General features: G+C 67.8%; 47 protein-coding genes and 1 tRNA gene (1 of these 48 cut by a window edge). 29 read left to right on the plus strand and 19 right to left on the minus strand.

Going from position 1 to position 57,671, the window contains the following annotated elements; translation table 11 throughout:
- Positions 1 to 128 precede the first annotated feature (128 nt).
- Both ACYVAN_RS09680 and ACYVAN_RS09685 read right to left on the minus strand, forming a co-directional pair.
- Positions 129 to 1,109: a sporulation protein gene (locus tag ACYVAN_RS09680; RefSeq protein WP_460957921.1), complete on the minus strand. Its 981-nt coding sequence runs from the start codon at positions 1,107 to 1,109 to the stop codon at positions 129 to 131.
- A 480-nt stretch (positions 1,110 to 1,589) separates the two neighbouring features.
- Positions 1,590 to 2,996, minus strand: a complete 1,407-nt coding sequence (locus ACYVAN_RS09685; RefSeq protein WP_460957924.1) for an LCP family protein — start codon at positions 2,994 to 2,996, stop codon at positions 1,590 to 1,592.
- A gap of 394 nt (positions 2,997 to 3,390) precedes the next feature.
- Here ACYVAN_RS09685 and ACYVAN_RS09690 point away from each other — a divergent pair, with 394 nt between their 5' ends.
- Entirely contained in the window at positions 3,391 to 4,044 is a 654-nt protein-coding gene (locus tag ACYVAN_RS09690; RefSeq protein ID WP_460957926.1) for a DedA family protein, read from the plus strand.
- Positions 4,045 to 4,293: 249 nt separating this feature from the next.
- Here ACYVAN_RS09690 and ACYVAN_RS09695 read toward each other — a convergent pair whose 3' ends face one another.
- The 4 genes from ACYVAN_RS09695 to ACYVAN_RS09710 form a co-directional block, all read right to left on the minus strand.
- Complete coding sequence (locus tag ACYVAN_RS09695; protein ID WP_460957928.1) at positions 4,294 to 5,340, minus strand: hemolysin family protein; 1,047 nt, start codon at positions 5,338 to 5,340, stop codon at positions 4,294 to 4,296.
- Positions 5,340 to 6,680, minus strand: coding sequence for a hemolysin family protein (locus ACYVAN_RS09700; RefSeq protein WP_460957929.1), 1,341 nt, complete (start codon positions 6,678 to 6,680; stop codon positions 5,340 to 5,342). Before ACYVAN_RS09700 ends, ACYVAN_RS09695 begins: the two co-directional genes overlap by 1 nt.
- 547 nt (positions 6,681 to 7,227) lie before the next feature.
- A tRNA-Ser gene (locus ACYVAN_RS09705) sits at positions 7,228 to 7,312 on the minus strand.
- 47 nt (positions 7,313 to 7,359) lie between these two features.
- Positions 7,360 to 7,839: a MarR family winged helix-turn-helix transcriptional regulator gene (locus ACYVAN_RS09710; RefSeq protein ID WP_460957931.1), complete on the minus strand. Its 480-nt coding sequence runs from the start codon at positions 7,837 to 7,839 to the stop codon at positions 7,360 to 7,362.
- A gap of 82 nt (positions 7,840 to 7,921) precedes the next feature.
- On the opposite strand from ACYVAN_RS09710, the gene ACYVAN_RS09715 reads away from it, so the two are divergent.
- Both ACYVAN_RS09715 and ACYVAN_RS09720 read left to right on the plus strand, forming a co-directional pair.
- Positions 7,922 to 8,923, plus strand: coding sequence for an ABC transporter ATP-binding protein (locus ACYVAN_RS09715; protein ID WP_460957933.1), 1,002 nt, complete (start codon positions 7,922 to 7,924; stop codon positions 8,921 to 8,923).
- Between the two features lie 5 nt (positions 8,924 to 8,928).
- Positions 8,929 to 9,690, plus strand: a complete 762-nt coding sequence (locus ACYVAN_RS09720; protein ID WP_460958711.1) for an ABC transporter permease — start codon at positions 8,929 to 8,931, stop codon at positions 9,688 to 9,690.
- 69 nt (positions 9,691 to 9,759) lie between these two features.
- Here ACYVAN_RS09720 and ACYVAN_RS09725 read toward each other — a convergent pair whose 3' ends face one another.
- From ACYVAN_RS09725 to ACYVAN_RS09735, 3 genes are all read right to left on the minus strand, one after another.
- The gene (locus ACYVAN_RS09725; protein ID WP_460957935.1) at positions 9,760 to 10,962 is read right to left on the minus strand and encodes an endonuclease/exonuclease/phosphatase family protein; all 1,203 of its coding nucleotides are present in this window, start codon (positions 10,960 to 10,962) and stop codon (positions 9,760 to 9,762) included.
- A gap of 53 nt (positions 10,963 to 11,015) precedes the next feature.
- On the minus strand, positions 11,016 to 11,708 hold the full coding sequence (locus ACYVAN_RS09730; protein WP_460957937.1) for a GNAT family N-acetyltransferase: 693 nt from the start codon (positions 11,706 to 11,708) through the stop codon (positions 11,016 to 11,018).
- Positions 11,709 to 11,823: 115 nt separating this feature from the next.
- Complete coding sequence (locus ACYVAN_RS09735) at positions 11,824 to 13,365, minus strand: M28 family metallopeptidase (RefSeq protein ID WP_460957939.1); 1,542 nt, start codon at positions 13,363 to 13,365, stop codon at positions 11,824 to 11,826.
- Between the two features lie 222 nt (positions 13,366 to 13,587).
- Here ACYVAN_RS09735 and ACYVAN_RS09740 point away from each other — a divergent pair, with 222 nt between their 5' ends.
- Complete coding sequence (locus ACYVAN_RS09740) at positions 13,588 to 14,568, plus strand: NAD(P)H-quinone oxidoreductase (RefSeq protein WP_460957941.1); 981 nt, start codon at positions 13,588 to 13,590, stop codon at positions 14,566 to 14,568.
- A gap of 94 nt (positions 14,569 to 14,662) precedes the next feature.
- Here ACYVAN_RS09740 and ACYVAN_RS09745 read toward each other — a convergent pair whose 3' ends face one another.
- Positions 14,663 to 15,862 carry a cysteine desulfurase-like protein gene (locus tag ACYVAN_RS09745; protein ID WP_460957943.1) on the minus strand — a complete coding sequence of 400 codons (1,200 nt, stop codon included), beginning with the start codon at positions 15,860 to 15,862 and terminating at the stop codon, positions 14,663 to 14,665.
- 99 nt (positions 15,863 to 15,961) lie between these two features.
- Between ACYVAN_RS09745 and ACYVAN_RS09750 the strand changes: the two genes are divergently transcribed.
- The 6 genes from ACYVAN_RS09750 (at position 15,962) to ACYVAN_RS09775 (ending at position 23,541) form a co-directional block, all read left to right on the plus strand.
- Positions 15,962 to 16,492 (plus strand): bacterial proteasome activator family protein, encoded by a 531-nt coding sequence (locus ACYVAN_RS09750; protein WP_460957945.1) that lies wholly within the window; start codon positions 15,962 to 15,964, stop codon positions 16,490 to 16,492.
- A gap of 245 nt (positions 16,493 to 16,737) precedes the next feature.
- Positions 16,738 to 17,589, plus strand: coding sequence for a galactan export ABC transporter permease subunit Wzm/RfbD (wzm, locus tag ACYVAN_RS09755; RefSeq protein WP_460957947.1), 852 nt, complete (start codon positions 16,738 to 16,740; stop codon positions 17,587 to 17,589).
- Positions 17,590 to 17,605: 16 nt separating this feature from the next.
- Positions 17,606 to 18,532, plus strand: coding sequence for a galactan export ABC transporter ATP-binding subunit Wzt/RfbE (gene wzt / locus ACYVAN_RS09760; RefSeq protein WP_460957949.1), 927 nt, complete (start codon positions 17,606 to 17,608; stop codon positions 18,530 to 18,532).
- Positions 18,529 to 19,461 carry a galactofuranosyltransferase GlfT1 gene (gene glfT1 / locus ACYVAN_RS09765; protein WP_460957952.1) on the plus strand — a complete coding sequence of 311 codons (933 nt, stop codon included), beginning with the start codon at positions 18,529 to 18,531 and terminating at the stop codon, positions 19,459 to 19,461. Before wzt ends, glfT1 begins: the two co-directional genes overlap by 4 nt.
- A gap of 337 nt (positions 19,462 to 19,798) precedes the next feature.
- Positions 19,799 to 23,113 (plus strand): arabinosyltransferase domain-containing protein, encoded by a 3,315-nt coding sequence (locus tag ACYVAN_RS09770; protein ID WP_460957954.1) that lies wholly within the window; start codon positions 19,799 to 19,801, stop codon positions 23,111 to 23,113.
- Between the two features lie 161 nt (positions 23,114 to 23,274).
- A complete protein-coding gene (locus ACYVAN_RS09775) occupies positions 23,275 to 23,541 on the plus strand; it encodes a hypothetical protein (protein WP_460957956.1) in 267 nt (88 codons plus the stop codon).
- A gap of 123 nt (positions 23,542 to 23,664) precedes the next feature.
- On the opposite strand, the gene ACYVAN_RS09780 is transcribed toward ACYVAN_RS09775, so the two are convergent.
- Positions 23,665 to 24,123, minus strand: coding sequence for a GtrA family protein (locus ACYVAN_RS09780; RefSeq protein ID WP_460957958.1), 459 nt, complete (start codon positions 24,121 to 24,123; stop codon positions 23,665 to 23,667).
- A 278-nt stretch (positions 24,124 to 24,401) separates the two neighbouring features.
- Between ACYVAN_RS09780 and ACYVAN_RS09785 the strand changes: the two genes are divergently transcribed.
- The 10 genes from ACYVAN_RS09785 (at position 24,402) to ACYVAN_RS09830 (ending at position 37,309) form a co-directional block, all read left to right on the plus strand.
- A complete protein-coding gene (locus ACYVAN_RS09785) occupies positions 24,402 to 25,781 on the plus strand; it encodes an FAD-binding oxidoreductase (RefSeq protein WP_460957960.1) in 1,380 nt (459 codons plus the stop codon).
- Positions 25,778 to 27,142 carry an FAD-binding protein gene (locus tag ACYVAN_RS09790; protein WP_460957962.1) on the plus strand — a complete coding sequence of 455 codons (1,365 nt, stop codon included), beginning with the start codon at positions 25,778 to 25,780 and terminating at the stop codon, positions 27,140 to 27,142. The genes ACYVAN_RS09785 and ACYVAN_RS09790 overlap by 4 nt, the downstream gene beginning before the upstream one ends.
- Positions 27,139 to 27,900, plus strand: a complete 762-nt coding sequence (locus ACYVAN_RS09795; RefSeq protein ID WP_460957964.1) for a decaprenylphospho-beta-D-erythro-pentofuranosid-2-ulose 2-reductase — start codon at positions 27,139 to 27,141, stop codon at positions 27,898 to 27,900. Before ACYVAN_RS09790 ends, ACYVAN_RS09795 begins: the two co-directional genes overlap by 4 nt.
- Before the next feature lie 89 nt (positions 27,901 to 27,989).
- On the plus strand, positions 27,990 to 28,319 hold the full coding sequence (locus ACYVAN_RS09800; RefSeq protein WP_460957966.1) for a hypothetical protein: 330 nt from the start codon (positions 27,990 to 27,992) through the stop codon (positions 28,317 to 28,319).
- Between the two features lie 367 nt (positions 28,320 to 28,686).
- Positions 28,687 to 29,634, plus strand: coding sequence for an LGFP repeat-containing protein (locus tag ACYVAN_RS09805; RefSeq protein WP_460957968.1), 948 nt, complete (start codon positions 28,687 to 28,689; stop codon positions 29,632 to 29,634).
- A 177-nt stretch (positions 29,635 to 29,811) separates the two neighbouring features.
- Entirely contained in the window at positions 29,812 to 30,651 is an 840-nt protein-coding gene (locus tag ACYVAN_RS09810; protein ID WP_460957970.1) for a helix-turn-helix domain-containing protein, read from the plus strand.
- Between the two features lie 782 nt (positions 30,652 to 31,433).
- Positions 31,434 to 34,574, plus strand: coding sequence for an arabinosyltransferase domain-containing protein (locus ACYVAN_RS09815; RefSeq protein WP_460957972.1), 3,141 nt, complete (start codon positions 31,434 to 31,436; stop codon positions 34,572 to 34,574).
- A gap of 2 nt (positions 34,575 to 34,576) precedes the next feature.
- Complete coding sequence (locus tag ACYVAN_RS09820; protein ID WP_460957974.1) at positions 34,577 to 35,590, plus strand: glycosyltransferase family 2 protein; 1,014 nt, start codon at positions 34,577 to 34,579, stop codon at positions 35,588 to 35,590.
- A complete protein-coding gene (locus ACYVAN_RS09825) occupies positions 35,577 to 35,981 on the plus strand; it encodes a GtrA family protein (protein WP_460957976.1) in 405 nt (134 codons plus the stop codon). Before ACYVAN_RS09820 ends, ACYVAN_RS09825 begins: the two co-directional genes overlap by 14 nt.
- A gap of 44 nt (positions 35,982 to 36,025) precedes the next feature.
- A complete protein-coding gene (locus ACYVAN_RS09830) occupies positions 36,026 to 37,309 on the plus strand; it encodes an NAD(P)/FAD-dependent oxidoreductase (protein WP_460957978.1) in 1,284 nt (427 codons plus the stop codon).
- Between the two features lie 93 nt (positions 37,310 to 37,402).
- On the opposite strand, the gene ACYVAN_RS09835 is transcribed toward ACYVAN_RS09830, so the two are convergent.
- The 6 genes from ACYVAN_RS09835 to glf all read right to left on the minus strand — a co-directional run bounded on the left by ACYVAN_RS09835 (position 37,403) and on the right by glf (position 44,197).
- The gene (locus ACYVAN_RS09835; protein ID WP_460957980.1) at positions 37,403 to 38,551 is read right to left on the minus strand and encodes an alkaline phosphatase D family protein; all 1,149 of its coding nucleotides are present in this window, start codon (positions 38,549 to 38,551) and stop codon (positions 37,403 to 37,405) included.
- The gene (locus tag ACYVAN_RS09840; protein ID WP_460957982.1) at positions 38,512 to 38,997 is read right to left on the minus strand and encodes a PhoD-like phosphatase N-terminal domain-containing protein; all 486 of its coding nucleotides are present in this window, start codon (positions 38,995 to 38,997) and stop codon (positions 38,512 to 38,514) included. The genes ACYVAN_RS09835 and ACYVAN_RS09840 overlap by 40 nt, the downstream gene beginning before the upstream one ends.
- A gap of 282 nt (positions 38,998 to 39,279) precedes the next feature.
- Positions 39,280 to 40,395 (minus strand): decaprenyl-phosphate phosphoribosyltransferase, encoded by a 1,116-nt coding sequence (locus tag ACYVAN_RS09845; RefSeq protein WP_460957984.1) that lies wholly within the window; start codon positions 40,393 to 40,395, stop codon positions 39,280 to 39,282.
- Positions 40,388 to 40,984, minus strand: coding sequence for a phosphatase PAP2 family protein (locus tag ACYVAN_RS09850; protein ID WP_460957986.1), 597 nt, complete (start codon positions 40,982 to 40,984; stop codon positions 40,388 to 40,390). Before ACYVAN_RS09850 ends, ACYVAN_RS09845 begins: the two co-directional genes overlap by 8 nt.
- Before the next feature lie 35 nt (positions 40,985 to 41,019).
- Positions 41,020 to 43,008 (minus strand): glycosyltransferase, encoded by a 1,989-nt coding sequence (locus ACYVAN_RS09855; RefSeq protein ID WP_460957988.1) that lies wholly within the window; start codon positions 43,006 to 43,008, stop codon positions 41,020 to 41,022.
- A 1-nt stretch (position 43,009) separates the two neighbouring features.
- Positions 43,010 to 44,197 carry a UDP-galactopyranose mutase gene (glf, locus tag ACYVAN_RS09860; protein ID WP_460957991.1) on the minus strand — a complete coding sequence of 396 codons (1,188 nt, stop codon included), beginning with the start codon at positions 44,195 to 44,197 and terminating at the stop codon, positions 43,010 to 43,012.
- A gap of 299 nt (positions 44,198 to 44,496) precedes the next feature.
- On the opposite strand from glf, the gene ACYVAN_RS09865 reads away from it, so the two are divergent.
- On the plus strand, positions 44,497 to 45,771 hold the full coding sequence (locus tag ACYVAN_RS09865; protein WP_460957993.1) for a glycosyltransferase 87 family protein: 1,275 nt from the start codon (positions 44,497 to 44,499) through the stop codon (positions 45,769 to 45,771).
- A gap of 46 nt (positions 45,772 to 45,817) precedes the next feature.
- On the opposite strand, the gene ACYVAN_RS09870 is transcribed toward ACYVAN_RS09865, so the two are convergent.
- Positions 45,818 to 46,630, minus strand: a complete 813-nt coding sequence (locus ACYVAN_RS09870; RefSeq protein ID WP_460957995.1) for an HAD family hydrolase — start codon at positions 46,628 to 46,630, stop codon at positions 45,818 to 45,820.
- 204 nt (positions 46,631 to 46,834) lie between these two features.
- Here ACYVAN_RS09870 and ACYVAN_RS09875 point away from each other — a divergent pair, with 204 nt between their 5' ends.
- The 3 genes from ACYVAN_RS09875 to ACYVAN_RS09885 all read left to right on the plus strand — a co-directional run bounded on the left by ACYVAN_RS09875 (position 46,835) and on the right by ACYVAN_RS09885 (position 49,127).
- Positions 46,835 to 47,707, plus strand: coding sequence for an LLM class flavin-dependent oxidoreductase (locus tag ACYVAN_RS09875; protein WP_460957997.1), 873 nt, complete (start codon positions 46,835 to 46,837; stop codon positions 47,705 to 47,707).
- Positions 47,708 to 47,872: 165 nt separating this feature from the next.
- Positions 47,873 to 48,508, plus strand: coding sequence for a hypothetical protein (locus ACYVAN_RS09880; RefSeq protein ID WP_460957999.1), 636 nt, complete (start codon positions 47,873 to 47,875; stop codon positions 48,506 to 48,508).
- A gap of 220 nt (positions 48,509 to 48,728) precedes the next feature.
- Complete coding sequence (locus ACYVAN_RS09885) at positions 48,729 to 49,127, plus strand: hypothetical protein (protein ID WP_460958001.1); 399 nt, start codon at positions 48,729 to 48,731, stop codon at positions 49,125 to 49,127.
- A gap of 14 nt (positions 49,128 to 49,141) precedes the next feature.
- Here ACYVAN_RS09885 and ACYVAN_RS09890 read toward each other — a convergent pair whose 3' ends face one another.
- Complete coding sequence (locus tag ACYVAN_RS09890) at positions 49,142 to 49,921, minus strand: DUF2470 domain-containing protein (protein WP_460958003.1); 780 nt, start codon at positions 49,919 to 49,921, stop codon at positions 49,142 to 49,144.
- A 660-nt stretch (positions 49,922 to 50,581) separates the two neighbouring features.
- On the opposite strand from ACYVAN_RS09890, the gene ACYVAN_RS09895 reads away from it, so the two are divergent.
- The 5 genes from ACYVAN_RS09895 to cydD form a co-directional block, all read left to right on the plus strand.
- Complete coding sequence (locus ACYVAN_RS09895) at positions 50,582 to 51,448, plus strand: hypothetical protein (protein ID WP_460958005.1); 867 nt, start codon at positions 50,582 to 50,584, stop codon at positions 51,446 to 51,448.
- On the plus strand, positions 51,445 to 52,662 hold the full coding sequence (locus ACYVAN_RS09900; protein ID WP_460958007.1) for a fumarylacetoacetate hydrolase family protein: 1,218 nt from the start codon (positions 51,445 to 51,447) through the stop codon (positions 52,660 to 52,662). Before ACYVAN_RS09895 ends, ACYVAN_RS09900 begins: the two co-directional genes overlap by 4 nt.
- 278 nt (positions 52,663 to 52,940) lie before the next feature.
- Entirely contained in the window at positions 52,941 to 54,440 is a 1,500-nt protein-coding gene (locus tag ACYVAN_RS09905) for a cytochrome ubiquinol oxidase subunit I (RefSeq protein WP_460958009.1), read from the plus strand.
- A gap of 75 nt (positions 54,441 to 54,515) precedes the next feature.
- Positions 54,516 to 55,523, plus strand: a complete 1,008-nt coding sequence (gene cydB / locus ACYVAN_RS09910) for a cytochrome d ubiquinol oxidase subunit II (RefSeq protein WP_460958011.1) — start codon at positions 54,516 to 54,518, stop codon at positions 55,521 to 55,523.
- A protein-coding gene (cydD, locus tag ACYVAN_RS09915; protein ID WP_460958014.1) for a thiol reductant ABC exporter subunit CydD crosses the window boundary here: on the plus strand, positions 55,520 to 57,671 show its 5' portion. It continues 1,190 nt past the right edge of the window; only the first 2,152 of its 3,342 coding nucleotides appear in the window; its start codon is at positions 55,520 to 55,522; the stop codon falls past the right edge of the window. Before cydB ends, cydD begins: the two co-directional genes overlap by 4 nt.

Raw genomic sequence — 57,671 nt, forward strand, 5'->3', positions numbered from 1 at the left:
AAGCAGTTCCACTCACCGCTTCGCCCTGGACTGCTTCTACGCCCTTGAACTTGTCGTGACTGACACCGGCATATTGTGGCGCAGGGGCGCCGGGAACGATCCCAGCGCCCAGCTGCCTGCTGCTGCGATCAGCCCTCTTCTTCGTCGCCTTCGAAGACTTCCTCGATCATCTCGCCAGCGACCATGCCGCCGAGGACCCCGGCGCCTGCGCCGAGCGCGGCGCCGGCAACCATGCCGCCCATGCCAGGCCCGCGTTGCTCGTGCTCGTCGTGGTGACCATGGCCGTAGTCGTGGTGGTGCCCGTATCCGCCGCCTACGGGGTCGCCCATCGAGCCGCGCTGCTCGATGACCTGTTCCAGCCAACCGTGGATGCGCCCGGCCCAGTCGGTGCTCCGGGCTTCCTCGTGGCTGACGTGGAAGCGGCCGAATGCCTCCTGGTCCGGGGTGAAGAGCCCGCCGCGCTTGTCGGCTTCCAGAATCACGTCCAACCCCTCTGGGTTGGAGACGAAGGTCAGCTCGACGTCGTTGACGCGCCCGTCGTACTGCGGCGGCGGGGAGAACTCCAGTTCCTGGAAGAACGGGAGTTCTTGGTGGACGCCGTGAAGGTGTCCGTGTTCCAGGTCGGCGTTCTTGAAGTGGAAGCCGAGCTGAGAGAACGCCTCCAGAACCCGTTTTTGGGAAGGCAGCGGCTCAACCGCGACGGGGTCGAGGTCACCCTTGTCCGCGACCTTGGCGATGGCCAGTTCGGTGCGCACGCCGAGGGTCATGCCGGGCAGGTGTTGGCCGTCGACGCTGATTATCGGCGTTTCCCACGGCATCGGCAGCTCGAACGGGATCGTTGTGTTCTCCCCTTCGCCAAGCCGGAACCGCTCGCGGACCATGGCGCGGTGGAACTCCGCTCCGGTTTGACCCTCGTCATCATCGTGCTCGGTCTCGACGCCGGTCACCAGACCGAGCACGACGTGCTCGATGGTCACCTGCTGCGAGCCCCCGGTGATTCGGACTTCACCGTTCAGGGTCTCGCCCGGACTCACGTGCGGATTATGGAGCACCGTGTCCACCGAGGGGCCTCCGATGCCGAGCGCCCCGAGCAACTTCTTCAAGACCATTGAATTTTCTCTTCCTTCTCTTATTGTCGTCCATTGATTGCTCTGGGTAGTGCCGAGTGGGTCGGGTGTCGTGCGGCTCCTCGGTCGTATCGGAATGTCAGCGGAGTCCGGCCCACCCGGAGCAAGTCCGAGAGCTACAGGGGGTCCGCGAAGTAGGTAAGACGCTCGGGAGTGGTCGACCGATCGCGGTTGTTGCGGCGCGAATGGCGCCGAGGGATGAGACTCACCGGCCAGCCCTATCGCGCCCCTCCCGCGGTGAGCGGCGCGGAAACCACTTCGATGATCATCGCCCATGTCCATAGCAACGGAACACTAGATCAACAGGTTCCTGGCAAACACCCCAAAGACGATGCTCACCACAACATCACCCGGTCGTCCGGAACAGAGCCTGCTTGGATACCGCCCACTGCAAGTGGCGTCAGCGGCCGAGTTCGACAGCCGCATTGTGGTGCGAACCCCGAGGAACCCTTGGCCGTTTGGCTAGTTGATGCACGGGATGCCGTCGGCGGTGATGGCGTCTTCGCTGGGTGCGGGTGGGGTGGGTGCTTGCTGGCGCTGCACACCATCGAGCCGAACCTGTCCCGATGGGGCGAAACTTTGCTTGCCGGGGCCGTTGTAATCGTCGGCGAGTAGTACGTCGATGTGGCCGTCCCGTAGGTCCTGGTCACTGCGCACGGGCAGTCCGTCGAGTTGCTCAGCGACGTAGCGGGCGATCTCGCCATGGCCGGGGGCATATGCCACGCGTGAGGTGCGGCGTGGATCCGCGTTGTCCGCAGCCCCGGTGGGAACGTCCTCGGAGGCGAGTTCGTCGAGGACACTGGAGGCGAGACCACTGGTGTCGGTGGTGTTGCGGACGTCGACGCTGACCGCTTGAAGTCCTGCGGGCTCGGGTGGCTGGGGCGGCAATCCCTTGTTAACCCGCTGAATGGTTTCTTGCACCGTATCCGGGTCAACTTGTACGGCTTCACCATCGGGAGTGTCGTAGGCCGGGTTTTCCACCGGAATGGTGTCGAAGGCGATATTGCCGCCAGCCAAACCCTGCATTTGCTGGGCGAACGTCAGTACGTCCCAGTCCTGGTCGAGAACCACGGCTTTTTGCAGCGAGTCGAAGAGCCCGTTGAGCTTGCTCGGGGAAGCGAGCGTGCCGGTGGACAGCATCGATCGGGCGAGTCCGGCGAGGAATGCTTGTTGGCGAACCACGCGGTCAAGGTCGCCTCGGGGCAGACCATGCCGCTGCCGCACGAACGCGAGCGCATCCGACCCTGAGATCGACTGCCGGCCGGCGGGAAAGTCCGCTCCCGAGTAGGGGTCATTGACAGGTTCTTTCAGGCAGACCTCGACGCCGCCGACCGCCTTGGTGAGCTGGTGAAATCCGAGAAGGTTCACCTCCGCGTAGTGATCGATGCCCACACCGGTGAGCTCTTCGACCGTCTGCAGCAGCAATTTGCGTCCTGACTCGGACGACCGGCGTTCGAGCTCGGCCGGATCCGTCACGCCTTGATCCTGCAGCTCGTCGGTGGCTTCAGACTTGCCTCGCCCGAACGCCGAATTGATCTTATGCTCACCATAACCACCCGGGATCGCCGTGTAGGTGTCCCGAGGCAGCGAGTACGCCACCGCACGCGACCGGTCCTTCGGAATGTGCAGCAAGATCAAGGTGTCGGTCAGGTTCGCTTCGTTGTCACCAGCGCCGAGCCGTTCCAGAACGTCCTCGGGGAGTGGATTGCCTTGGGCATCCGTGCGGCTGTCCATACCGACGAGCAGGACATCGAGGGAACCATCAGCACTCGCACCGGCGGTGATATTACTGGTGGACAAGCCACTCTGAAGGTCGCCGAGGGTCATCCATCCGTACCCGGTCAGCGAGAGCACGATCGCCGAGGCCACGGCGACGGCACTCCGGGCGGTGGCCCGCCACGCTCGTGGCCGAGTGGGCTGCGGCAGTGGCGCGGGAGGCGCGGCAGGGATCGGAGCAGTGCGCTCGAAGTCGTCGGCTCGCCGATATGACCTGGGCGTGTTGTGCCTCTGCGGTCGCTGATGTGGTCCCATCCGGTCGCCTCGACCCACGACTGACTCCTCATTTGCACGCGGTGTCTCGGTGGCGGGCGGCCCGCCGGCGGCAAGGTTACGCATCATCCGATTCAGCCGTTTCACCCGTTCCGCTACTGCCCGGTTCGGCACCGGACCTGGATGTACCGTCGAGAAGGTCACGGATGGCGACCGGGCGCGGGCGTGCTAAAGAGGAGGCTGTGAGGTGAGCATCGGCGAGCCACTGTCGGCGTTGGCGCAACTGCCGTTTCCGGTGGTCATCGCGGCCGCGGGCGGGCTGACGCTTGCGGAATGCACCATCGGCCTCGGTTTCGTCGTCCCGGGCGAGAGCGGCCTGATCATCGCCGCTGCCAGCGTCACGAACGCCACGATGTTCGTGATCATGGTCGGTGTTGTCGCTGCCTGCGCCACCATCGGCGACACCATCGGATACTGGCTCGGCCACCGCTTCGGACACCGGCTCCGTGAAACACGCCTCGTCGCCAAGATCGGTCGTCAACACTGGGACCGCGCCGCCGACCTGTTGCACAGACACGGCGCCGGCGCAGTATTCGCGGGCCGATTCCTCCCGGTCGTGCGCACACTGACCCCGGCCGCCGCCGGGGCCTCGGACCTCGAATTCAAACGGTTCCTGCCCGCCTCGGCACTCGGGGCGCTGTGCTGGTCTGCGCTGCACGTGGGCATCGGCGCCAGCGCCGGTGCCTCGGCCCGCTACATCGAAGACATCCTCGGCCGCGCAAGCTGGGTCGTTCTCGCTGCCGTTATCGTTGTGGCGGCCGTGATCATACTGTGGCGACACCTGCGCAAACGCACTCCCGCCGAGCCGCCAACTACCGACACACAGTCACGGTTAGACGTGGCACGCAGATCCGGAACCCGACGTTAGCCAGCAGCTCCAGGTGAACTCGGTCGACAGCGATGGCGGGGTAGCTCGTCAGCACACCGCAGGCTGGTGCGATCGGCGTGGGGGCCAGTCTGTTCGAGGACCACCTTCTTGCAATGGCTGTCTTGAAATGGCTGTGCTCTGGCCCGTCCCATTCCGGTTCCGACGGATGCCGGCCAGTTGCCAGAAAGCGCGAGCGAGGTAGTGAGGGGCTGGGCGCGGTGGATTCCACCGCGCCCAGCTTCCGTGACGTCAGCGACGACGAGCCGTGGTGCGTTGGGCGGCGTCGCGGATTTCGCCGACGAGTTCCTCCAGGACGTCCTCCAATGCCACGACACCCAACCGGGCGCCATCGGCATCGACGACCTGAGCCAGGTGAGCGCCCCGCTGTCGCATCTGCCCCAGGGCGAGATGCAGGGGATCGGTGGGGCGCAGCGTGGCCAGCGTTCGCAGCCACTTGGCCGCGATGGGCCGGGTGCGGTTGTCCTGATCGTCCTCGAGCACATCCTTCAAGTGCAGATAGCCGAGCGGTTTCCCGTCTCCATCGGTGACAGGGAAACGTGAGAACCCGGTTTGTGCCGCACGAACCTCCACCTGCGCCGGAGTTATGCCTTCCGGCACGGTGACCAACACGTCTGCAGGGATGAGCACCGAGCTCACCGTGCGTTCGGGAAACGACAGCGCACCCACCAGCAGCTCATGCTCGTGGGCGTCCAGGAGCCCCTCCTGACGGGACTCCGCTACCAGTGCGGAAACCTCTTCATGCGTGTAGGTCGAGGCGACTTCGTCCTTGGGCTGGACCTTGAACAGACGCAGGATGCTGTTGGTAACCCAGTTCAACGCGGTGATCGCGGGCTTGAGCACCCACACGATCCCCCACAGAACCGGGCCCAGGATCAAAGCGGCGCGATCAGGACCGGCCAGCGCGAGGTTCTTGGGCACCATCTCCCCGAGCACCATGTGCAGGAACACCACGATCACCAACGCGACTGCGAATGCGATCGGATGCAACAGCGCCTCCGGCACTCCGAGCGCGGCAAACGGCACCTCCAGCAGATGTGCCACCGCCGGTTCGCCGACCGCACCCAACCCCAGAGAGCACAGGGTGATGCCCAGCTGCGCGCCGGCCATCATCAGCGACACCCGCTCCATCGCCCGCAACGTGGTCTGCGCGATCTTCGACCCCGCCTCAGCCTTGGGTTCGATCTGGGTGCGCCGCGCGGAAATCAATGCGAACTCCGCACCCACGAAAAACGCGTTGCCGATCAGCAGAAGGATCGCGATCAGGATCCCGCCCATCACTCCTGCCCCCCAGTGTCCGCGTCCGAAGACGACGACTCGACGACATCGAGCTCAACACGGTCGACCCGGAATCCGTCCATGCGCTGCACCGTCAACACCAGAGTCCGATCCCCCACAGACAGCTCGACGCGGTCGCCTTCGACCGGAATGCGTTTCAGCTCGTGGTTGACCAACCCGCCCACGGTGTCATAGTCGTGATCTGCCGGGAGTTCGATCCCCGTCAGTTCGGCGACCTCATCCGGGCGCAGCAGTCCTGACAACCACCACACCCCGTCATCGCGACGGTGTGCTTTGGAAGTGGCGCGGTCGTGTTCGTCCGTGATCTCTCCGACGATCTCCTCAACGAGATCCTCAAGCGTGACCACACCGGCGGTGCCGCCGTATTCATCGGCCACGATCGCCAATTGCAAGCCCTCCCGGCGCAGCAGCGCCAGCAGATCGTCAAGCTCCACCGATTCGGGCACCAGCACCGAGGGCGACATCACCTCGGCCACCGTCCGCTGGCCGCGTTTATCGATCGGCACGCTGACCGCCTGCTTGAGATGCACGATCCCAACCGGATCATCCACGCCCTCACCGAAGACCGGAAAGCGGGAATGACCGGTCCGGCGAGCCAGCGCGACCACTTCGGCACCCGGCGTGTCCGGGTGCACCGCCCGGACGCGCCGGCGTGGGGTCATCACCTCCGCGGCGGTCTTCTCACCGAACGCGATCGATCGAGTCAGCAGCCGGGCCGTCTGCTGGTCCAGCGTGCCCCGCTCGCCGGAGCGTTCCACCAGCGAAGCCAGCTCGTACGGTGACCGCGCCGAGGCGAGCTCCTCCTGCGGCTGCACCCCGACCCGGCGAAGCAGCCCGTTCGCGGCGCCATTGAGAAACCGGATCAACGGCTTCGACGCCGTGGTGAATCCACGTTGCGCACCCGATACGGACTTGGCCACGCCCAGCGGACGGGCGATCGCCAGGCTCTTCGGCACCAACTCACCGGCCACCATCTGAAACACCGTCGCCGCCACGAACGCCATCGTGAACGACACCGGCGCCGCAGCCGCCCCGAGCCCGAACCCCTCCAACGGGCCACGCAAAATCGTGGCCAGCGACGGCTCCGCGATAAATCCCACGACCAGGCTGGTGACCGTGATCCCCAGTTGCGCTCCGGACAGCTGCGTGGACAACGACGTCAACGCCGCCAGCACGCCGCGGGCCCGCCGTCCCCCAGCCTCGGCCTCGCGCTCCACTGTGGCCCGATCCACCGTCACCAGGCTGAACTCGGCCGCCACGAACAACGCGTTCGCCGCCACCAACAACACGGCGACGAACAACAGAACCCACTCGATCACACAACACCCCCGGTCGGGTTCACAAACCGGAGGTCGCCACTACTATCAGATTCGTCGTCCATGCCCATACCAACGAAACTCTAGAGCACCCAGTTCCAGACAAAGAACCCAATACGGGTGACCAATACGACAGTCGCGCTAGGAAGAATTCGTCCTAGCGTCACAGAAATCCCTGCGATCGGGCTGCATAACGCTGGCCGCCCACGAACGACATGAAGACAGTTCCTCACCACTCCATTCCGCGTGATCCGTGCGCGGGTTCAACGGTGCACCGGTCGAAGTGGTGAAGACGTGGTCGCTCGCGCCCCAGAGCTGTCCGGCCGCACGCTTCTCCGTCTCTTGCTCCACCTACCCTGGTGGTGTCGGCGGGCTGCCGTGGCAGTCGCCGAACCAGCGCCACCGAGTGATCGAGACGACGATAACGGGACAGCCGGAGCATCAGCTCCGGTCACCTGACGAGGTCGATTGCAACCAGAATTGCAACCGCTCCAGCATGACGCCGATTCATGGCAACGCCGTGAACCGGCGTCATGCCTGCTCATCGAAGCGGAAGCGGCGGGATTCGAACCCGCGGTGCCTTTCGGCACGCTCGCTTTCAAGGCGAGTGCATTCGGCCGCTCTGCCACGCTTCCAAGCCGCAGCGTATCCAACCACGCGGCAGTCCGAGCAGCGGGGGTTTTCAGCCTTCGAGGCTGCGCAAGCGGTCGGTGATGCGCTCGAAAACCATGCCGAGCATGCGTTGTTCATCGGGTTCGAGCAGGTCGATCAAGTGCTCCCGCACCCCGGCCACGTGGGTGGGAGCGGCGTTCTCCAGCAGTTCGGCCCCCTTGCTGGTGAGCATCGCGAGCACACCGCGCCTGTCGTCCGGGCATTCGACGCGCCGAACCAGCTCCTCGCCCTCCAACCGCCGCACCTGATGGGAAACACGGCTCTTCGAGTGGGCGACGCTCTGCGCGAGCTCGCTCATGCGCAGCTGCCAACCGGGCTGTTCGGACAGCTGGACGAGGATCTCGTAGTCGGCGATGGACACCCCGTGCGCGTTCTGGAGCTCACGGCTGAGCCGATGCTCCAGCAGGGCACTGCCCACGATGTAGGAACGCCACGCGGCCATCTCCTCGACGTTCAGCCATTCCGTCCGCCCCTCACGCACTCCAACCACCCGATCAGGCTATCGCGCGTCCTCGGGCGCGGGTGCTCGCAAATTCACTCCCCACAGGTGTCCGTATCCCTAGGGTGGCGGTGTGACCGATTCCCCAGCTTCGAGCGTCGTGGTGACCGACCTGGTGAAGCGTTACCCGAAGAGTCGCGCCAACGCCGTCGACAGGATCAGCTTCGACGTGCACGCCGGGGAAGTGTTCGGCCTTCTCGGCCCGAACGGCGCCGGGAAGACGACCACGGTCGGCGTTCTCACCACCCGCGTCCTGCCCACCAGCGGCACGGCCACCGTCGGCGGGGTCGACGTACGCGCCGATCCGGTGGCCGCCCGGCGCAAGGTGGCCGTCGTGCCGCAGCGGGTCAATCTCGATCGCGCGCTCAACGCCCGCCAGAACCTGCTCTTCCACGCCACCTACCACGGAGTGCCCGGCAAGCGGCGGAAGCGAGACGCCGACGAGCTGCTCGACACGCTCGGCCTGGCGGACAAGGCGAAGGCCCAGGTCGACGACCTCTCCGGCGGGCAGGCCCAGCGGCTCATGATCGCGCGGGCCCTGATGCACCGCCCGGAGGTGCTCTTCCTCGACGAACCGTCCACCGGACTCGACCCGCAAGCCAGGCTGTTCGTCCACGACCGCATCCGAGACCTCCGTTCCGAAGGCATCACCGTCGTGCTGACCACCCACGACATGGACGAAGCCGAGAAGCTGTCCGACCGGGTCGGAATCGTCGACCACGGCGCCCTGCTGACGCTGGACACCCCGCAGGCGCTGATCAAGTCGCTGCCCGGCAACGGCACCGTCGACGTGACGGTCGGCCCGGACGACGAGTCGGGGACGGCGCAACGCGCGGACGACGAGGTCGGCGCCGCGATCCTGTCCGAACTGGACTCGGTGGAGCGAGTCGAGCGGCTCGACCCCGATGGCGGGCGGGCCAAGCTGCGGCTCTACGTGGGTGAGGAGCCTTCGGTCGTGCTCGGCCCGGTCGTCCGAACCCTGCACGAACACGGTGTGGGGGTCAGCGACGTGTCGTTGGGGACGGCGAGCCTGGAAGACGTGTTCATCGACCTCACCGGGAGGGATCTGCGTTGAGTTCCGTGCGCGCGTTCGGCGCCGTGCTGCGGCGGGACGTCTTCGTCACCGGGCGGGAACTGCCCACCTTCCTCGCCCAGGTCCTGGTGCAGCCGGTGGCGCTGCTGTTCATCTTCGGCAAGATCCTCACCGAGCTCGGCTACACCCAACCCGGCTACGCGCAGATCCTGCTGCCCGGCATGATCGCGCTCAACGCGTTCCTCGTCGCACTGCAGAACACGTCGTTTCCGCTGGTCATCGACTTTTCCTACACGCGCGAGATCGAGGATCGGCTCCTCGCGCCGCTGCCGATCAGCTGGGTGGCGGTGGAGAAGATGTTCTTCGGCGCTCTCCGCGGGGTGATCGCGGCGCTGCTGATGATCCCGATCGGCATGTGGATGCTCGGGGAGATCGACTGGGCCTTCGAGGGGATGCCGCTGGCCGTGCTCTGCCTGCTGCTCGGGTCGTTCACCGGGGCGGCGGTGGGGCTGACGGTCGGTGCCGCCGTGCCACCTCGGCGGATCAACATCGTGTTCTCCGTGATCCTCGCCCCGGTGATGTTCACCGGGGCGACGCAGTTCCCGTGGGCGCAGCTCGATCACCTGCGCTGGTTCCAGGTGCTGTGCGCCACCAATCCGCTCACCTACGTCAGCGAAGGGCTGCGCGGAGCCCTGCTGCCGGACATCCCGCACATGGCGACGTGGGTGTGCGTGCTCGCGCTGGTGGGAACCAGCCTCGGTTTCGGCGCGCTCGGCACGTGGCTCTTCCTCCGCCGAGCGCTGGACTGAGCGTTGCCGGCCGAGGTCGTCCGCCGAACCAACCACCCGAGCGGCGCCGCTCCGCGCCGGTTCGTGCCTTCACCGTCCCGCGAGGTCGACCCACGTCAGGTGGTGGTCGGAAGCGGCGTTCAGCCGGGCGAGGTCGTTGTCCTCGGTTGGCCAGAACACGCCGGAGCCGGTGGGTGTGAGTGGCAGTGACGGCAGCACGTAGTCGACCCGCAGGTTGCCCGGGGCCTCGTCGCCGAAATCGGCGGTGTCGAGGTACGGCGAGCCGTGGTGTTCGTCGTTGGCTCCGCCCTGGGTGATCGCGGCTTCCACGCCGCCCGGGCTGCCCGGCAACGGATCGACGACCCGGTGCGCGAATCTGATCTGGTCGACAGCTCCGTCGACGCTGTCGCCGTCGAGCGGGTCCGCGTTCTGGTCGCCCGCGATGACGAACGGCGCGCCCGGTTCCAGCCCACCGCGACGACCGGTGTCGTCGTAGATGTGGTCGCTTCCGGACGGGTCCACGTAGTCGGCCCAGAAGCGGATCTCGTCGTGGTTGCGCAGGCCGTTGCGGTCCTCGGGCCCGTCGAAGTTCGGGGGTGTCGGATGTGCGGCCAGCAGGTGCACGGTTCGACCGCCGATCTCGATGGGCAGGTCCCAGTGCGACTTGGACGAGAGCCGCACCCGTTCGAGTTCCTCGGGCGAGTACCAGTCGGCGGGTTCGGGCGTCGCCGGATCGTCCGGCAGCAGCGCGCCGGGCATGTCGGCCCACCGGAATCGTTGGAACGTCCGCACCTCGCCCACCGCGATCGGGTGCTTCGAGAGCACCACCATCCCGTACTGGCCGGGAAAGGCCCCGAACCCGTGAGCGTCGCCGCTGCCCCCGACGGTGCCGTCGTTGTCGAGGTCCATGCCGGAGGGAACTCCGGTGTTGACCGGCGCCGCGTAGGCGTAGGGGTAGTCGATCGGTTCGGCGCCGCGTTGGCCGACCGCGAGGTAGTTGTCCCGGAACGCGTCCACCGCCGCGTTGGCGGGCACGTGGTCGAACTCGTTGAGCAGCAGCACGTCCGGCCGGTTGCGTTGCACGACCTCGGCGACCGCGCGGGCCTGCTCATCGTCCGGTGTGGACAGATTCGCGAGCAGTTCGCCTTCAGCGGCCCGGTTCAGCGAGGCGTTGAACGTGGCGAAGCGGACCGGATCACGTTCCGGCGGATCCGGCGCGGCGACCGCCGTGGGCCCGGCGAGCAGCAGAGCAGCCGCGGCGATCCCGCTCAGTCGCAGGGAACGCGGCCGCATCGAACCTGGCCGCATCGAATCTCGTCGCACCGAACCTGATCGCACCGAACGTGTCAGCACCGGGCCCCTCCGTCCACGTTTCCGTTCGCACCGCCGCTCCCCGCGCGGTTCAGGAGTAGTGGCTCGCAGTCCGCCAGTCCGGACACCTCCGGCCGCCATTCCGGGCGGTGCGCCGCGAACGCCTCCCGCGTGAGCAGCAGCCGGTTCAGCCGCACGCACTCACCTCGCCGTACCAGACGTTCGGTTCCGTCGGCCACGTAGCCGAGCCGGTCGCTGATCGCGAGGGACGCCGTGTTGTCGGCGAAGGCACCCGATCTCGCCTGCGTCGCACCGAGGTGGTCGAACGCGAGCATGAGCACCGCAGCCCGCATCTCGGTGCCGTACCCGCGGCCCTGGTGGCGCATCCCCAGCCAGGATCCGCTGTTCACCTCCCCGAGGGTGGCGAAGTTCTCCGCGCTGATCTGCTGCGCCCCAATGACGTGGCCGCCCGCTCGGACCAGGAAGTTCACCCGCCAGGAATCCGGCGCGATCTCCGCGCGCTGCTTCCAGTGGAACCGCAGCACGTTCGCACCGAGTTGGTCGTCGGGGACGTCCGTCCAGGGTTCCGTGAATGGCATCTGATCCTTCGGGTGTATCCCTCGACGGGCTTCCCCGGCGAGTTCGAGCAACCCCGCGTCGTCGTCCGGCCGGAGTTCGAGCCTCGGCGTCCGGACGATGAGGTTCCACAACGGCCACGGATGGTTCATGGGTCAAGATTGACGAGCGGCGGGCCCGGCCGCATCCCCTTTTCGGCGGACACCCCGCGAACCCGCGCGGAGGTTCCGGCGCGGACCCGGTCGGCCCGCGCCGGAACCCCGTGCCTCACGCCTCGTCGCGCGGGCAGTCGTGCACGCCCTCGGCGTGCGCGGGCTTGGCCGTCGACAGGCTTTGCACGGCCATCGCGCTCTCCTGCGAACGCAGCTCGGCACGCTGTTCCCGAGTCCGCATTCCGTTGACCTCTTCGGTGCTCTCGGCGTAGGAACCGATCACCGAAGCCAGCGCGCGGGTGTTGTTGCCCAGCGCGTTCAGGTCGATGTTGCTCAGGTCGTCCTCGGGCGTGTGGTAGTTCGGGTCGAACGGGATACCCGCGGTGCCACCCCACTTGGCGACCTGCTCTTCGGTCTTGATGGCGTCGCCACCGGTGAACAGGCCACCAGCCGGGATGCCGACCGAGATGAATTCGCCGTAGTCGGAACGGCCGTTGAAGTCTGTCCCTTCGATCTCGACGCCCTGCTCGTTGATCGCCTTGACGAAGGCCTGCTCGATCTGCGCCGAACCGTGCGGTCCGGGCCCCGCACCCTCGCCGTCGGAGTCGTCACCGTCGTAGGCGAAGTAGCCGGCGTTCGGCGATCCGATCATGTCGAAGTTCAGGTACATCGCGATGTCGAGCTGTTCCTCGAAGCTCAACCCCTGCACGTACTTGGTCGAACCGACCAGGCCGGACTCCTCGGCACCCCAGAAGGCGAACCGGACGGCGTTGTTGGTGTCCGGACTGCCGCCCATGCGCAGAGCGCTTTCGAGCAGGCCCGCGCTTCCGCTGCCGTTGTCGTTGATGCCCGCACCGTCGGGAACGCTGTCGAGGTGCGCACCGGCCATCACGACGTTGTCGGCGCGGCCGGTCTTGGTCTGGGCGACGACGTTGCGGGTCGTGACGTTCTCCAGCCGGGACTGGATGTCGAGGTGCACCTCGGCACCTTCCTGCCCGGCGAGCGATTCACCGGTCTGCTTGCTCACGCCCGCGGTGGGGATCCGCGCGTCATCCGGGTCGCCCAGGGTTCCGTTGAGATCGCCGTCCACGTTGTTGTAGATGATCGCCGCGTCGGCCCCGAGATCACCCGCGACCTGCTGCTTCTGCGCGAAGGTGCAGGAACCGCGTTGGATGAGGACGGTCGTGCCGGTGATGTCCGTGCCGTCGTAGTCGGCGGCCTCGCAGCCCGGCGTGTCGTCGACCGGTGCTACCGAAAGCGGTGCCGTCAGCCCGCCGTCGGGTGTCGCAGGCGAGTACTCGAAGGCATCGCCTTCGGTGTCCGAGCCGTTCACGGTGAGGCCGAACGAGTCCAGGTAGTAGGCCTCGTAGGTGAATTCCGGAGTGGTGACGTCGAATCCCGCGTGGCGCAGCTTGTTCGCCACGTAGTCGACGCTGGCCTCGTAGCCCGGATGCCCGGATGCGCGGTTGCCACCGTTCTGGTCGGCAATGCGCTGCAACGCGATCAGGTGGCGATTTACCGAGTGGGCGGTGATGTTCTCACCGAGGTCGGCCGGCCCCTTCGGCGCTGCGGACGCGGGCGCGACGGTGAACGCAACCGCCGCACACGCGAAAAGCGCGGAGACCGCACGCCCGGATCTGATGGTTCGAAAACTCATCATGCTCCCCGATTCAGGTGGGTATTTGTCCGACAGCTTTGATAGTTCCTCCCATAGAAGTCAAGGTTTCACCGCAAACGGTTAGAACTCAGGAATCAATTACCAGTTTTCCCGTGCTATCAGCGCAGTTCCGCACCGATACCGAACGCCTCGAAGTCTCGGGCAGTGGGACCTGGGCCGCCAGCGCGGCGGGACTCCGACCGGGTGATTACGGTCGAAGTCATGTACGCGATCAGCATCCGTGAGCCGGGGACACCGGACGTTCTGGAATGGACCGAGCAGCCCGACCCCCGCCCGGGGCCGGGCGAGGTGCTCGTCGACGTCGCCGCAGCCGGCGTGAACCGGGCCGATCTGGTGCAACGCCAGGGCGCCTACCCACCACCGCCCGGAGCCAGCGAGATCGTCGGGCTCGAATGCTCGGGCACCATCGCCGAACTCGGCGACGGAGTATCGGGGTGGCAGGTCGGCGACGAGGTCTGCGCCCTGCTCGCCGGCGGCGGTTACGCCGAACGAGTCGTGGTGCCGGCCGCGCAGGTGCTGCCGGTACCCGCCGGGGTCGATCTCGTCGACGCCGCCGGACTCCCCGAAGTCACCTGCACCGTGTGGTCGAACGTGATCATGGAAGCCGGGTTGCGGCCGGGGCAGCTGCTCCTGGTGCACGGCGGTTCCGGCGGCATCGGAACCTGCGCCATCCAGATCGGCACCGCGATGGGCGCCCGGGTGGCGGCCACGGCCGGTTCGCCCGAGAACCTCCAGCTGTGCCGCGATCTGGGAGCCGAGGTCGCGATCAGCTACCGGGACGAGGACTTCGTCGAGGTGGTCAAGGAACTCGGCGGGGCGAACGTCATCCTCGACAACATGGGCGCGTCCTACCTGGATCGGAACCTCTCGGCGCTCGCGCCGGACGGTCACCTGGCCATCATCGGCATGCAGGGCGGGCGCAAGAGCGAACTCGACATGGGCAAGATGCTGGTCAAGCGACTCCGGTTGTCGCTGCTGGGGCTGCGCGGTCGTCCGGTAGAAGGCCCGAACGGCAAGGGCGCCATCGTCTCGGACGTCCGGGAACGCCTCTGGCCGCTGGTGGAGTCCGGCGAGGTCGGTCCGCGCATCCACGCCCGCGTTCCGATGAACGAGGCTGCACGGGCCCACGAGATGCTCGAATCGGGCGGCGTGCAGGGCAAGGTTCTGCTGCCGACCCCCTGATTCCACACCCGAGCCGACCCTGCCGGCCCGACTTCCCGGCATCGGTGCGCCCGCCGGTGCCGGGGAGCGCGGCCGGGCGTGGGTTCGGCCCGGTTCAACCCAGTTCGGCCAGGGCGCGGATCAGCTGCTCGGTTTCGCCCGCGTTCGTGTAGTGGGCGAGTCCGACCCGGACAGCACCGCCGACCTCGCCGACGCCGAGCACCGAGAACACGCCGAATTCCCCCGGGTCGGCGAACGCGCACACCCCGCGGTCGGCCAGGTGCTCGATGAGGTCGACGGCCTCGACCCCTTCCACAGTGAACGCCAGTGACGGCACGCGGTGCACCGCACTCCCGAGCAGCATCACGTGCGGCAGTTGCCGCAGCCCGTTGGTGAGGTTCGCCAGCAGACTCGCGTGGTATGCCTGCACCGAACCCATCGACGTCAGCAGCCGTTGCCTGCGGGGTCCGGTCGCTGCCGGGTCCAATCCCGCAAGGTGGTCCACAGAGGACACCAGGCCGGCGAGCAACGGGTACGGGTGTGCGCCGAGTTCCAGTCGCTCGGGGCCACGCGCGTGCTGTTCCAAGGCGACCGACGGCAACTTCTCGATCATCGCGGGGTTCCGAAACACCAGCGCGCCCACCGGCGGACCTCCCCAGGCGAACGCGTTCACCGCCACCACATCGGCCCCCATCGACGTGATGTCCAACGGCACGAACGGCGCGGCGGACGAAGCGTCGACCACGACCAAGGCCCCGTGCTCGGCGGCCACCGCCGAGGCCGCCGCCACGTCCGGTCGGGTTCCCACCGCTCCCGAGGCCGCCGTCAACGCCACCACTTTCGTGTGCGGGGTGACCAGCTCCCGGTACTGCCAGCCGGGAAGCTCACAGGTCTCGATGTCGACCTCTGCCCACTGGACACCGACGCCGGCGCGCCGGGCGGCTCGCTCCCACGGCAGCACGTTGCTCGGGTGGTCCAAGCGGGAAACGATCACATCGCCGTCGGCCGTCCAACCGTCGCCGAGCACGTCGGCCAGCCGTTGCAGGAGCACGCCGGAACCGGGCCCGAGCACCACACCGGCCGGGTCCGCGCCCACCAGGTCGGCAACCGCTCGACGGGCAGCGCCCACGATCGCCTCGGCGCGCTGGGAAGCCGGGAAGATTCCTCCCCGCCCCGAAACCGGCGCGCGCAACGCGGTGGACACCGCTGTCGCGACCTGTTCGGGCACCTGCATTCCCGCCGGGGCGTCCAAGTGCGCCCACCCGTCGCCCAGGGCCGGGAACGAGTCCCGCACCGCAACGACGTCGAACGCCATGACCACACCGTAGAGAGAACGACGACCGTCCGACCCATTGGGTGCCGGACCTCACGAATTGACTGGCCGAATCGTCCCGGAACAGGTCAATATGGGGATATGCACCAGAGCGATCACGATCAGAGCGGGGTAGGGCAGCGGGTCCTGGTGGTCGGCGAGGACGGCAACCCGGTCGGAGCCGCGGTGGGAGCCGAACGTGGCGAGGACGTGGGCGGTCTGGTGGAGCAGCCCGCCAAGGTCATGCGCATCGGCACCATGATCAAGCAGCTGCTGGAGGAAGTACGCGCGGCTCCGCTCGACGAACCGAGCCGCAGCCACCTCAAGAAGATCCACCAGTCCTCGATCAAGGAACTCGAACAGGGCCTCGCGCCGGAGCTGATCGAGGAGCTGGAGCGGCTGTCGCTACCGTTCGCCCAGGAGGAGACGCCGTCGGAGGGCGAGCTGCGGATCGCCCAGGCTCAACTGGTCGGCTGGCTCGAAGGGCTTTTCCACGGCATGCAGACCGCCCTGTTCGCGCAGCAGATGGCGGCCAGGCAGCAGCTGGAGCAGATGCGTCGCGGGCTGCCCGCCGGCGGCCACCAGGAGGAGGACACCGGTCAGCAGAAGGGCGGCACCGGCCAGTACCTCTAGCGCTGCCCGAGCGAGTGGGCGGGGCGGCGAGCCGAGCCCGGCCGTGCCACCCGCCCAGCGGCCGTTGCGCGGGGCCGTGGACGTGTACGCGTCCGTGATGCCGGTTTCCCCGGAACCCCCACGGCGCCTGCCTGCACGGACCCGAGGTGTGACTCCTCGGCGGAACCATCGGCGTCAACAGCACTTCTCGAGTGGGTGACGCCCGCAACCAACCCGGGTACGGACGGTCGGTAGTCTTGCGCACCGTGCAGGCCACGAGCACCCAAGAGCGCCCTCCCGCGCCGCCCTCGACCTCGTCACGGACTTGGCGCAAGGCGTTTAACGACCTCTCCCAGGGCTTCCGGCAACGGCAGCTCTGGGCCCACCTCGGCTGGCAGGACATCAAGCAGCGCTACCGGCGTTCCGTCCTGGGACCGCTGTGGATCACCATCAGCATGGGTGTCACCGCAGCAGGCCTCGGCCTCATGTACGCAACGATCTTCGGACAGAATCCGGCGGATTACGTCCCGTACATGACCGTCGGCTTCATCATCTGGTACTTCATCCAGGGCTGCTTGACCGCTGGTACCGGGGTCTTCATCCAGAACGAGGGGTTGCTCAAGCAGCTTCCCGCCCCCATCACGGTCCACGTGCTACGGACGGTGTGGCGAGAGTTCCTGCTCTTCCTTCACAACGTGGTGATCTACCTGGCCATCCTGGTCATCTTCCAGCCAGAAGTGAGCTGGACGATCATCACGGTCTTCCCGGCGCTGCTACTGCTCCTCCTCAACGGCGGCTGGGTCGTGCTGCTGTTCGGGGTCGCCAGCACCCGCTTCCGCGACATCCCGCCAGTGGTCAACAGCTTCATGCAGCTGCTGTTCTTCATGTCGCCGATCGTCTGGCCGGTCGAGGTTCTGGAACAGAACGCCGGTCCTCGTGCCTGGCTGGCCCAGATCAACCCGATCTACCACTTCGTCGACATCGTGCGAGCGCCGCTACTGGGGGAAGAGCAGAGCCTCCACCACTGGTTGATCGTCCTTGGCATCACCGTCGGCGGCTGGTTTCTGACCTTGATTATCATGCGCAACTACCGTGCCCGTGTCTCGTACTGGGTCTAAGTGAGGCCGAACAACAGTGGTCAGTATTGACGTCTGGAACGCGGCGGTCGACTTCCCGATCTTCGACGCGAAGTCCCGCTCTCTAAAGAAGGCGGTGCTCGGCAAGGCCGGTGGCAAGATCGGCACCGACAGCAAGGTGCCGATCATCGAAGCCCTGCACGACATCAACCTGTCGCTCTCGCACGGTGACCGGGTCGCGCTCGTGGGCCACAACGGCGCGGGCAAGTCGACCCTGCTGCGGCTGCTCGCCGGGATCTACGAGCCCACTCGCGGCAGCTCGCGCGTGGAAGGCAAAGTCGCCCCGGTGTTCGACCTCGGCGTCGGCATGGACCCGGAGATCTCCGGCTACGAGAACATCATCATCCGCGGTCTGTTCCTCGGCATGCACCGCAGGGAGATGGAGAAGCGGATCGACGACATCGCCGAGTTCACCGAGCTCGGCGACTACCTCGAAATGCCGCTGCGCACCTACTCCACCGGCATGCGGGTTCGCCTCGCGCTGGGCGTGGTGACCTCGATCGACCCGGAGATCCTGATCCTCGACGAAGGCATCGGCGCGGTCGACGCGGAGTTCCTCGAGAAGACCCGGGACAGGCTCAAGGACCTGGTCAAGCGCTCCGGCATCCTGGTCTTCGCCTCGCACTCCGACGAGTTCCTCATCGAGCTGTGCAACACGGCGCTGTGGATGGACAAGGGCACCATCCGGGAACAGGGTTCGCTGCGTTCCGTGCTGACCCACTACAAGGGCAGGGACCCGCTGGAGAATGCGAGCCAGGAGTTGCTGGAGCGGATCGGCGAGGCCGTGCCGTCGAGCACCGGTGCCACATCGGCAAGCACCAAGGCCGTGTCGGCGAGCACCGCGTCGGCGAGCACCGCATCCGCCAGCGGCGAGGCCGAACAGAACGGCTCCGATGCGGGCCTGCGCGGTGGTGAGACATCATGACCAGTGACTCCACTCGGCAGGAGAACCTGCCCGAGGACTCCGTCGTCACGGTGATCGTCACCAGGAACCGCCGTGAGCTGCTCGCCGAGTCGCTGAAGGTCATCGCCGCTCAGACGCGGGCACCCGACCACCTCGTGGTGGTGGACAACGGCCCGGACGAGCCCGCGCGGGAGGTGGTCGACGAGTGCCCGATCCCGTCCACCTACTTGCTCTCGCACCGCAACCTCGGTGGCGCGGGCGGCTTCGCGCTGGGAATGCTGCACGCTCTGTCGCTGGGCGCGGAGTGGGTGTGGCTCGGCGACGACGACGGTCGCCCGGCCGACGAGCACGCCCTGGACACCCTGCTCACGGTCGCTCGGGAGCGGAAGCTGGCGGCGGTCTCGCCGGTGGTGGTCAACATCGACAAGCCGGACCAGTTGGCGTTCCCGTTGCGGCGGGGACTCACCTGGAAGCGCAAGCCCGAGGATCTGCGCGATCCCGGTCGGGGCGGCGACTTCCTGCCGGGGATCGCGTCGTTCTTCAACGGGGCGCTGTTCCGCGCGTCGACGCTCGACGTGGTCGGGGTGCCCGACTACCGGCTGTTCTTCCGCGGTGACGAGGTGGAACTGCACCGGCGCGTCGTGCGCTCCGGACTGCCGTTCGGCACCACGCTCCGAACCCGCTTCGTGCATCCGGACGGTTCGGAGGAGTTCAAGCCGATGCTCGGTGGGCGGTTCCACGCGCAGGACCCGTCGGACGACAACAAGCGCTACTACACCTACCGCAATCGCGGATACCTGCTCGCCCAGCCGGGCATGCGCAAGATCGGCGCGCTCGAAGTGCTGCGATTCGGCCTGTACTTCGTCGGGCACCGCCGCGACCCCAAGGCATTCCGCGAGTGGCTGAAGCTGCTCCGTCAGGGTCGACGCGAACAGTTCTTCCGCCGCTGACCCAACGGATCGACACCGAGCCGAAACAGGCCTCACGCATTTCGCGTGAGGCCTTTTCGCTTTTCGGGCACATCCGGCGAATCGTTCCGTTCCTGCTTCGTCCGCGTCGCGGACCTGGGAAAACGATCTTCGGCGAACGCGCGGGCGAGCGCATCCACGAACGTGTTAAATCCGGGTGTGTCGCGCCCCTCGAAGATAACCGGAGAATTACAGGGAACTGAGAAGGGCCTGAGAGCAGTTCGGATTGAGCTGCTCAGAGCGTTTCCGTTGGTGTCGATTCGCACACGCACCGAACGCCGCGGCAGCCCGCGTACCAGCTACTACTATTCTCGATCGCGTGCTTAAGGGGCAGCAAGACAGCGGCCGGGCGGATGACGGAGATACGCCACCGCCCGAGGACTCTTCGGCAGGCGCCGCCGCGAGGCGAAAGGACCCGGCCGCGAAGCGGTTGAGACTCTTCGCCACCGTGATGGGCCTGGTGGGCGCGGTCCTCGCCATCTCCGTACCGTTCCTGCCGGTCAACCACAACATCACGACGCTGGAATGGCCCACGGCGCAGGGGACCCAGTCGGTCTCCGCGCCGTTGGTGAGCTTTTCCCCGCAGTCGTTGGACGCCGAGGTGCCGTGCGCATCGGCACGCGACGCGGACGCGCGGACCCCCGGGACCGCGGTGCTGCTCAGCACCAACCCGCCGTCCTCCGAGTACGGCAGCCTCACCGGCCTCGTCCTGCAGATCACCGACGGTCAGCTGACGCTGATTTCCAAGGGACAGCAGGTCAGCACCGTTCCGCTGCCCGCGGGCGACTGCTCCGTCTCGATCCGGTCGGACGCGAGCAGCACCACCGCGACCATCGGCGACGAAACGCTCGCGTCCCTCAAGGGCGATCAGCGCCCGCAGCTGACCGGCGTGTACTCGGACATCGACGCCAAACTCGACAACGTCGAGGGCCTGTCCTTCGAGGCCCGAATCGACAACCGCTACGAGAGCTTCGCGACCCCCATCAAACTGGTGGCGATCGCCCTCGCCGTGCTGGCGTTCATCGGTTCGGTCATCTCCCTGCGCCGCCTCGACGTGCGCGCCGGTCGGCGGCCGCCCAAGCTCGCGCCCGCGGGGTGGTGGAAACCCACCCTCCGGGACACTGCTGTGCTCGGATCCCTCGTCCTGTGGTGGATCATCGGCGCGATGACCTCCGACGACGGGTACATCCTGACGATCGCGAGGGCCCGCGAGAGCGCCGGCTACATCAGCAACTACTTCCGCTGGTTCGCCGTTCCGGAAGCCCCGTTCGGCTGGTTCTACGAGCTCTACGCCATGTGGGTGCAGATCTCCACCGCGACCCCGTGGGTCCGGTTGCCCGCACTGCTGATGGGCATCGTCAGCTGGCTGCTGATCAGCCGTGAGGTGCTTCCGAGACTCGGCCAGCAGGTCCGCCGGAGCAACGCCGCGGGCTGGGCCGCCGCGGCGGTGTTCCTCGCCTTCTGGCTGCCCTACAACAACGGCCTGCGGCCCGAGCCGGTCGTCGTGCTGTTCTCGCTGATCTCACTGGCCGCGGTCGAACGGGCCGTGGCCACCCGCAGGCTGATGCCCGCCGCGCTCGGCCTCGTCGGCGCCTCGCTGGCGCTCGGTGCGAACCCGCACGGTCTCGTCGCCGTGCTGCCGTACATCGCCGCGCTCAAGCCACTGCTGCGGCTCGTCCGGCAGCGCTCCCGCGAATTCGGTTGGCTCCCGGTGCTGGCGCCGATCCTGGCCTCCGGCCTGGTGATCCTGACGATCGTCTTCGCCGACCAGACCTGGCAGTCGGTCATGGACGCCACCGAGCTGCGCACGGATATCGGCCCCAGCGACGACTGGTACCAGGAACTGGGCCGATACAACCTGCTGTTCAGCCCGACCGCCGACGGCTCGCTCGTGCGCCGGTTCCCGGTGCTGCTGGTGATCCTGTGCCTGGCAACCTGCGCGGTCGTGCTGCTGCGCCGCGGGAAGATCCGCGGTGCCGCGCTCGGCCCGAGCAGGCGGTTGCTGGCGGTCGCGGCGCTGTCCTTCGTCGTCCTGGCGCTCACCCCCACCAAGTGGACGCACCACTTCGGCGTGTTCGCCGCGGTCGGCGGCGCGCTCGCCGCTCTGACGGCGCTGGCCACCAGCGGTACCGTGCTGCGGTCGAAGCGCAATCGCGCAGCGTTCTTCGCCGGGCTGATGGTCATCTGCGCGTTCGCGGCCACCGGTCCCAACGCGTGGTGGTACGTCAGCGGTTGGGGCGTGCCCTGGTTCGACAAGCCACCGTCGTTCAAGGGGTACAGCGCCAGCACGCTGCTGCTCGGCATCGCCGGTATCGCGGGCATAGTCGCTCTGGTCGAACACCTCCGGCTGGACGAGAACCGGCCCAAGGTCGTCGACGAGCGCGCCGGCGTGGAGAAGCGGAGTCGCGCCCTGCGACTGGGCACCGCGCCGCTGTCGATCATCTGCGCCTTGCTGGTGATCGGTGAGCTGGCCACCTTCGCCAAGGTCGTCCACAAGCAGTGGGGCAGCTACAGCCTGGGCGCCGACAACGTCAAACAGCTGGCCGGTTCGAGCTGCGGCCTTTCGGATTACGTCTACGTGGAAACGAACCCGAAGCAGGGCATGCTGGGCGTCTCCCCCGAGCAGCCCGCCACCGCGGCCCCGGCTCTCGACGAGGTGCCCGTCCCACCGGAGCGCCTCGAGGACGAGGAGACCCCGGACGGCTACCTCGGGGCGAAGATGGAGGGCTTCAACCGCAGCGGGTTGCCGCCGGGCGACGGAACCGATCCGAAGGAACCGGACTGGAAGCCGCCGCACAACTTCGGTGAGGACGACGCGCCGGTGTGGGGCAGCTACGACGAGGCCGGGGTCGGTACGGGCAAGTTCCGCTCACAGTGGTACGACCTCCCGGAGCGGGCCGCCAGCGGTGAGGTGCCGATCGTCATCGCGCTCGCCGGTGCGGAAGGCGGACCGAACTCGCTGGCCGTCGAGTTCGGTCGGGACACCGAAGAGGGCTTCGAGGTCATGCAGCGGCACAAGGTCGAGCAGGGACCGGCGCCGCAGTGGCGTGATCACCGGGTCACCGTCGAGGGGTCGGCCGAAGGCGCGACGAAGGCCCGCATCGTGGCCACCGATCAGGCGCTGGGCCCCAACGGCTGGCTCGCGGTGAGCGCACCCCGTGCCCCGCAGCTGACGAACATGACCGAGTTCGTGGGCGACCAGCCGACGTTCGTCGAGTGGCCCGCGGCGCTGATGCACCCGTGCCTGCAGATCTCCGGACTGAGCAACGGCATCGCCGAGGTGCCGAAGTTCCGGGTCTCGGCCGGAGCCGAGGTCCGCGACATCGGTCAGGGCTGGTCGTCGCCCGAGACGGGCGGTCCGTTCGGCTGGATGAACATCACGTCGAGCATGCGCGAACTGCCGACGTACATGAAGAACGACATCCACCGGGACTGGGGCTCGCTCTACGCGGTCGACCCTTACGAGCCGGGTGCGTTGCCCCCCGAAGCGGCCATGAACATCCAGGAGGAAACGCACTGGGGCACGTGGACGCCGGGTCCGCTCACCAATCCGGTGCAGCTTCCCGGTGATGTGCCTAGCTCGGATGACCGCAACGACATCCCGACCATCGAGCAGGAGAAGACTGGCGAGTGATCCCGGGCACCCGGGCAGTCTGCCGGGGCACGAGTCCATGTGAAGGGCCCCACCTCGCGAGGTGGGGCCCTTCACATGGGTCGGATTCGCCCGCGGTGAACCAGGTCCGCTCACGGTGAAACCCACTTCCGGGATGGACAGCGGCGTGGTGAGGTCGGGGCATGGCTGACACACGACAGGAACTGGTGCTGCATCTCGTCGGCGCCGTCCAACCACTGCACATCGCGCTCGATCCGGCCGAGGCGGAAACCCTGGGCGAGCGGCTGGCGGATCTCATGTCCGGTGGTGGATCCCGCTCACTGGCGACCGCCGACGGAGGTCACTTCACCGTGAACTTCACCCACGTCGCCACGGCCCACTTGGAGCGCACCAGGTCGGACGCGCACGCGTACGGGGCTCCGTCGCGGGGGACCGGATTCGGCTCCTGAAACCAGCCTGAGGGGACTGCTCCGTGCCGCGCCGGGCCCGTACCGGTGCAAAAGCCGGTGCCGGGGCCAAGTGCCCGCGCCGGACCGTCGGCTTGCCGTTGAGCGGGCACCCCGCTCCGGCGGTCAGTCGCGGAAAATGACCCACTTGAGCATCACGAAGTTGATCAGCGTGCCCAATCCCTGACCGACCACCCAGCACACGCTGGAGCGGATCGGATCTCCGTAGGCGAACGCGAACTCCGGCAGGGTGCTGAACAGCACCTGGTTGACGCCGACGTTCACGAAGAAGGTGATCGTGTAGACGATCGCGAAACCGCTGGCCTGAGCCTTGCGGTTGCCGCTGGCGGCGCCCTTGAAGGTGAATCGCCGGTTGGCGACGTACGAGGTCGAGGTGCCCAGGATGAACGCCAGCGAACGCGCCAACCAGTTCGGCACGTCGAGGGCCAGCATCGTCATGTAGCTGCCGTAGTCGAGGACCGCGCAGACCCCGCCGATGCCGATGAACCGGAACAGCTGGTTGAACACCCCGAGCCTCTTCACCGGTGATGACGCATCGGAAGCTTCGGCGGCTGATTCGGCCACGGCCACTGCTTCACCTCGGAGCTCGACGACACGCTGAACGTACCCGCCCGCACCGTGGTGCACCGGAAGCCCCGGGTGAACCCGCCGACGGGCATCGCCTGCCGCTCACCCGACGCCTCCCGAACCGGAGCTTCCGGCTGGTGCGCTGGGCGGTCGGCGAACACTCGTACGACTCGGCTACGGACCACGCACGAGTGTATCGATAATCATCGACGCACTGTCGACGGCCGTACGTACCCGCCCGGGCGGAACCGCCGATCGTGGATAGACTCGGCTGGGTGGGATCGGTAAAGGACAGTCTCGCCAACCAGCAGACCCGGCGACTCACCGGCTGGGGGCGCACCGCGCCGACCACAGCACGAGTGATCAGCACCCCCGACGTCGACGCCATCGCCCGCGCGGTCCGCGAGGCCGACGAGCGCGGCGTCATCGCCCGCGGCCTCGGCCGCAGCTACGGCGACCCTTCGCAGAACGCGGGCGGCACGGTCATCGACATGACCGCGCTCGACCGAGTGCACCAGGTCGACAGCGACAACGCGACGGTGGTCGTCGACGCAGGCGTATCGCTGGACGCGCTGATGCGGCGACTGCTTCCGTTCGGCCTGTGGATTCCAGTGCTGCCGGGAACCCGCCAAGTGACCGTCGGCGGGGCGATCGGTGCGGACATCCACGGCAAGAACCACCACTCGCAGGGCTCGTTCGGCAGCCACGTGCTCTCGTTGGACCTGCTCACCGCCGATGGGCGGGTGCGCACGCTCACACCGGAGGGCGAGGGTTCGGAGCTGTTCTGGGCCACTGTCGGCGGCATGGGGCTGACCGGCATCGTCCTGAAGGCCACGATCCGGCTCAAGCGCGTCGAAACCGCGTACTTCCTGGTCGACAACGTGCGGACCAAGAACCTCGACGAGCTGATCGAGCACTTCACCGATGGTTCGGACGACAACTACACCTATTCGGTCGCGTGGTTCGACTCGCTGGCGCGTGGCGAGAACATGGGGCGGGCACTGCTGACCCGGGGCAACCCGGCCAGGTTGGAGGACCTGCCCAAGAAGCTGCGCGGGGACCCGTTGAAGTTCAACGCCCCACAGCTGATGACCGCACCGCCGATCTTCCCGAACGGCCTGGTCAACAAGTACACGATCACCGCGTTCAACGAGGTCTGGTACCGCAAGGCGCCGACGAGGTTCGGCATGGTGCAGAACATCACCCAGTTCTTCCACCCGCTCGACCTCGTCGGCGAGTGGAACCGGGTGTATGGCCCGAACGGTTTCCTGCAGTACCAGTTCATGGTGCCGTTCGGCCAGGAGACGATGTTCCGTCGTTCGATCGACAAGATCAGCGCTTCCGGACACGCCTCCTTCCTCAACGTGCTCAAGACCTTCGGCGAGGGAAACGCGGCACCGATGTCGTTCCCCGGCAAGGGGTGGACACTGACCGTCGACATCCCGATCACGTCCGGCTTGGACCGGTTGTGCCGGGAGCTCGACGAGATGGTGCTGAACGCGGGCGGGCGGTTGTACCTCGCCAAGGAATCCCGCACGTCCGCCGAAATGATCGAGCAGATGTATCCGCGTATCAACGAGTGGCGCAATATCCGCTCTTCGGTCGATCCGGAGGGCATCTTCCACTCCGACCTTTCCCGGAGGCTTCGCCTGTGACCGCTGCAACCCCGAAGCGGAAGTTGTCGGGCTGGGCTCGCACCGCACCGACCACAGCACGAGTGATCAGCACCCCCGACGTCGACGCCATCGCCCGCGCGGTCCACGAGGCCGACGAGCGCGGCGTCATCGCCCGCGGCCTCGGCCGCAGCTACGGCGACCCTTCGCAGAACGCGGGCGGCACGGTCATCGACATGACCGCGCTCAACCGCATCCACGACATCGATCCGGACAACGCGATCGTCGATGTGGACGCGGGCGTGAGCCTGGACCAGCTCATGCGCGCCGCACTCCCCTACGGCCTGTGGGTCCCGGTGCTGCCCGGCACCCGCCAGGTCACGATCGGTGGTGCGATCGGCTGCGACATCCACGGCAAGAACCACCACTCGCACGGGTCGTTCGGCAATCACGTGCTCTCGATGGACCTGCTCACTGCCGACGGTCAGGTGCGCACGCTCGCGCCCGAAGGCGAGACCGCGGATCTGTTCTGGGCCACGGTGGGCGGCGTCGGGCTCACCGGGATCGTGGTGCGCGCCAAGGTGCGGATGAAGCACACCGAGAGCGCGTACTTCGTCGTCGACGCCGACCGCACGAAGGACCTGGACGAGACGATGGAGTTGTTCTCCAACGGCTCGGACATGAACTACGACTACTCGATGGCGTGGTTCGACGCGATCTCCACCGGCGCCAACATGGGGCGTTCCGCGTTCTCCCGCGGCTCACTGGCCAAACTGGACGAACTGCCGCAGAAGCTGCGTCACGACCCGCTGAAGTTCGACGCCCCGCAGCTGCTGACGTTCCCGGACGTCTTCCCCAACGGGCTGGCGAACAAGCTGACGTTCAGCACCCTGAGCGAGGTCTGGTACCGCAAGACTCCGAAGCAGTCGCGCGGTCAGATCCAGAACCTCACCGCCTTCTACCACCCGCTGGACATGTTCGGCGAGTGGAACCGGGCGTACGGCTCGAAGGGGTTCCTGCAATACCAGTTCATCATCCCGTTCCACGAGCAAGAAGCGCTGCGCGGCCTGGTCCGGCACATCGCGGAGTCCGGGCACGTGTCGTTCCTCAACGTGCTCAAGCGGATGGGTGAGGGCAACCGCGCGCCGTTGTCGTTCCCCGTGCCGGGTTGGACGATCACCGTCGACTTCCCGATCAAGGACGGCCTGCACCGGTTCTGCGAAGAACTGGACGAACGGGTCCTCGGCGTGGGCGGCAAGCTGTACTTCGCGAAGGACTCGCGCACCACGCCGGACATGATCCAGCAGATGTATCCCCGTCTCGACGAGTGGCGCAAGGTCCGCGCCTCCGTCGACCCCGAAGGAATCTTCCACTCCGATTTGTCCCGAAGGTTGGCCCTATGATCGACGCGGTTGGAAACCCCCAGTCCCTGTTCATCCTCGGCGGTACCTCCGACATCGCGCTGGCGACGGCGGAGAAGTACGCCGAGCAGCGCGCGCTGCGGATCGTTCTCGCCGCGCGCCCGGAGGAATCCGAACTGGTGGAGGCCGCCGCCGAGCGGCTGCGCGAGACCGGCAGCACGGTCACGACCATCCCGTTCGAAGCTCGCCAGCCCGAGACGCACGCCGAGGTGGTCGACAAGGCGTTCGCCGACGGTGACATCGACGTCACCCTGGTCGCCTTCGGTGTCCAGGGCGACAACGAGAAGAACTGGACCGACGCCGAGGCGGCCCGCATGGTCGCCGAAATCAACTACGTCGCACCGATGTCGTTGGGCGTGCACCTGGCGGAGAAACTGCGCAAGCAGGGCCACGGGAACCTCGTGATGATGGCCTCGCCCGCGGGTGAACGCGCGCGGCGGACGAACTTCGTCTACGGCTCGGCCAAGGGCGGCATCGACATCTTCTACTCGGGCCTGACCTACGCGTTGGAAGGCTCGGGCGTGAAGGTGACGGTCGTGCGCCCGAACTTCGTGAAGACGAAGCTCACCGAGGGCATGAAGCCCGCCCCGATGGCGCAGACACCGCAGCAGGTCGCCGCCGCCATCGTCGACGCGGTCCACAAGGGCAAGGAATCGATCTGGGTCCCCGGACAGATGCGCTGGGTGATGACGGTGCTGCGGCACCTGCCCCGGGTGATCTTCCGCCGCCTGTCGTTCTGAACCGACTCGCTCGCGCGAAGGGCCGCCGGGATCCGTCCCGGCGGCCCTTCGCGTTCGCCCGTCGGGACCCCGGTGGATGATGTCCGGCGATGGTAGATGCGCGGAACGACGAGCGGAACGACGAGCTGCTCGCGGCGGCGGACGCGGTGGAACGGCTCGCGGGAACCACGACCGGTGGCGAGTGGCGGCGGAGCGGGCTGCTGGCGAGCCGCCCGGAGGTAGTCGCCCACTTCGCGGACGGAGGCACGGAGCACATCGCAGAGGCAAGGGCCGGAAGCGCGCCGTGGATCACCGCGTTCTCCCCCGAGCTCGCCCCGATGCTGGCGGGGTGGATGCGCTCGGCCGCGCGGGCCGACGACCCCGCCCCGGAGGCGGTCGCCTTCGCTCGCGCCCTGCGCACTCGCCTGCCGGATTCCTGAACGGCCGGACCGCGAACCGGCCGGCCAGGACCTGCCATCGACCCCGCCACGCTGTCGGGCGCGAGCGATCACGAACGCGCAGGCCTCGAAATGGTAACGACCGGCAACGGATCGGCCGCGCGGAACGATTAATGCACGGTGGCTGTGGATGCGGGGCCGCCGAAACTCCCGTGCGGGCGACGAGCGCCGCCCCTCGGGAGTGGCCGTGCGCCTCCGGAGTGGGGTCCGGAGGCGCACGCAGGCCCACCAGGAGAATCCGGAGCGAAAAGATCTGTTCCCATGGCAACCCGAATAGGCGTCCCGAGCGTATACCCGTCGGACAGCACATATCGGGCTTCGGAAGGGGACCGGCTTGAAAATCCGAACCATGGGAGTCGCGGCAATGGCCGTCGCGATTTTTCCGCTGAGTTTCGCCGCACCCGCGGTCGCGGAACAATCCGGGGTTTCGACGCAGGCATTCACGCCGATCGAAGAACGGTACTGGAACGAATCGGACCTCCGTGAAGTGCTCGGCGATCCGGTCGACACGGAGTACGACGAAGGCGATATCTCCTACCGGGAGTACCAGCGCGGCTGGCTGTACTACAGCGAGGACACGGGTGTCCACGAGCTCCACGGGGACATCGCGGACCGCTTCGTCGCCCTGGGCGCGCACGACGTGCTCGGGGTTCCGACCACGGACGAGATCGTCACGCCGGACGGGGTCGGTAGGTTCAACCACTTCACCGGCAGCGAGATCGCCATGGGTGAGGCTTCGGTTTACTGGACGCCGGACACCGGCGCGCACGGCGTTGCCGGCCCGGTGCGGGACTTCTGGGAATCGAAGGGCTGGGAGACGGGGTACCTGAGCTACCCGACCTCGTCCACGACCGGTACCGCGGACGGCGGCCGGTTCAACCACTTCGACGGCGGTGACGGCGCGGGCGCTTCCGTGTACTGGTCCGACGAGACCGGCGCACATTCCGTCCAGGGCAAGATCCGGCACCTCTGGGCTTCACAGGGCTGGGAGAACGGGCTCGGCTACCCGACGACCGATGAACTCCCCACGGCCTCCGGCCACGGCCGGTACAACGAGTTCACCGGTAACGACAACCCGCCCGCGGCCGCGTACTGGAGTCCGTACACCGGTGCGCACTACGTCGACGGGGCGCTCCTGGAGCACTGGGACGAGCTCGGACGGGAAAGCAGCTACCTCGGCTTCCCGACGTCCGACCCGTACCAGACGACCGGTGGCACCGTCGTCGAGTTCCAGAACGGGTTCATCTCGCAGGACAGGAACACGGGCGAAGTGACCGACGAGCCTTACCGTCAGTAGTTTCGGGTGCGTCTTTCGGGGATCTTTCGCCGCCCCGAAAGACGCACGGTCCGTTTGTAATCCGCATTTTCCGGAGCGGAGTTACTCGATTGGATGATCTTGGTTGTCATCTTTCCTTCCCGGGGACAAAAATTGCTTCGGCAGTCGAAGCACGTTACTCGGAAAGGCCCTCTCTTGATGACACTCAGCAATCCTCCGGTGGCTCGACTCCAACTCGGCCAGCTCTTGCGTGAGCTGCGAGAAAACGCGAAAAAGACTCAGGAAGATGCCGCGGTCGTCCTGGAATGCCGCACCCCCAAGGTCAGCAAGATCGAGACCGGCAAGGCCACCATCGGCCCCGGCGACGTGCGTCTGCTCATCGACCTCTACGGCACGAACGGCGACACTGCGGACACCGCCATCCAGCTCGCCCGAGAGGCCCGCAAGCGCACCAACGTCCGAGTGCCCGACTGGGCACGCCGATTCGTGGCACTCGAGAGCATGGCCGACTCGCTGCGCGTCTACGAACCCGAGCTGATCCCCGGCCTGCTCCAGACCGAGGAGTACATGCGCGCGGTCGCCGAAGCCGCCGAGCCCGGACGTGACCCGGAGGACATCGAACGAGCGGTCGCGGTGCACGCCGACCGCCGAGTGCGCCTGACCGGGGATGACCCACTGCATCTGTGGGCGATCATCAACGAGGCGGTGATCAGGCGGCCGGTCGGCGGTCCGAACGTCATGCGGGGGCAGCTCGAACACCTGCGGCGGTTGAGCGACCTCTCCCGAATCCACCTGCAGCTCCTGCCGTTCAGCGCCGGCGCCCACGTCGCGATGGGCTCCTCGTTCCACATCCTGCACACCCCGGAGCCCACTCCCACCCAGGTCGTCTACATCGAAGACCTGGCCACCGCGGAGTACCTGGAAGGCTCCACCCGCACCGAGCGCTACACCCAAGCCTTCACCGGGTTGCAGAACGCCGCTCTGGACGAGGACGCCACCCGCACGATGTTCGACCAACTCATCCTCGAGAACGGGTAGCAGCGGGCCGGTGGAATGACATTCCACCGGCGCTACCCGGCAGTGCTCAGCGGGGCGACCGAGCAGCGAAGGACTGAGCACTGCCCCAGCACCGGTAGGCTCAGCACCGACTGATCCCGAGCTTTGGTCGCCCGAGCACTGGTAGGCCCAGCACCGAAGACGTGAACACCCGGCGGTCCGAGCACGGCAGCCTCACCGGTCGGCGCCCCGGATACCCGCGGCCGGATGGCAACTACCGAGGTGCGCGTCGCACGGACGCGCACCGGTGCCACCAGCCCCTCCCGGCGAGGCCCGCGCTCGCGCGCGCCGCTACCACCGCGCGCCACCCACCGATCCGGCCCGCGACCGCCGTGTTCCCAGTCGCTCGAACGCGTGAATAGTAATACCGGCCATGTAGTAGTACCGGCCATGTAGCAATACCGGCTATTCCACCGCGCCGGAACGCGCCGGCGGTTTTCTCCGACGCGAACTCCGCGACCGAGGCCGCCACGATCGCACCCAATCGATCAAGCGCCCAATCGATCATCGCCAATGGATCATTTGCCGAACAGCGAGCACTGATCAATTCACCTCGCAGTTCGAATTCCGCCTTCGGGCGACTCACGTGCGATTTCGATCGCGAAGCGGCCCACCGCTCGCCACACCTTGGTGTCACCGAGGCACGGTCTCCGTTTGACACGCACCCGATCAGCGGTTCGAATTCGATGTATTCATTTCCGCACTGGAAAGATTCGAAATGATCCAGAATTAGAAGCTGGCGGTTGCGAGCAAAAGGATCAACTGTGACGGATGGGACCGGGCGAGCAACGACCGACCTGCACGATGTTTCCGGGCAGGATGCCGACTCCGACGTTCGCGCACGGCCCCGGCTGATGCCCGGCAGGCAGGGCAGGACTTTCTCCGCCGCCGCCGTCCTCATCGGACTGCTCGGCATCGTGACCGCTCTTTCGATCCCGCTGGCGCCGGTGGTCACCCACGACGTCACCGTCAGCTGGCCGAAAGCCGGACAGCTGCCGGAACCGTCACTCGCGTTCTTCGTGCCCTACCAACCCGTCGAAGTGCACGTCGACGTGCCGTGTTCGGTCGTTCGGGCCGGGCAACGGCAGGGTCAACCGACCACGCTGGCGAGCAGCCGGATGCCGGGAGCCCCGACCACGGGATTCTCCGTGGCCACCGCGAACGATCACGTGCTGGTTCTGGTGGGCGGGCGTGAACTGATGCGCTCACCGATCACCGGCCAGAACTGCTCGGTGGTGATGCACTCCGATGCCTCCGGCAGCACCGCGCGGATCGGGGACCGCAGCGCGACCTCCAGGCAACGGGTCTCCGACATCGTCACGTTCAGCACCCAACTCGCCCCGCGGGAAGCGGCGGGGTTGCACGTCAGCGCGCGAACCGCGAACTGGTTCGAGAACTCGCCCACCGCATCGAAGACGGCGCTGCTGGGAGCGCAGTCGGCCCTGGTGGTGCTGGCACTTCTGGTGCTGGTCCGCGTGGACCGCCACCGGCGCTCCCGAACAGCGGCCCCGGAGGTGACCGGCTACGTGCGCAACGGCCGGCCCACCCCGCGTACAGCCGGCCTGGGACGGCGGTTGCTGGTGGATGCCGGACTGGCCGGGGTGCTCGGCGGCTGGCTCGTGCTCGGGCCCAACACGCCGGACGACTCGTTCGCGGGCATGACCATCCGGAACGGGCTCAACACCGGGGACATCGGCAACTACTACCGGTGGGAGAACGCCTCCGAAGCCCCGTTCACGCTCGTGCAGAACCTGCTGGAGCCACTCGCCGCGATCAGCATCAATCCGCTCGTCCTGCGCACTCCCAGCGTGCTCGCGGCGCTGTGCACCTGGCTGCTGCTGAGCAGACCGCTGCTCGGGGTGGTCCTGCCCACGCACGCGCGCCTGCCCGGGGTGCGTGCGCTGGCAGCGGTCGGGCTCCTGGCGTGGTGGCTGCCGTTCGGGCTGGGGGTCCGTCCGGAACCGTTCGCCGCGCTCGGGATCACCGCCGTGTTCGCGTTCGTCCTGCTCGCTGTCAGCCGCCGGGACGGCACCGGTCTCGCCTGGCTGGGAGCGGGCGCCCTCGCGGCCGGCCTGTCGCTGGCGGTGAACCCGATGGGGGTCACCGCGCTGGCCCCCGTCCTGGTGCTGGCTCCGCGCATCTGGCGGCTGCTGGGCTCGTTCCGGCTCCCGGCGACCCTGTTGCTGGGCGGCTTGGCGTCGACCGGTGTGGCCGCGATGTTCGTCGACCAGTCGCTGTTCGGCGTGAACAAGGCCACCGAACTCCATCGTTTCTACGGCCCGAACGTGCCGTGGTTCCAGGAGATCACGCGCTACGAGTACCTGCTGGGTTTCGGCCTGCAGGGAGATGTGGCCCGCCGGACCCCGATCCTCATCACCATCGTGCTGGTCGGGTGCGTGATCCTGTTGGCCTGCCGCAACACCCATCACCTCCCGGGCATGCGCTGGACCCCGGTTCCGGCCGCGTGCCTGCTGGTGTGCCTCGGGCTCATGTGGCTGACCCCGTCGAAGTGGACGCACTACTTCGGCGCGCTCGCCGGTATCGGTGCCGCCGCGCTGACCGCGAGCGTGGTGCTGATCGGGGTCGCCGCTCGACGTTGGGCCGACGACCGCGCCATCCCGCTGATCGGCCTGGTCTGCACCGTGCTGGCAGTGGGGGCGGCGACGGTCGCCTTCAGCGGCAAGAACAACTGGTTCCTGCACTCGCATTACGGCGTGCCCTGGGGTGAGCAACCGATCCGCCCGCTGAACAACCCGTTGCCGTGGTTGTCGGTGGTCGCGCTGCTGCTCATCGCCGCGCACCTGTTCCGGCGCGACGGCCGGTCCGTCCGGCGGATGCTCGCCGGGCTGCCCGCCGTCGTCGGGGTGCTGGCGGTGGTCACCACCGTCGGGATCGTGCTCGCTTCCTTCGCGGTGGCACCGATCCGCCAGGCCGGAAGCTACTCGGTCGGCGGCCAGAACCTCGCCAGCATCGCGGGCGGCAGCTGCGGTTTGGCCGACCACGTCGTCGTGACCCCCGACGTGCCCGGTGGCGTGCTGGAACCGCTCACCGGCACCGACGAGACCGTCGGCTTCGCGACCGGCGCGACCGGCCACATACCGAACCGGCCACCGCCCGACGGCAGCGGCGACCTGGTGTGGGGCAGTCTCGCGGGCGGCCAGATCTCCACCGGCCAACTGCGCACCCGATGGTTCGCCCTCCCGGAGCTACCGGAATCGCGCGAGCTGGCGATCTCAGTGGCGGGGCGCAGCGGCGACGGCAACCGGATCGCCCTGGAGTTCGCCGGTGCGGGCGGGATTCTCGGGCAACGCATCCTCGACGACACGGCACCCGACAACGCCCGGTCCCCCTACCCCAGCGACCGCATCGTCCCGGACAGCCCGCAGGACCATCCGGAATGGCGTGCGCTGCACGTCGCCGCCGCGGACGTGCCCGCCGGTGCCGATCGCGTCCGGATCCGGGCGACGGACACCACCACGGACTCGGCGGGCTGGCTGGCCACTACCGGCCCTCGCCTGCGCGAGGTCGTCCCGCTGGCGGATTTCATGCGGGACCGCGCACCGACTCTCGTGGACTGGTCCATGACCTGGACGGTGCCGTGCCTCCGGGACATGCCCAGGGTGGAGCGAGGAATGGTCCAGCCGCCCGCCTACCTGATCAACCCGCCGACCGCGCTCGGGTTCGGCGGAACCGCCGCCTACGAGCGCGGTATCGGCGGAAGCTTCGCCGGTGTCCGGGAAGTCGGACACCAGCGGGAGGTGCCCACGCGGTTGCTCGGCACCGAGAACACCCCGCCGCACACCGAGTGGGGGCATCTGATCGCCGTGGACTATCCGCTGCGGGGTGACGGTTACGACGTCCGAACCGAACCGGTCGCCCGGTGGGGATGGCGAGGGGAGGAGTGATCATGGCCGAAGCGATCGACCGCTCGGTTCCGATCGATCTGCCGGAACAGCAGCGGAAACCGGAAGCCCGGAGCACCGGGGCGCTGGTCTCCTACGTGCTCCCGGTCTACAACGAGGCCGGCGGGATCCGGGACTTCCACGAACAGCTCGCGGAAGCAGTCACCACCCGCAAGGAGTTCGAGTACGAGTTCGTCTACGTCAACGACGGGTCCGCGGACGGTTCCCTTGCGGTCCTGCAGGAGCTGGTGAGCAGTGATCCGCGCGTGCGGGTGGTCGACTTCGCCCGGAACTTCGGCCACCAACTGGCCATCACCGCCGGGCTGGATCAGGCACGCGGCGACGCGATCATCGTCATGGACACGGATCTGCAGGACCCGCCGCAGGTCAGCCTGGATCTGCTGGACGCATGGCAGTCGGGCGCCGAGATCGTCTCCGCCCGGCGGGGAACCAGGCAGGACAGCCGGTTCAAGCGGTGGACCGCGCACGGCTACTACCGGCTGCTTCGCCGGTGCGCCGAAGTGGACATTCCGGTCGACACCGGGGATTTCCGGTTGCTGGACCGCCGTGCCGCCGACGAACTCCGGAACTTCCGGGAACGCAGCCGCTTCATCCGGGGCATGGTCGCCTCGATGGGATTCCGGCAGGCGGAGGTGGTCTTCGACCGGGACGAGCGGGCCAGCGGCGAGACGAAGTATCCGCTGCGCAAGATGGTGCGGCTGGCCGCCGACGGCGTCACCAGCTTCTCCACGGCGCCGTTGAAGATGATCACGCGAATCGGTTTCGCCAGCCTGCTCCTGTCGGTGCTCGGGATCGTGTACGCGGTCACGCTGCGCCTGTTCGTTCCCGAGGTCACCGTGTCGGGCTGGACCATGCTCATGGTGGTGCTGCTGTTCCTGGGCGGGGTGCAGATGCTCTCGCTCGGCGTGATCGGCAGCTACATCGGCCGGATCTACGCCGAAGTTCAGCAACGCCCGTTGTACATCGTCCGGAAAGTGATCCGGCATGACCAGAACTGAGCTGCCCGAGCGTGGTGGTGTGCTCAGCCGATCGCTGGTGCTCTACGCGGTGATCGGACTGAGCGGGGTCACGCTCGACTACCTGCTGTTCCTGGTGTTGTTCAACTCGGTCGGGCTGCACGAGCAGCTGGCCAACGCGGTGAGCACGACGGTCGGGATCATCAACAACTTCACGCTCAACACCCTGCTGAATTTCCGCAAGCGGGATCGGCTGCTGTTGCGCTTCGCACGGTTCTACAGCGTCGGCCTCGCGGGCATCGTCCTGACGTTCGTGCTCCTGCAGGTCTTCTCCGGGGCGCTCGGGGTCGACCCGAACATCGTCAAGGCGGTTTCGCTGCCGATCGTGCTGGTGTGCCAGTACACCCTCAACCGCAGGTGGAGCTTCGGCTGACGTCCGGCCCGCGACGAGCGGGTCTTCCCACGATTGGAGTTCTGATGGAACTGGGCATCGTCGGCGCGGGCGCGACCGGTCTGACGGCCGCGTTCGACGCGGTCAAGGCCGGCCACGAGGTCACCGTGTTGGAGGCGTCGGAGGAACTCGGCGGCCTGGCCGGGTCGATCGAGGTCGGCGGCACCCCGCTGGAACGCTTCTACCACCACAGCTTTCGGACCGACCGGGCGATGATCGAACTGGTCGACGAACTGGGGCTGGGCGACAGGTTGCGGTTCCACCGGCCCACCACCGGCATCTACCTCGACGGCCGGCTGCATCCGTTCGGCACACCCGCGGAGATGCTGACGTTCCCGGAGTTCTCCCTTGTCGACCGGTTCCGCTTCGGTGCATCGGCGGCCGCGCTCAAGGCGGTCCGCAACGGGCAGCGCTTCAATTCGGTCCGGGCGCTGGACTGGATGCGCCGCTGGGCGGGCGAGCGGGTCACCCGGAAAATCTGGGAACCGCTGCTCACCGGCAAGTTCGGGCCGCGCGCCCACGAGGTGTCGATGGCCTGGCTGTGGGCCCGGATCCACTACCGCACGTTCGACCTCGGTTATGTCCACGGTGGATTCGAGCAGGTGTACCGGGCTTTGCTGACCGCCATCACCGACCAGGGCGGCAAGGTCGAGTTCGGCAAGCCGGTCGGATCCGTGCGCCAACCCGGACGACGCGTCGAGGTGTGCACCAACGACGGCAGCGGCTACGAATTCGACCAGCTCATCGTCACCACGCCCCAACCGGTTTTCGCCAAGGCAGCCGGGCTGCCCTCGGACGATGTGCTGTGGCGCAACCAGTACCTCGGCGCGACGTGCTTCGTCCTCGAATGCGACCGCAGCCTCATCCCCTACTACTGGCTCAACATCAACGAACCGGAGTTCCCGTTCCTGGCGGTCGTCGAGCACACCCGGATGGTGGACCGTGCCGCCTACGGCGGGCGCCACATCATCTACGTCGGAAACTACGTGCCGCGGGACGACTGGCGATTCACCACCGAACCGTCCGAACTGCTCGACCACTACCTCCCGTGGTTGCGCAGGTTGAACCCCGAATTCGACCGTTCGTGGATCAAGGACTGGCACTTCTCGAAGGCCGGATTCGCCCAGCCGATCGTCACACCGGAATATCGCGCGCTCATCCCCGGCCACCGCACCGCGATGCCGAACGTCACGCTCGCCACGATGTCCCAGATCTACCCGCAGGACCGGGGCCAGAGCTACGCGATCGAGATGGCGCACGAAGTCGTCCACCGACTCGGACTCGACCGTCCTTCGCCGAAGGCCACGTAGCGACCGGCTGGCACCGGCGGCGAGCCGGGGACGGGCCGACCGGCGTCCGGGAACCTCCGTCGGCGGCCCCCGGTTCGCAGGCGGCCCGTCCGGTCACACCTCGTTGAGTCCGGGCTTGCCGTCCTCGACCACGAACGAAGCCAGCGTCTCCACGGGGGCGCCCGGTTCGGAAACGTAGGGCAGCACGCGGTAGTCGGCGCGCAGCTCGCCCTCGGTGAACCGGGTGCGGACGTAGCCGCGCTGGTTGTTGTGCATCCGGACGTGCGGGTTCTCCCGCAGGTAGCCCTTCTGCTCCTCGGTCAGCTCGGCGGACCCGTCGCCACCGCTGGTGATGGAGGTGGTCACCAGTTCCGCACCGACGATCTCCGAACGGTCCGCGCTCGGGATGTCGTTGGCCCAGTTCTTGTGCACGTCACCGGTCAGCACCACGGGGTTGCGCACCTTCGCCTGCTGCCACCCCTGGACGACCCGCTGCCGCGAAGCCACGTAACCGTCCCACGCGTCCGGGTTGTATCCCTCGCCTTCGCCCGCGGTGAAGTCCAGTTCGCTGAACATGACCTGTTGGCCGAGCACGTCCCACCTGGCCCGGGACGATCGGAATCCCCGCAGCAGCCAACGCTCCTGCTCGGCACCGGTGAGGGTGCGCTCGGGGTTCTTCCGATCCGGGTCGTCGCTGTTGAACTCGTCGTTGCCGACCTGATCGTCGCGGTACTGGCGGGTGTCGAGCATGTGGAAGTTCACCAGCCGTCCCCATTGGAGCCGGCGGTACAGCCGCAGGTCGATGCCCTGCGGAAGCTGCGCCTTCCGCAGCGGCATGTTCTCGTAGTAGGCCTGGAACGCGGCCTTGCGCCGGTCGAGGAAGTTCGGCTGCGGCTCTTCCGGCACCTCGTCCGCCCAGTTGTTGTCGACCTCGTGGTCGTCCCACACCACTACCCACGGCGCCATCGCGTGCGCAAACCGCAGGTCCGGGTCGGTCTTGTACTGGGCGTGCCGCTGGCGGTAGTTCGCCAGCGTCGTGGTTTCCGGCCCCTCGTGATCGCGGGGGTTGCCGGTCGGGGCGACGTAGTCGTCGGCCTTGTACTCGTACTGATAGTCGCCCAGGTGCAGCACCAGGTCGGGGTGTTCTTCGGCGAGATGCCGGTACGCGGTGAAGTAGCCGTGCTCGTACTGGGAGCACGAGGCGAAGACCATCGACAGCTCGCTCAACGCGCCCGGCACCGGTGTCGTGCGGGTGCGCCCCACGGGGGAAGCTCCCCTTCTGCCCGGAACCGGTAGAAGTACTCGCGGCCCGGCCGCAGACCGGTGAGCTCGACGTGCACGCTGTGGCCGAGTTCGGGGGCCGCCTGCGCCGTCCCGGACTGCACGATGCGGGTGAACCGCTCGTCCTCGGCGACCTGCCACTCGACGGGGAGCGCCTTGTTCGGCATGCCTCCCATCCCGTCCTCCGCGAGCGGGTCGGCAGCGAGCCGCGTCCACAGCACCATCCCGTCGGGTGCCGGATCGCCGGACGCGACGCCGAGGCTGAACACCGCACCGCGTCGCGCGGCGCCCGCCCCGGGCAACGCGGTGACCGGCAACGCGCCCGCTGCCGACAGGGCCACGGCACCCGCTGCGGTACCGCCGAGCAGCACGCTGCGGCGGGACACGGGGCTGCGGCGGGCCACGGATCGGAACGAAGGATCGAACACGGCATTTCCTCCAGGGTCGGGCCTTCCACCCTGTCCGATCGCGTTGACACGCCGGATTACATCGCGTGATCCGGCGATGAACACGCCATGCGGAACCAGCGGGACACGCCGTGCGGCATCGACGGGTGAACGCGGTGGGAGTCCCGGCCGTACGGATGGTCCGGTGAACGATGGTTTTCGTCGCCGGGTGAATCCCGCACGAACGAACGCGCCCCCGGCCGACCCTTGGGTTCAAGGAGTCGTCGGGGGCGCGTTCTGTTTCGTCGAGCCGAGTACCTGGGCTTACAGGTAGTACGCCAGGAACAAACAGCCCGCGAGTGCGGCGCCGAGCACCAGGAGGACCTTGTCCTTCAAGGCCACTTCCTCGGGCTCCCCGGCGACGCCCTTGTCGACATCGACCGCGTACCGCAGGATCGCCATCACCATCGGGATGATCGAGATGACACCCCAGCGGGACTGCTCGATCTCCTGGATGTCATAGGCCCACAAGGTGTAGGACATGATCGAGATCGCCGCCGAGATCGCCCACACGAAGCGCAGGTACGACGGCGAGTACGCCTTCAGCGACTTGCGGATCTTCGCACCGGTCTCGTGCGCCAGCTTGACCTCGGCGTAACGCTTACCCGCCACCATGAACAGCGAGCCGAACGCCACCACCAGGTAGAACCACTGGGTGATGACCAGCCCAGCGGCCGCACCACCCGCGATGGCCCGCAGCAGGAAGCCGGAAGCCACGATGCACAGGTCGATGACCGGCTGGTGCTTCAGACCGAAGCAGTATCCGAGCTGCACGGCGATGTACACGGCGATCACCGTGAGCAGTCCGAGACTCACGAAGCCCGAGATCACCAGGGCGCCCACGAGCAGCGCCGCGCACACTCCGTACGCGACCGGCAGCGGGATCAGCCCGGCCGCGATCGGGCGATTGCGCTTGGTCGGGTGCTGCCGGTCCGCCTCGACGTCGATGGCGTCGTTGACGAAGTAGACACCCGATGCGGCCATCGAGAACACGATGAACGCCAGCAGCGCGTCCAGCAGGACCGCCGGATCCAGCAGCGCACCGGCCGTGAACGGCGCGGCCACCACCAGGACGTTCTTCACCCACTGCTTGGGGCGCAGTTCCTTGATCAGACCGTTGACCAGCCCAGAGGCGGTACCGGCCTGCGCCGTCACCTTCTCGTGATAGGCATCCGACGACTTGTCCTTGTCGTCCGTCTTCGGGGATTCCGACTCCAGTGCACCGGCGGCCCCGCCGGCCTCGGAACCGATCGTGCCTTCCGAGTCCGACTCGATCACGGTCTCGGTGGTCGGGTCCGAGCTCACCGTCGGGTCCGGGCTGTCAGCGGCGAGCTCTTCCGAGTCGCTCACGGTAGCACCGGTTTGGTTCTTGTCAGCCACGATTCCTCCGCCGTCTCGTGAACCGCCGGAACGCCAGCGCAACAGCACCGCCGAGCGCCGAACCGGCGACCACATCGCTCGGGTAATGGACCCCCAGGACCAGCCGGCTGAGCATCATGGGCGGCACTACCGCCGGAGTCAGCTTCTTGCCGGTCAACCCCCCGTAGAGCACCGCAGCGGCCGTCGTCGACGTCGCGTGCGAGGAAGGGAAGCTCAGCTTGCTCGGGGTTCCGACGTGCACCTCGATCTCCGGATCCGCGGGGCGGCGTCGCCGCACGACCCGCTTGACCCCGATCGAGGCCGCGTGCGCGGCGGCGACTCCCGCTGCGGCGGTGAGCCACTCAACGCGCCGCTTCCGGTCGACGACCGCCCCCATGGCTCCGATGGCCAACCAGCCACCGGCGTGCTCACCGAACAGCGACATCGCCTGCGCGGCTTTGATCACCGGCGGTGTGGCCAGCGTTCCCTGCACCCTGCGCAGCGCCACGGTCTCGGGGGTGACCGTCGACGCTGTCTCATCCGATCGCTGCCCGGCGTCCTCCTGCTCGTCGACAGGGGGCGCCGGGGTCAGCTCCTGAGGTCTGGCCATCTTCGTCTCCGGGGTATCCACCCCACGGTTCGGGGTCATTTCTGGTCGAAGGCCTGCTTCCAGGACTCGGCGCTGGTCAACTCGGGCAGGGCCGCACGGTACGCCTCCCGGAGGCGGGACCACTCCTGGCCCAGCTTGCGGTAGTTCGCCAACGCCCGTAGCCCCAACTTGCGGAACTCCTCCGGGTCACGGCGGCGGAACGCCACACCGCTCCCGTCGGCGTTGGACACCGTCGCGCTGTCCAGGGAGCCGAGCAGGAACCACCGCGCGCTGGCCGCCGGGACGTTGAGCTGCGGGCGCACGGAGGCTTGGTCTTCGGGGTCCTTCAGGTTGTGCAGCAGCGCCTTGGAGGCCCGCGCCGCGATCACGGCCGGGTTTACCGGCGGGTTGAGCAGCCCCTCCGCCATGACCGGGTCGGCCGAAGGCGGCGGGAGTTCCCCCGCCGACGGCAAGGTCTGGGCGTCATCGTAGCCCTTGCGCAGCTCGCGAACCTCCGGCAGCGCTGTGCGGAGTGTCTCGAACAGTCGCTCCGGCCCGGCGAGAAAGTCCTCGATGGCCTTCTGCTGCACCGCCACGGTCGAGTACTCCATCGACAACAGGTGCCGCAGCGTGAGCTTCAACCCCTGTTTGACGATGACGTTGCGCACCTCTTCGGGGCTGTGCAGCGCCGCGAGGATCAGCCGATTGCGGACGTGGAAGTACGCCGTCCAGTCGGTGGCGTCGTTCTTGTCGGTCCACGGCATGTGCCAGACGGCGGCCCCGGGCAACGTCACCGTGGGGAAGCCGTTGCCACCCGCCCGCAGCGAGTACTCGGCGTCGTCCCACTTGATGAACAACGGCAGCGGCAGCCCGGTCTTCTCGATGACCTCACGCGGGAACAGGCACATCCACCAGCCGTTGTAGGTGGCGTGGATCCGCTGGTGCAGCTTCTTGCTCTGGCGCAACGGGTACTTCGCGAAGTCGTAGTCGGTGACCGCGCCGGGGGCGGCGCGCCACATGGCACCGCCGACGTCGACGACCTCGCCCATGGTGTGCAGCCTCGAACGCGCCTGCAGGTTGAGCATCTGGCCACCGACGATGGCCGGCTGGGACGCGGCGCGGGCGAACGCGTTGAGGCGCAGCACGCCGTCCGGTTCGAGCGCGATGTCGTCGTCCAGCAGCAGGACCTGCTCGGCGTCCGAGTTGTGCACACCCTCGTACATCACCCGGGTGAATCCACCCGAGCCGCCGAGGTTCGCCTGCTCGATCACCTGCAGCTTGTCGCCGAGCCGTTCGGCCGCGAGGTCGAAGCCCTCGGTGTCGCGGATCTTCTGCGGACCCTGGTCGGCGACGACGACCTTGTCGACGACGTCCATGACCTCCGGGTCCTCGCCCAACGTCTGGAGTGCGACCACGCAGTCGATCGGACGGATCGTGGTGGTGCCGACAACCACGCGCTCGCGGGGCAGCTCGACGTCGGTCGTCCAGGCCGCTTCGTCGACTTCGAGGGCCGCGTCGTTGGTGAAGGCGTCGAACCAGATCCAGCCACCGTCCTCGAACGGGGTCAGCGAAACCCGGAACTCCAGCCACTTCCAGGACTTCGGGCTGGACACGGGTGTGCCTTCGAGGTGGACGCTGTCGCCGTTGGGCTTGGATCGGTAGACGTCGAGCCGACCGGCCCCCTTCACCTTCAGCCGCAGCACGACTTCGTCGACCTTGGTCCAACGCTTCCAGTAACTGGCGGGAAAGGCGTTGAAGTAGCTGGCGAACGAGATCTTGCTGTGCGAGGGCACCTTGACCGAACGGCGGGAGACGACGGTCGCGGTACTCGACAGCGTCTCGGGCTCGTCTATGTACAGCGCGCGAACGTCCAGCGGGTCCTCGCCGCGCGGGAACACGACGCGCTGCAGGACCTGCTGGGGTTCCACCTGTTTGCTGGTGGCCCTCGCCGACGATGTTTCGCCGGGCTTGGGTTCACCTGCGGTGGCGGCACGGGCCTTGGTGTTCTCGGCACCAGAAGACTCGGGGGGAGTCCGGTCGGTCACGTCAGTCCTCCAACGAGCCGTCCAGCGAACGACCCTCGGTGAAGTAGGGGGAGATCTTGTTGTCGAACATGCTCAGGGCGGAACCGATCGCCATGTGCATGTCCAGGTACTTGTACGTACCCAGCCGGCCGCCGAAGAGGACCTTGCGGTCCTTGGCTTCCTGCTTCGCCAGCTCGCGGTAGGACTGCAGCTTCTCGCGGTCCTCCGACGTGTTGATCGGGTAGTACGGCTCGTCACCGCTCTCCGCGAACCGCGAGTACTCCCGGACCACGACCGTCTTGTCCTCCGGGTAGTCCCGCTCCGGGTGGAAGTGTCGGAACTCGTGGATCCGGGTGTGTGCGACGTCCTCGTCGGCGTAGTTCATCACCGGCGTCCCCTGGAAGTCGCCGGTGGGCACCACTTCGGTTTCGAAGTCGAGCGTGCGCCAACCCAGCTCACCGCGCACGTAGTCGAAGTAGCCGTCGAGCGGGCCGGTGTAGACGACCGGGGTGCCCTCGGGAATCTCCTCGCGAACGTCGAAGTAGTCGGTGTCCAGCCGGACGTCGATGTTCGGGTGCTCGGCCATCTTCCGCAGCCAGGCGGTGTAGCCGTCGACCGGGAGACCCTCGTAGGTGTCGTTGAAGTAGCGGTTGTTGAAGTTGTACCGAACGGGCAGGCGCGCGATGTTGGACGCGGGCAGTTCCTTCGGGTCGGTCTGCCACTGCTTGGCGGTGTAACCGCGCACGAATGCCTCGTAGAGGGGTCGGCCGATCAGGGAGATCGCCTTCTCCTCCAGATTCTGCGCCTCGGAGGTCTCGATCTCCGAGGCTTGTTCGGCGACCAGTGCCTTGGCCTCGTCCGGTGTGAATGCCCGGCCGAAGAACTGGCACAGCAGGCCGAGGTTCATCGGGAACGAGTAAATCTGTCCTTGGTATTTGGTGAACACACGGTGTTGGTAATCGGTGAAGTCCGTGAACTGGTTCACGTAGTCCCACACACGTTTGTTCGAAGTGTGGAACAGGTGTGCGCCGTAACGGTGCACCTCGATACCGGTTTCCGGCTCCGCCTCCGAATAGGCATTGCCGCCGATGTGGTCACGTCGGTCCAGCACCAGCACCCGCTTGTCCAGCTGGGTGGCGGTGCGCTCTGCGATCGTCAGGCCGAAAAATCCGGAACCCACAACGATCAGGTCATAGCCTGCGAAGCTCACAGTCGTCGAGGGTAGCGGGAAGCGAACGGACGACGGAGACCGCATTGTCATTCGCGAGCACGAGCTACTACGAACCGTGACAAGACCGCCGCCACGTGCGATAAGGATCTTCCACGACCGAGCAGCTCCCACCGCGTTCGGTTACATATGGAATACCGTGCGTACATTTTTGGCGCTTGGCCACCGCCGGTCCAGCGACCGCACCGGCGAGTCGGATTCGGTAACATCCCGACGAGCGAGCGACGGTCCGCCGGATCGGCAGCAATCGGACAAAGCGCACGAGGATGGTGATCAAAAGCGTGGCACGCGCACGCGACGGCCGTTATCTGTTGGTCGCGGCGATCATCATCGAGATTCTCGCGATTTGGTTCGTGCACTGGATCGACACCCGCGGTTACATCGACACCGAGATTTACCGGCTCGGTGGTCGCGCATGGCTGAACGGCTATGAAATTTACGGCGATCTCACGCCCGAGACGCCCGAATCGGTCACCCTGCCGTTCATCTACCCCCCGATTGCCGCAGTCCTGTTCGCACCCCTGCACTACATGTCGGGCGATGCGGCGGTCGTCACCGTCTCGGTGCTCTCGCACCTGTCCATCCTGGTGACCGCCTACTGCTTGGCGAGCTCGTCGCGGTACGTCGCACCGCACGCGGGGCGCATCGCGGTGGCCACCGCCCTGGTGATGCCGTTCACGACGCTGATCGAGCCCGTGCGGGACACCATCAACTACGGGCAGATCAACCTGGTGCTGATGGCGCTGGTGGCCGCCGACTGCCTGCTGCCGCGGACCAGATGGCCGCGTGGCCTGCTGGTGGGCATCGCCGCGGCGATCAAGCTGACCCCGCTGGGCTTTCTGCTGCTGTTCCTGCTCCGCAAGGATTTCCGCGCCGCGTCGGTGGCGATGGTGACGTTCTCGGCCAGCGTGCTACTCGGACTGCTCGCCGCCCCGGAGGACGCGGCCGACTGGTGGCTGGAGGAGATGTGGTCCACCGGGAGTTCGATGGGCACCGTCTACGCGGGCAACCTGACCTGGCGCAGCCTGTTGGCCAAGCAGGAACTCACCGGTGTCGCCCTGAACGTGTGGTGGATCGCGGGCTCCGTCGTGCTCCTGGCCCTGACCGTGGCAGGCGTCCGCTACGCGCTGCGGGTGCGCAACAGCGCGCTGGCGCTGACGTTCACCGCCGTGCTGGTGCTGCTCGTCTCCCCCATCTCCTGGTCGCATCACTGGGTGTGGGCGGCACCGACGCTCGTGCTGCTGTTCGCGATGTCACTGCGACATCGCTGGTACGGCGTGCTGATGACGGTGGGACTGGCCACGGCGGTGATGCTGATCGGGCCGCAGTGGTACCTGCCCTACACCGATGACCGGGAACTGGAGTGGACGTTCTCGCAGCAGGTGGTCGGCAACTCCTACACGCTGTTCGGGATCGGGTTTCTGGTGGCCGGGGCGATCGCGTACTTCCGGTTGCGCCGTGCCCGACGCCCCGCGGCCTCGCGAAGCGGCACGTCGGACGCCGCCACGTCCCGTGCGGCGCCGCAGCCGGTCGTCGCGCACGACGGACACGAGTGACCGCCGATCCGCCCGGCCGACCGTGCCGCCACGCGGGCGTAGTCGGTCAGGACCACCAGCGTTCGAGGACCTGGGCGACGCCGTCCTCGCCGTTGGTGGCGGTCGTCTCGTTGGCGACGGCGAGCACGCCCGAGTGGGCGTTGCGCATCGCCACCCCGTGACCGGCCCAGTCGAGCATCGGAATGTCGTTGGGCATGTCACCGAAGGCGATGACGTCCTCGGCGGGCACCCCGAGCTCCTCGGCGACCTTCGCCAGCCCACCGGCCTTGTCCGCTCCCGGCATCGAGAGCTCGATCAGGCCTGCGCCGGTGGAAAACGTCAGCTGCAACTCGGCGCTCATTACCTCGTCGACCACGACCGCCATCTGTTCGCTGGTCATGCCCTCGTGCAGCACGAGCAGTTTCGCCGCCGGCTTGCCGAGCAGCCGGGCCGTCGGCACGACGCGGATGTCCTGGTTGGGCCACAGCCGCCGGAATCCTTCCTCGGCCAGGAACTGCTCGTCGATCCGCGTCCGCGCACCATCGGTCGTGCGTTCCACGCCGAAGGAGCAACCGGGCAACGCTTCGCGCAGCTCGCGGGCGGCATCGTGCAGTCGCATGGGGTCGATCTCGACGCTGTGCAGCACCCGGTCCGCCGCGGAGTCGTAGACGACCGCCCCGTTGGCGCAGACCGCGATCCCCTCGACCCCGAGACCGTCCACCACGTGCGGGATCCAGCGCGGCGGGCGCCCGGTAACCAGCACGAACGGCGTCTCCGCTGCCACCCGGCGCACGACTCGCGCAGTACGCGCGCTCACCCGCTCCCACGGGTCGAGCAGGGTTCCGTCCACGTCCGAGGCCACCAGGGCGGGCTTGCGCATGACTCAATCCTGCCTGGACACGGTGAGACACTCACACCGCCCGGCCAACACCGCCGTTTGAGTGATGCCGCTGCGCCAAAGGGCGGATACTTCACGCAAAACTTACAAACACGGTTTTTGATTCAGTCGGTCAGGCACGAATTGATCACAATAATCATCCGAACGGGTCGAGACGTGAACACAAGAACCGATACGGTCGAGAGCGTGCGCGTTGGGATTGTGATTCTGCCCGAACATCGGTGGTGGGCCGCCGAGCCCATGTGGCGAATGGCCGAGGAGTACGGCTTCGCCCATGCCTGGACGTACGACCACCTGGGATGGCGATCTCTCGTGGACAAACCCTGGTTCGACGCGGTCCCGACGCTGACCGCCGCGGCGACGGCCACCGAGCACATCCGGCTGGGCACCCTCGTCGCGTCCCCGAACTTCCGGCATCCCGTGCACTTCGCCAGGCAGCTCACCGCGCTCGACGACATCGCGGACGGGCGACTGACCGTGGGAATCGGGTCGGGCGGAACCGGATTCGACAGCACGGTGCTCGGCCACCCGCAGCTCTCGGCCGGCCAGCGAACCGGCCGGTTCGCCGAGTTCGTCGAACTGCTCGACAAGATCCTCACCCAGGACTCCACGAGCTACGACGGCGAGTACTTCTCCGCTGTGGAAGCCAGGCGCGCACCGGGGTGCGTGCAGATGCCCCGATTGCCGTTCCTCATCGCCGCCAACGGGCCGCGCGCGATGCGCTTGGCCGTCCGATTCGGCCGGGGCTGGGTCACCGAAGGGGTGCGCACCGACGACACCGAGACCTGGTGGAAAGCGGTCACGGAATCCGCCATGCGGTTCACCGACACGCTCCACGCCGAAGGCCGCGACCCGATGCGAATCGAACGCTACCTGTCGGTGGACGCCGCACCGGTCTACTCGATGTCCAGCGTCGAGTACTTCCGCGACGTGGTCGGACGTGCCGCCGAACTCGGCTTCACCGACGTGATCACCCACTGGCCACGCCCGGATCACCCCTACGCGGGCGACGAATCCACCGTCGAGAAGGTGGCCGACGAGGTGCTCACCGAACTCTGAGCCGCGCAGGGGCCGTGGAATTCCGCCTGTGCGCCGATGCGGGTGGCGGGCTGCTGTCGAGCGGCCCCAGCCGCTTGATCACGCACCCGACCCGGTCCCGTACCGGGCTCGAGCTGTGTAACCGACCGCGTGGGACGGGTAGTCCGACAAGCGGGAGGTGCCGGAATGTCTTCGGAAGCGATCGCGCAGCGACTGTTGGAACGCGCGGGCACCACGTACGCCGCTGAGGCCGGAATCAAGCTCGACGACAAACCCGCGCCGCTGTACCGGCTGCTGGTGCTCTCGGTACTGCTCTCCGCCCGGATCAAGGCCGACATCGCCGTGGCAGCGGCTCGCGAGCTCGGCGAGTTCGGCACACCCCGCAAGATGCTCGACGCCGATTGGCAGCAGCGGGTCGACGCGCTCGGGCGCGGCCACTACGTGCGCTACGACGAGAGTACGGCGACCGCGCTCGGCCAAGGCGCACAGCTGCTCCTCGACGACTACGGCGGAGACCTGCGCCGGATTCGTTCGCACGCCGACGGCGACCGGACCGCCGTGCACACCGAACTGCAGCGGTTCCCCAAGCTCGGCCCGGTGGGCGGCAACATCTTCTGCCGGGAAGCGCAGCTGGTCTGGCCGGAACTCCGGCCCCACTTCGACCGGAAGTCCCTGTCGGGTGCCGCGAAGGTCGGTCTGCCCGAGCGCCCGGACGAACTCGCCCGGTTGGTCGACGAGCACGACCTGGCCAGGCTGGCCGCCGCACTCGTGCGAGTCACGTTGGAGAAGGGGCTGGTCGACGAGGTCACCGCAGCTGCCTGAGCGCCACGCCCCGCACCGCCGATCGGCGCGCACGCGCCCCGCTGCTCCTACCTCGCCACCCGACGATTCGGCGGCCCGCACCACGCGGACGACGGTGAATCCGATGCGGCGCCCGGTGGAACTGCACAGGCGGGTGCGTCGTCCGATCTTCGAGCATTCCACCCGCCATGGGTTCGGGAATGGGGGGAGCTGTGTCGCGGGGGCGGGCCGAAGGAGCGGTATGGACGACTACCGGGTGTTCCTGCGGGGGCCGGTCAAGCACCGGCAGGTATTGGCAGCACTCGAGACCTTGCGGACGTTCGACGTGCTCGACGGGCCGGTGGGAACGACCGAAGTCGTCGGCGTCCGGGAGGACGTGCTGATCGAGTTCGTCCACCAGCACCGGGAGCCGGACGGCGACGGCCCGTCATCGGCGGACATGCCGATGCTCGTGCGGTTCTCCTCCGTTGCGGGCCCCGCCCCGGCGTGGACGGCCGCGCACTCGTTCCTGTGGATGCTGACCCGCTGCTACCCGGTCCGGGAGGCTCTGCTGGTCGGCCACGGCATCGAGCCGCTGCGGTTTCGGGACGGGCGGTTCCTGCGTGCGCCCGCCCCCGAGAACCGGTGTTCGGAGGATTGATCCCGAAAGCGGGTTCAGCCCTGACGTTGCTGCGCGAGGAACGGGCAGCCGACGAGGCGCCGCAGTTCGCGTCCCAGCGCTTCGGCATCGCGGACCTGGGCGGAGAACGAGAGTCGCACGTCGTGGTCACCGTCGGTCGATTCGACCCGCAACCGCAGGCCGTACTTGTCGATCCCCAGCGGACGCAGGTGCCCGCCCCGGAGGTGTTCGGGCAGGTGCCGGGTGAGCAGGCCGACGACGTCGCGGTGCGAGAGTTCCAGGTGACGCAGCCAGCTGTCCTCCAGCAGGCAGAACGGGTCCGGCTCGGCTGCGCTGTACGCGGCGGAGGGCACCGAGCAGGTGCCCTCGGCGTCGGCGAGCACCAGCGAAGCGGTGTCCAAGCGCAGCACCGCGGCACCGTGCCCGGCGTCGAGCAGTCGGCTGTCGGCGCGGTGTTCGGCCACGGAGAGAACTTCCGCGCGGGCCTGTTCGCCTTCCAGCACGCGCAACCATCCGGTGAGCCAGAGCAGACCGCGAACGGGTTCCCGCAGCCGGACGGGGGTCGGGTCGGCGACTTCGAGCACCCCGGCCAGTTCGCCGCGCGGGTACTGCCACGCGGTGGCCACGAGCGGATGCTCGTCGGTGAGCAGCAAGGTCGCGTTGCCATCGGAATGCACGTGGTGCAGCAGCGGTGCGGTCCGCGCGGAGTTCTCGCCGGAGGGGAGCAACGCGGCGCGACCACCGCGTTCGGCGATCGTCCTGGCTCGTTCGGCCGAATTGGGCGTAGCGGGCCGACGTGTCGTCGTCTCGCCCACTGCTCACCTCCTAGGTGGAGAACCGTCGTCATTGGCCGAACCCGCGGCCGGCCGTCGAGATGACCGCGGTTCGGGGGTCGGTCCCTCTTCCGTTGCACCCGGCCTGCCGATCGCTTCCCGCCGCGAGCCGGAAACGGCATGGCCCGGAACGCGGCGAGCACCGGGCACCTGTCACTCATCGGTACGGATTCTGCTGAGAACGGGGTACCGCCGTAGGGCTGGACCGGCCGGGTCATCACCCGTCGAGCGGCACATCCGAGATTCTTAGGTAACCCTAACTCAAACGGGATGATCGGAGAAGCCGTTACCGTCCTACCAGCTGATCGCGCGGTGGGCGCCACGCCCGGGTCAGCGATCGGCCGGGCTTTCCCGACGCTGGATACCGCGACAAAGAATCGATCCACCTGCGAAGACGCGCCTGCCTCCCCCTCCGGGCGACGCTCGCGGCAGTGCCGGACCCGAACCGTGCACATCACCCGAACGGCGCCGGGCCACCGTGTTGAAGTGACCCGAGCGGGCTTGACGGCAGGGTTCTCCAGGGACGGGCGGCTCGGTGCCCCGGTCGACCGGGCGCGGACAATTGAACGATGACCACCCTCGCAGGGGCCTGAGAATCGGCCACCTTTGTTCCCCGAGCGGTGCGGCATTAGCGTGTCAGCCGTGTCAAGCGCTGTTGAGCTTCGCGCGCCTGGTCCGCGCGGCATACCGCCCCTTTTCGCCCGACTGGTTGACGACGCGGCGTTGTTTCCTCCCGGGAGCTCGCCCGTACCGGAAGCGGTCGCCGCCCACCTGGACACAAGAGACGGTCAGTACGCCGGGGTGATGGGGCCGATGCTGTGCAAGGCGTCCCGGCTGGCCGAACTGATCACCGAGCTGGCCAAGGTGAGACCGGCGCGACCGGTCGCCCTGTCGCTGGTGTGCGACACCGGACTCGGTGGCGTACCGAAGGCCTTGTCCATCATCGAAGGACGCCAGGAACTGCTGGAGCTGCGCATGGTCGAGATGCCCGCTCCTGCCGACGTCGACGACGTCTGGCTGGAACGGGTCTCCGAATTCGTCCCCGAGGACGTGGTCCGCGCGGTCGAACCGCGCCGTGGCGACAACGGCTGGCTGGAGGGGGTGAAGAAGGTCGCCGATCACGGCTGCTGGCCGAAGCTCCGGCTCGGCGGGGAGACCGCCGAGTCGTTCCCCAGCGTCGAGGTCATCGCCGAGTTCCTCGCGATCGCGAGCACGCTGAACGTCCCCTTCAAGGCCACCACGGGCATGCACAAGGCGGTCCGCCGCACCGACCCGGAGACCGGCTTCCAGCACCACGGGTTCCTGAACCTGCTCGTGGCCACCGGCCGGTCGCTGTCCGGCAAGGACGTGCGAGAGGCGTTGGCCAGCACCGACCACGAGGCACTGGCCGCGGAGGCCACGTCGTTCTCCGAAGCCGCTGCCGGGGCTGTCCGATCCGTGTTCTCCTCGTACGCGTCCTGCTCGCTCGACGAGCCGGTGACCGATCTGGAAGGGTTGGGGCTGTTGTGACCTGGATCGAGGATCCCGAGTTCGCCCCGGGCAAGCCCTTCGGGCCCCAAACGCTGCCCTACGGCGTACTCGTGACCTCGACCGGACCGGTCGTGACCGTTCGAGTCGGCAAGCACGCGATCCCGTTGCGGCCGCTCGCCGATTCGTTCGGTCCCCGGCTGACCGAACTCGTCGAAGCGAGTTCGTTGGATCCACTGCTCGCGGCGGGCCCGGCTGCCTGGCGCGAGCTGCGGGAGCGGCTCGTCGAGCTGGTCGGCGCCGACCGCGCGCCCCGTGGCGCGGGGTTGGTGCGCACCGACTGGCACACCCAGATGTTGCCGTTCACCGTGGCGGATTACGTGGGCTTCTGCGCATCGCGGCCCCACGCCGAGAACCTCGGCCACATCCTGCACGCCGTCTCGTCGGTGCCCGACAACTGGTCGCACCTGCCCGTGGGCAACCACGGCCGCAGCGGAACGGTGCGCGTGTCGGGCACCGACGTCGTGCGGCCCGCCGGGCAGCGCAGGCTCTCCGGGGATTCGCGGCCGGTGTTCGGACCGACCCGGCGACTGGACTTCGAGGCCGAGGTCGGCTTCGTCTGCGGCGGCGACCCCGCCGCAGGCGTGCCGACCTCGGAATTCGACTCCCACGTGTTCGGTGTCGCCCTCGTCAACGACTGGTCGGCGCGGGACGTCCAGTCGTGGGAGAACCAGCCGCTCGGCCCGTTGGTGTCCACATCGTTCGCGACCTCGATCTCCGGTTGGATCACTCCGCTCGCCGCGCTGGCCGAGGCTCGCGTCCCCGTCCCGGAGTCGGAGCACCCGCTGGTCGAGTACCTCGTGGAGGCCGAACCGTGGGGACTGGACCTGACGCTCGGCGTGCGCTGCAACGACACGCTGGTTTCGTCGCCACCGTTCGCGGACATGGTGTGGTCTCCGGCGCAGCAGCTCGCGCACCTGACCGTCGGCGGCGCACCGGTCCGTCCGGGCGATCTGTTCACCTCGGGAACGGTGTCCGGGCCGGACCGGGACCAGCGGGGGTGTCTGCTCGAACTCACCTGGGGCGGATCCGAACCGATCACGCTCGGAGACGGTGAGCAGCGGACGTTCCTGCAGGACGGCGACCGGGTGGCTCTCAGCGGTCACGCCCCCGGGCCGGACGGTTCCGTCGTCGGGCTGGCCGAGGTGACCGGAACGGTGCTGCCCGCGTCGCAGGCTCAGTCGGTCCGGGGATAGCGGAACGCGAAGGGTTCCGCGCCGGGCCGTTGCTTGGTAGAAAGAAGGGCAGCTCGACGCCGGGCCCCGCCGAGGGATCAAAGCCCACCACGCTTGAGCCCACCGCGGAGTTCAGGCCACGGATCTCCGACCGGTATTCGTCCGACCGGTATTCGTCCGAGGCGGGATCAAAGTCCACCACGGGACCAAAGTCCCTACCGGACCAGGACTCCCCGAACGGGTTGTTCAGGACGATTGACCTGGTGGGGCGTGATCCCGCGTGTGCCAGCCTGGCAACCGTGGACCTACTCGACATCGCCCGGTGGCAGTTCGGCATCACGACGGTCTACCACTTCCTTATGGTTCCGCTGACCATCGGACTGTCGATCCTGGTAGCCGGGATGCAGACGGCGTGGTGGCGGACCGGCAACCGGCGCTACCTGAAGATGACCAAGTTCTGGGGCAAGTTGATGATGATCAACTTCGCCATGGGAGTGGTCACCGGCATCGTGCAGGAATTCCAGTTCGGCATGGCCTGGAGCGCGTACTCACGGTTCGTCGGCGACGTCTTCGGGGCACCGCTGGCGATGGAAGCGCTCGTGGCGTTCTTCGTGGAGTCCACGTTCCTGGGGCTGTGGATCTTCGGGTGGGACCGGTTGCCCAAGGGCGTGCACCTGGCGTGCGCCTGGGCGTTCTCGCTGGCCACGGTGCTCTCCGCCTACTTCATCCTGTCGGCGAACTCGTGGATGCAGCACCCGGTGGGCATCGAACTCGTCGACGGCGAGCCGCAGCTGAACTCGATCTGGGCGGTGCTGACCAACAACACCGTGCTGGCCGCTTTCCCGCACACCGTGTTCGGTTGCTTCGCGGTGGCGGGGTCGTTCCTGATCGGCATCTCCGCGTGGAAGATCGCGAAGCACCACCGGAACTCCACCTCGGACGACGAGGACCGCAAGCTGTGGCACGGTTCGATGCGGCTCGGCGCGTGGGTCGGTGTCGTGGCCTTCGCCGGGTTGGCCGTCAGCGGTGATGTCCAGGCCAAGCTCATGTTCGAGCAGCAACCGATGAAGATGGCCTCCGCCGAGGCGCTGTGCCACACCGAGGCACCCGCGAGCTTCTCGATCTTCGCCTACGGTGACGTGAGCCGGGCCGACTGCGAGGACGTCAAGAGCTTCACGGTCCCGTACGTGCTCTCCTACCTGGCCAACGGCGACCTCCACAGCGAGGTCAAGGGCGTCGAGCAGCTGATCCCCGAGTACCAGGCCAAGTACGGCACGCATTACCCGGACGATCCGCAGCTCGGCACGTTCGCCGGTGAACCCATCGATTACCAGCCCAACCTACCGGTCACCTACTGGGGATTCCGCTTCATGATCGGGTTCGGCGCGCTCGCCGCGGCCGGCGCCGCGGCCGTCCTGTGGTTCACCCGCAAGAACAAGTTCCCGCCGGGACGCTGGTGGGCGCCGCTGGCCGTGGCCAGCATCGCGACTCCGTTCCTGGGCAACGCGTTCGGCTGGATCTTCACCGAGATGGGGCGGCAGCCGTTCGTCGTGGCGCCCAACCCCAACCCCTCCGGCGTCGACGGGGTGTGGATGTACACCGCTTCGGCAGTGTCCTCGGGAGTCTCCCCCGGCGAGATGCTCACCTCGACCATCGCGCTCACCACCGTTTACGGGGTGCTCGCCGCCGTCGAAGTGTTCCTGATCGTCCGCTACGTGCGCGCGGGCGTCGAGGCCGTGATGCCCCCTGAACAGACCGGAGAGGAGGAGAACCCCGATGCCCTGTCCTTCGCCTACTGACTGTCCTTCGCCTACTGACAGCCCCCGCGAAGTCCGCACCGGTCACCACTCCGATCCACTCCGAAAGAGGCCCTGATGGATCTGCCCACCTTCTGGTTCTGCCTCATCGCCTTCCTGTGGCTGGGCTACCTGTTCCTGGAGGGTTTCGACTTCGGCGTCGGCATGTTGCTGCCGATCATCGGCAGGAAGGAGCGCGAGCGGCGCGCGTTGATCAACACGATCGGTCCGGTGTGGGACGGCAACGAGGTCTGGCTGATCACCGCGGGCGGTGCCATGTTCGCGGCCTTCCCCGGCTGGTACGCCTCGCTGTTCAGCACCGCCTACCTGCCGGTCCTGGTGCTGCTGCTCGTGCTGATCGGGCGCGGTGTCGCCTTCGAGTACCGGGGGAAGGTGGACACCGACCGGTGGCGCGGGAGCTGGGACGCGGTGATCGTCATCGCTTCGTGGACGGCGCCGCTGATGGTGGGCCTGATCCTGTCGGCGAGCGTGTTCGGCCTGCCCCTGGACGCCGACGGAAACCGGGTGGGCGGCCCACTGGAAATCCTGACCGGCACCAACCTGCTCGGCGCCGCCGCGGTGTGCGGGTTCTCGCTGCTGCACGGCGCGATGTTCCTGTCGCTGAAGACCGAGGGCGAGCTGCGTGAGAAGGCGCGCCGGTTCGCGCTGCGTTGGGGCGTCCCGCTGCTGCTGCCGATCGTCGCCCTGGTGGTGATCGCCCAGCTCACCGCGGGCGCCCCGTGGGTATGGGTGCCGCTGGGCATTGCACTGATCGCGGCGGTCGGTGCGCTGGCCCGCCAGGCAGGCCGTCGGGACGGCCAGGCGTTCGCCCTGCAGGGCGTGGCGCTGGCAGGCGTGGCGCTGACGCTGTTCGGCTCGCTGTGGCCCAACGTCATCCCCTCCACCCTGGACCCCGCCTGGTCGCTCTCGGTGGCGGATACGGCCTCCAGCCCGTACACGCTGGTCGTGATGAGTTGGGTCGCGGCGTTCGGCGCCCCTGCCGTGATGGTCTACCAGGGCTGGACGTACTGGGTGTTCCGCAAGCGGATCGGCACCCGGCACATCCCGCCGGTGCACGTGCCATGACGGGACCGCTGGGCGCGCTCCCGAAGCTTTCCCCCTCCGCCCGGCGCGCGCTGCTCAGCACCGGGCTCCTGGCCACGGGCAACGCGATCGCGCTGATCGCGCAGGCGTGGGCGCTGGCCACCGGGCTTGCGGCGATCGTGACCGGCGGTGCGGACGCGGCCGCCATCGGAGATCGGCTGGTCGTGCTCGCCGTGGCGACCCTCGGGCGCGCGGTGTTCGGCTGGGCGATCGAACTGGTTTCGGCCAGGGCTGCCGCGGGCGCCAAGGAGGAGCTCCGGCGGGTCCTGCTCGATTCTTCGCTGCGGCGCGGACCGGAGTGGATCCGGGAACGCGGCCCCGCCGAGCTGACCTCGCTGGCCACCAAGGGGCTCGACTCGCTCGACGCCTACTTCACCAAGTACCTGCCCGCCCTGGTGACCGCAGCCGTCGTTCCACCACTGGTCGGAGCGTGGATCCTCGCTTCCGATGCCGTCGCGGCGTTGACCATCGCGATCACGGTTCCGTTGATCCCGCTGTTCGCCTGGCTCGTCGGTCGCTACACCGAAACCCGCACCTCGCGCGCGGCAGACGCGGCGCAGCGGCTCTCCGGGCAGGTGCTCGAACTGGTCCGCGCGCTGCCGGTACTGACCGCGTTCGGGCGGGCGCGTGCCCAGGGCGAGGTGGTGCGGAAGGTGAGTGAGCGGCACCGCCGGAGCACGATCTCGACCCTGCGTATCGCGTTCCTCTCGGCGCTGGTCCTGGAATTCCTGGCTTCCCTGTCGGTCGCACTCATCGCCGTCGGCATCGGATTCCGGTTGGTCTCCGGCGAACTCGACCTCGCCACCGGGCTGCTGGTGCTGGTGCTGGCGCCGGAGTGCTACCTGCCGTTGCGCGCGGCCGGTGCCGCCCACCACGCCAGCGAGGACGGAGTCGAAGCGGTCCGGCGGGTCGACGAGGTGGTCCCGACCGGTTCCGACCGGTCCGGCGGCTCGCTGCCCGGCGACGGACCGCTGCGAGTGCGCGACCTGCGGGTGCGGCGCCGCGACGGGTACGCCCCGGAGGGACTGGGTTTCACCGCCCGACCGGGCGAGATCGTGCACCTGGACGGTTTCGACGGAATCGGGCCCAGCGGCAGCGGGAAATCCACCACGTTCGCCGTGCTGCTCGGCTTCACCGTGCCCGAAGCGGGTGGCGCCGACTACGGCGGCACCGACATCGAGGACATCGACCGGACCGAATGGCGACGTCTCCTCGCGTGGGTGCCGCAGCAGCCGGCGTTCACCGGAGGGACGGTCGCCGACGAGCTCGCGCTGGCGGTGTCCGACCAGCCGGCGGCTGGCGGTCCGGCGACTGGCGGTCCGGCGACTGGCGGTCCGGCGGAGGCACTGCGGCAAGCCGGAGCCGCCCACCTGGCGGATCGGCGGGTGGACGAGCTCTCCACCGGCGAGCGCCAGCGGATCGCGCTCGCGAGGGCGTTCCTGCGCGTGCGGACCGGAGCTCGGATCCTGCTGCTCGACGAACCGACCGCGCACCTCGACGCCGCCACCGCGCGGCACGTGAACACCGAGATCCGCCGGGTGGCCGAGCAGGGAACGGCGGTCGTGCTGGCCAGCCACCGGCCCGATACCGGCCGGGCGGAAGCCGAGGAACCGCGGGCGGCGGGCGGCGAAACTCCGCCGGTCCTGCCCGCCGCGCGGCCCCACTGGCGCGATCTGATCACCGCGCGCGGCCTGCTGGGAGTGGGGCTCGGTGCGCTGTCACTGGTGTCCGGGCTCGCGCTGACCGCCACCGCGGCATGGCTGATCGCGCGGGCTTCGCAGCAGCCGCCAGTGCTCGCGCTGTCGGTCGCGGCGGTCGGAGTTCGTACGTTCGCGTTGTCCCGCGCCGGATTCCGCTACATCGAACGGCTGGCCACCCACGATGCCGCGTTCCGGCTCTCGACCAGGCTGCGCGGGCGGTTGTGGAACGGCCTGGTGCGGTTGGGTCCGGTCCGCAGTGCCACCCTGCGCCGCGACGACGGGGTGGCGCGGCTGGTCGACGACGTCGACACGGTGCGCGATCTCGTCCCTCGCGTACTGCTGCCACCGGCGGTGGCGGTGATCGTCGCGCTGGCGGCCGTGGTGGTCCAGTCGATGGTCCTGCCGCAAGCCGGTGCGCTGCTCGCCGGTT

It is taken from the genome of Parasphingorhabdus pacifica (assembly GCF_054779195.1).

Excerpts from the sequence above, each read along its gene's own strand:
- ACYVAN_RS09750 (WP_460957945.1), top strand. The coding sequence starts at position 15,962 with ATGCACCAGAGCGATCACGATCAGAGCGGGGTAGGGCAGCGGGTCCTG.
- ACYVAN_RS09880 (WP_460957999.1), top strand. The coding sequence starts at position 47,873 with ATGTCTTCGGAAGCGATCGCGCAGCGACTGTTGGAACGCGCGGGCACC.
- ACYVAN_RS09805 (WP_460957968.1), top strand. The coding sequence starts at position 28,687 with ATGGGAGTCGCGGCAATGGCCGTCGCGATTTTTCCGCTGAGTTTCGCC.
- ACYVAN_RS09830 (WP_460957978.1), top strand. The coding sequence starts at position 36,026 with ATGGAACTGGGCATCGTCGGCGCGGGCGCGACCGGTCTGACGGCCGCG.
- ACYVAN_RS09745 (WP_460957943.1), bottom strand. The coding sequence starts at position 15,862 with ATGGCGTTCGACGTCGTTGCGGTGCGGGACTCGTTCCCGGCCCTGGGC.
- cydB (WP_460958011.1), top strand. The coding sequence starts at position 54,516 with ATGGATCTGCCCACCTTCTGGTTCTGCCTCATCGCCTTCCTGTGGCTG.
- ACYVAN_RS09795 (WP_460957964.1), top strand. The coding sequence starts at position 27,139 with ATGATCGACGCGGTTGGAAACCCCCAGTCCCTGTTCATCCTCGGCGGT.
- ACYVAN_RS09695 (WP_460957928.1), bottom strand. The coding sequence starts at position 5,340 with ATGGGCGGGATCCTGATCGCGATCCTTCTGCTGATCGGCAACGCGTTT.
- ACYVAN_RS09825 (WP_460957976.1), top strand. The coding sequence starts at position 35,577 with ATGACCAGAACTGAGCTGCCCGAGCGTGGTGGTGTGCTCAGCCGATCG.
- ACYVAN_RS09850 (WP_460957986.1), bottom strand. The coding sequence starts at position 40,984 with ATGGCCAGACCTCAGGAGCTGACCCCGGCGCCCCCTGTCGACGAGCAG.
- ACYVAN_RS09810 (WP_460957970.1), top strand. The coding sequence starts at position 29,812 with ATGACACTCAGCAATCCTCCGGTGGCTCGACTCCAACTCGGCCAGCTC.
- ACYVAN_RS09730 (WP_460957937.1), bottom strand. The coding sequence starts at position 11,708 with ATGAACCATCCGTGGCCGTTGTGGAACCTCATCGTCCGGACGCCGAGG.
- ACYVAN_RS09775 (WP_460957956.1), top strand. The coding sequence starts at position 23,275 with ATGGCTGACACACGACAGGAACTGGTGCTGCATCTCGTCGGCGCCGTC.
- ACYVAN_RS09725 (WP_460957935.1), bottom strand. The coding sequence starts at position 10,962 with ATGCGGCCGCGTTCCCTGCGACTGAGCGGGATCGCCGCGGCTGCTCTG.
- ACYVAN_RS09870 (WP_460957995.1), bottom strand. The coding sequence starts at position 46,630 with ATGCGCAAGCCCGCCCTGGTGGCCTCGGACGTGGACGGAACCCTGCTC.
- ACYVAN_RS09680 (WP_460957921.1), bottom strand. The coding sequence starts at position 1,109 with ATGGTCTTGAAGAAGTTGCTCGGGGCGCTCGGCATCGGAGGCCCCTCG.
- glfT1 (WP_460957952.1), top strand. The coding sequence starts at position 18,529 with ATGACCAGTGACTCCACTCGGCAGGAGAACCTGCCCGAGGACTCCGTC.
- ACYVAN_RS09800 (WP_460957966.1), top strand. The coding sequence starts at position 27,990 with ATGGTAGATGCGCGGAACGACGAGCGGAACGACGAGCTGCTCGCGGCG.
- ACYVAN_RS09735 (WP_460957939.1), bottom strand. The coding sequence starts at position 13,365 with ATGAGTTTTCGAACCATCAGATCCGGGCGTGCGGTCTCCGCGCTTTTC.
- ACYVAN_RS09820 (WP_460957974.1), top strand. The coding sequence starts at position 34,577 with ATGGCCGAAGCGATCGACCGCTCGGTTCCGATCGATCTGCCGGAACAG.
- ACYVAN_RS09740 (WP_460957941.1), top strand. The coding sequence starts at position 13,588 with ATGTACGCGATCAGCATCCGTGAGCCGGGGACACCGGACGTTCTGGAA.
- ACYVAN_RS09885 (WP_460958001.1), top strand. The coding sequence starts at position 48,729 with ATGGACGACTACCGGGTGTTCCTGCGGGGGCCGGTCAAGCACCGGCAG.